Source organism: Ruegeria profundi, assembly GCF_020171505.1.
GTDB classification, from domain to species: Bacteria; Pseudomonadota; Alphaproteobacteria; order Rhodobacterales; family Rhodobacteraceae; genus Ruegeria; species Ruegeria profundi.
Genome location: NZ_JAIUZS010000003.1, coordinates 516915 through 574585 on the forward strand (window position 1 = coordinate 516915; position 57671 = coordinate 574585).

Genomic DNA, 57671 nt, shown 5'->3' on the forward strand with positions numbered 1-57671 from the left:
TCCCTTAGCATATAGGAGTATACTCCACATTGTGCCGTGCTGGGAAGCAGCCGCACTCCGCCAAAGACTTCGCCGAATTCATGAAGAATGATCCATTGACAGGCTGGGGTATCGTACTGGTCGAACTCCATTCCATCAGCTTCGCAAATCTGCCAATTCAATCTGTCGATAAAAATGGATTTTCGTGTCTCAAGGTATTTTGTAAGCAATGTGCCATGTTCGTGGATATTGCGAAAGCTCATCGCTGTCGCGCGTATGTTGCCAAGTTTGCTGCGAGGCGTTGAAAGGGCACGTTGGGGCGCACGATGTTTGCGCTGCGCCAAAGCCTTCGGCGCAGTCACAGAGTCGTTGGCAGGACTCAGGTCCGGAAAGGTTTCCGGCGATTGGTATGCCTGCTGGTACCTGAGTGGTCGGTCCATACTTTTCTCATAATTTCGGCACACTTATGACAAGATTTGAACTGGCTGGTCTACAACCTACTCAAGTACTTTGTGGATTTATCGAACAAGTGTGTCTAATTGACATCCCTTTGACAAAGACGTCGCTTATTCCTGTAGATCGTTTCAAATTTTCCCCTCTTTTAAGAACGCCAAAACGGGGTCTCGACCTTGCGGTTCGCCTGGCAAGATGTTGTTTGGATTAAGTTATATTTTGGGGCTACCATCCCTTTACCTGCAAGGGCGTGGCCTTGGGAAACAATTCAAAACGTTCTGTGCCACGGCCTGAGACTGAGCGCGATTCTTGTCCTTCGGCCTATGAACCTCAAATCCGATCCACACGATTTCTGTCAAAACATTGTGCAAATAAAAAAATGATGCACAGACATAACGAGGCCCATCTTGGGTCAACCTTTTGCCGCCTTTCCTCGCCATTCTGACATAGTCCTGAGATTTTCATGCACCCGGGCCAGTCGCTGCTCACAGTCTGCGACGCCCAGCGGTTGGTTCGGTGCAAAAGGTTGGTGAAAAGATATGCGTATACTTGCCGTAGACGACGACCCTAGCATTCTGGAGTTGTTGACCAGCGTACTTGCTGCATTCGGTTACAAAGATGTCGTTACCGCCCGCAGTGGTCGGGACGCGCTTGATATCCTGTCTGACCCGTCAGAGGTGTTCGATTGTCTGCTTCTGGACGTACAGATGCCCAAAATGAACGGGATCACACTGTGTGAGGAAGCGCGCAAGCTTCCCGGCTATACTTACACGCCCATCATCATGGTCACCGCCATGGTTCAGAAGCAGTATATTGATGAAGCTTTCGAAGCAGGTGCTACGGATTACGTCACAAAGCCATTCGAATTCTCCGATCTTAAACAGCGCCTTTCAGATGCCTACCGGATGGCGGCAGAGCGGAGAGCTGCAATCGAGGTTTTGCAGGCCGATGAAGACGCGTGGCAGGACTCGGAGGTATACCCGGACGTCCGCATCAGCGACCCGCAATATTTTGGTGGCTTGCCGGGATGCATAGGGCTGGCCGAGTTCGAAAACTACGTGGTTCAGGTTGCTACCATGCATTCCGCAGCCGCAAAGATTCTGGCTGTCAGGGTCACCAATGTCGAGGAAATCTACAAGCCCAGTTCCACAAGCGAGTTCCGGGAGTCCATGGCGTCAGCTGGTGCCGCACTTCTCCGGGCCACCAAGGAAGGGCGCAAGGTGGCGACATATTGGGGAAATGGTGTCTTTCTGTTTGTATTCGACCAGCAAGACAGTGCGCACGCGGAACGTCTGCTGAAGCAGGGGCCAGAGATTGCGGATGGTGTCATGCTGGGCAGCCCATTGGTGTTCCAGGTGGGCGAAGAAATTCCCCTGGAAGCCAAGACAAAAATGGAAGCGTTGTTTTTAATCGACAAAGCTGTGGAGCTTGCCGAACTGCGGGGCAACCAAGCCGCTCAGTTCGGCTGACTGGCCGTCAATACGCAATCATGATGAGGTTGGGGCTCTCCCAATCGGCATGGGAGAGTAGCAGCCTTCAGAATCCTGTTGATGCGAGAACAATTCGGTCAGTTATTCGCCCCAAGACTGGCTTGTGAAAGATCAGACACAGCTTTTTGGTAGGAATCCAAATACGTCCCGGCAGACGGCTTGTGGGCGAGCGTCGGGAAAATGACGCTTTCCATCCCAAGGCCGCGCAAGGCTTCGATGGCGGTTGCCGGAGGCTCTGCTTCCCAAATCAGAACCTGCGCACCTGTCCGCTCTGCAATTGAACTCAGTTCGGTCAATTGTTCGGGGGTCGGGGCTGCACCTGCATCCCATTCCACCGATGTAATCGAAAGGCCATAGCGACGCGCAAGGTACTGATACCGGGGGTGCGTTGCGATCAGTGCAACGTCCCGAGTGTCTGAGAATGCGCTTTGGGCCGTTTGGTCCATTGCTTCCAGATCGGCGCGCAATTCCTCAAGACGAATTGCGACGTCATCTGCTGAGGCAAGCTCGCGCGCTGTGATCGCCTCGGCGATAGCCTCAGCTTGGGCAATTGCCAGCGTCGGATCGAGCCAGAGGTAAGATGCAACTCCCTCATGCGAATGCTCGCCCCCGTCGCCGTGGCTGTGGGTTATGCTTTCGGTGACGATGAACTGATCCTTAAGCGCCGCAGACGTGTTCACCAACCGCGAACGCGGAAGCGTTACGCGGTCGACCCAAGTGGCAAAGCTGGCACCATTCAAAAGGATCAGGTCCGCCGATTGGATCATGCTGATATCGGCAATGGAAGGGCGCCAGAAAGACGGATCGACATCTTCCGGGACCGGAAACTCAACATCTGCAGTGTCGCCCAAAAGACGCTCCGCAAAGTATTGAAGCGGATAGTTTACCGTCACCACCTTGGGTCGATCCTGTGCCACGGCAACCGTCGCCAGAAGAAGCCCCAAGGTGGCAATAACAGTGCGCTTGAACAATCGCTGCATCGTCAGCTCCCGCATTTTCGCGCGATGTCTTCGGGTGTCACGATCCAATAATTGTCGTGACCACCTGTATCGACCTCAATCACCAAGCCCTGCGAATGGTCCACGCTGGACAAAGGAACACGGGCCGTTCCATCGCTTTCAAGTTGCAGCGTCGTAAGCAGGGAGTTTTCCCCGTCCAGCACGCGCACCTCACCTTTCTGCGCGACTTTTCCATTCGAGAACTTGGCCTCGACGGTCACTGCCTCGCAATCGACCGAGGCGAACACAACAAGGCTATGAGCCGCTGCTGCCAAAGGAGCAGCGGCCAATAGCGTCGCCAGACCAACGGCCCGGATCACTGTCCCGTCCACTCTTCAAAGTGAACCCAGATGACAGCACCCAGTTCAACGGCTTTATCTTCGCCGTCCTGAGGCAAGGTATAGTCTGCCGTATTCAGCGCCGCGAAACCCCACCACCCGTCAGACGGTGCAGCATAGGTGAACACGCCATCTGCGTCTGCCTTGACCGTTTGGGTGATCATCAACTCATCGGGTGCGGTCGCGCTGGCACCATCGTTGAAGAACTCTACTTCAACCTCGGCATAGGGTACGGGTTCCCCGTCCATTTTGACGATCCCCTGAAACACGTTGTGTTCCCACAGGCCAAACGGTTTCGAAAGGGGGACGATCTCGGTCTTCAGGCCAAGCTCGGTATCCCAGCCTTCGTCATCGCCATAGGCCGTCACATAGGTCTTGGTGTAGTGGATGATGAACGCGTCCTCGGCCGGTTCCCAATAGGGCTTGGGCTCCATCGCAAAGATATAGGTACCGGGGCGTTCCAGCGGGAAATCGAGCGTATAGCCCTGATCATCCATGACAGTAGCGTCCTGCAGATCCCCCAGCAGGTCCGTGGTTGCGCCTTCATGGGTCACGGTAAACGCCTCGGGCTTTTCAAGCATCATCCCATCCATTTCGAACGGATGCGAGAAGGACATGGTCAGGGACAGGCTGCGACCGTCTTCCTGACTGATCATCGGGTCATTCGGAATAATCATACCATAATGCGCCAGCGCCGGAGTGACCGCGACACTGCCCGCCAATGCTGCAAAAACAATATGTCGTTTCATAGTTCTCCCTTTCTCATGCGCCGAGCGAGAGCAGCCAGCCCACCCAAGTCTCGGCATTTTGTGAAATCAATGCGGCACCAATTGCCGCGATACACCCGGAAAGAAACAGCAGGGTGACTGTCTCTGCCGCCAGCAGGCGCAAGACCATGCCGCGCCTGGCGCCCAGTTTTACTGCAGTCGCGATTTCGCGTGCACGCAGCCGGTAACTCAGAAAGACCGCGAGCCCAACGGCGGCAATCGCTGCAACCGCAATAATGGCTGTAACGCCATCCAAAAGCGATTTGATTCGAAAGATACGGTCAACCAATCCCTGGATGACACCCGCCGGTTCGATCAACTGGCTTGGGTTGTCGCTGTCCAGATAGCGACCCCTCAGGATTGTACCTGACCTTTGGTCGTTCGGCACTACGATCACCGCTGTGGCAGGAAAGCTGTTCTGTGACCCGTGAAAGTGAAAGCTTTCGATATTCTCGGGGGTGATGCGCTGGAATTGCACAACGGCAGCATTGGCAAGCGCGTCAGTTCCCGCTGCAATGTCCGCTGCGGTCACGACATCCTCATGCCCGTGCCCAATCCCTTGGATCACCCAAGCCGTTTTGATATCAACGAAAATCGCCTGATCGTCCGGTGTGTTCGTGGGGGCAAGAACACCGACAATGGGCATTTCCAACGGATAGACGCCGTCAAGGTCGAACAGGTTTTCCGGCGACGAAACAAGGCTATCACCGACGCGCTTACCAAGCTGTTGCGCCACATCTGCGCCAATCACCGCATCGCCTAACAGCGACAGGCCGCGCCCCTCTGAGAAATCCAGGTCTCGGAAATCAAAATAATCAAGGGTCGTGCCGACGATCCTGAAGCCCCCCGATGAAAATGCGGTGTGCACGGGAATCGGCATCGCCAAACCGCTGTCCCAAAGCGTTTCCACTTCTTTCATTGCAATTGGGGCAGGGCGTTCGTCGGAAAAGTAGAGCGCGGCCATCGTCAAATCCAACTGTGATCCGCGGCTACCCAGAAGCAGGGGCGTTGTTTCACCGCGCGCGACCAGAGCGGTCTGGCTCGTCGACAACAAGATCTGTGTTGCGACGGGCACGAACAGGATAAGCGCTGCGACGACGACCAGCACAAGGCTGCGCGCCCAGTGAAAGCGTAGATAGGCATAGGCAAGGTATAGCGCATTCATGCTGCCGCCACCTCGCGATACTGCGCGAAGTCTATTACACGCTCGAACCGCGGTAAAAGCTCGTGGTCATGTGTCACGGCCAGCACAGTCGCGCCGACATCTGCGGCTTGCTGGAACAGCAAGTCCAGGATGCGCCCCTTGCTTTCGGGGTCGAGGTTTCCGGTCGCCTCATCGGACAAGATAAGCTTGGGCTGCGTTACCAGGGCACGACAAATCGCGACCCGCTGCTGTTCACCCTGGCTCAACGCAGCGGGGTGCCTGTCAAGCTTGTCGCCGATTCCGCAGGCATCGGCCAAGGCTTCGGCACGGCTGCGGGCGTCGGCATCCAGCTTTAGCGCTGGCGTAATCCGGTAGGGATACAGGATGTTCTGCCGCGCCGACAGGTAATCCAGCAACGCAAAGTCCTGGAAAACAAATCCTATGTGACTTGCCCGGAACTGCCGGCGTTCGGCGTCTGACAACCCGGTTACATCCGTTCCGTCGATCTCGATGCGCCCGCTCTTTGGCAAGAGGATACCGGCAATCAGATTCAGAAGGGTAGTTTTTCCGCTTCCACTTGGCCCGACAATGGCAAGACGTTCCCGTTCCCGAAGTGACAAGTGCGGGATATGCAACCGAAACCCGCCTTCTCCATATTCGAACGAGACGTTTTCGACGCTAATCATCGTGGGACTCTTCGGAAACTTCGAACATTTCGCCTGCCATGTCCCGGATGACCTCGCGCAGCGCAAAGTCGGTTATCCGCCAGGCACCATCGATCGGAGAAATCGAAAGATCGGCACTGTACGTATTCCCCCGCACGTGAAGATGTTCTTCATGGCCCACAGTTCCAATCACTTGCCATGTCGCATCAATCGTCAGCGTTGAATCTTCGTTTGTGACGACGCTGTCCAACATCTTTATTTCGTGAAGCGTCTGGTCGGCTTCGTGCAAGCCGCCACCGGCCATTGCGCCAACCCTATCCAGATACAGATACTCAAGCGCGGCGCCTTCAGACACCTGCGCGAGCGTGTCGTATATTTCATCTTCCTGTGTCTTTCCGAACGCTTCGTACACGACAGCCAACAAGGCGGGTGTCAGCTCGTCAGACAGTTCGATCGCTACTGGAACAGTCATTCGCGGTTTTCCGGGGACCGAGTACGCCTCAACCCCGTCCGTGCGGCTTAACCCATCTGATGACGAAAAGTGCAGGCCAGCAACGATGCTGACGCCCAGAAAAAATACAATGGCTAACACTATTTCTTGGCGCACTAGCTTCGGTCCCAACTTAACAGATGTACGGAGCAAAACGCGTTTTGGATCAACCCTTGGTTCAATTCTGTGCAGAACCCAACGCAGAAGCAATAAGAACCGCGCTGTTTGCAGGGAAGCGCGATATGCCTCTGGTCCTGCATCACGTTTTAGGATGGCTGCCAAGGCCTGTGCATTCTGACAATACCGACGCAATCTTGGAAAAGACATCCGATCGCGTCATCAATTCATCATGTTTCATGTCCAGATTGTAGAAGTGCTTGTCAGTTAGGTGCGTGTCCAAAGCATCGCCAGCGGCCAGCGATGGGTTGCCCTGTGACAAGAAAATATGCGCAGGTTTATCCAGCCGAGGGACACGAAACGCTCTTACAGCAAGCTCATGCGCGATTTCTACGCCTCTGATGCGTAAGTCTTCGGCGTCGGGGCGTTCCGCAATGGCACGTTTAATTTCCGGTACGGTTCGTTTTGATCTGAACCGCTGTTTCCAACCTTTTGTGATGTATCTCCATCGCTTGTACGTACGAAAATACAAAGGCTGCAACGCTGGTTCCGCGCCTATCATCTTGAAGGGTGGGTCCAGCAGGATCAGGCCGAGCACATTCTGCTGACCCAATTGTCTTGCCATTTCTAAGACCATAGGGCACCCGGCTGAATACCCGCACAGGACGAAAGGGCCGGAATTTCCAGCCTGTTCCATATGCAAGATTGCCTCGGCTGCAAGGTCGTTAAAGGACCTGCCAAATGGAACGGGGGTGCCCTTTGTGCGATGGCTGGGAATATGCACAACAGAATGGTCAGCGCCAAGGCTGCGCGCCATATATCGGCTGAACTGAACAGAGCAATGGGCAATCACCACCGTGGTTTTTCCCGGACCCGGGTTGGAAATCTGTACGGTGCTATCGCTGCCCAGGAATACGTCGCCCGCGCGGCGTGCCACTACGCGCTTGGCCAGTTCTGCGACGGTGGGGTAGCTGAAAAGATCGATGGGCTCGAACTGTATTCCTTGATCTTGACCCAATGTATAGGCCGCAATGGTGGACAGGCTGTCGCCCCCAAGGTCAAAGAAATTGGCATCTCGGGTTTTGCACGTGGTCTTGAGCGTTTCCGAGAAAAGGGCCGCTATCTGTTCTTCAAGGGTATCTCTTGGCGCGTCTCCGATCTGAGTCTGAGTTTGCTGTAAGATCATGGACTTCAGGGTGTTTTGGTCTAGCTTTCCATTTGGAAGCACGGGGAACTTCTCGATTCCGACCACTAATCTTGGGTGAAATGGTTCAGGCAGACTGGCTTCGATATGGCGCGCCACAGCGTTGCACACAGGGTCATTGGCGGGGCATTCCACGGCCAACGCAATTGTTCTGTGGCCCGCAAGGTCCAATGCAAGGGCCGCAACCCGCCGATCATCAGATACAACCTGCGCTGTGGTCTCTATTTCCGACAACTCAACGCGATGCCCGCGTATTTTGATTTGTTTGTCCTTGCGACCCAGAAACGTGATGCAGCCTGATACGTCAGCTGTTCCAACGTCGCCCGTTCTGTAGGCGCGTATGCGCTCTGGTCCAATTTCAACGAACCGCTCTTTCGTTTGCTCGGGATCGTGCAGATACCCATCCGCGATCGTCGTGCCCGCAACGACTATTTCACCCACCACGCCCGGATCCGCGGGCACACCATCACTGTCGAAGATACCGACCCAGGTTCCCGGAATGGCTTTGCCGATTGGCACGACCTGATCACCGTCGAACGATGTTGCATCAAATGACGTGCACCAGACCGTGCCTTCTGTGGGACCATATTCATTTACCAGAGTGCAGTTGGGCAGTACCCGTTGCAAGTCGCGTGACACGGCGGGGTAGAGGGCTTCTCCGGCTGCAATTAGAACCTTGAGACTGCGTAAATCCTGCGGTGGCACAGAGGATAACAGTGCCTGCGCAAGGCCCGGCAGGCACAGTGTGTGCGTTACACCATGATGGGAAATCAACTCCCCCAATGCGGCGGGTCGCTGTTCGGCGTTCTTTGACGCAATCACCAAATGCCCGCCAGTGCAGAGCGTCCAGTAAATTCCGGCAACCGAGCTATCGAAAGCGAGCGAGGACAACAGAAGATATACCTCTGGCGCCGTACCATAGACCTTATCCCGCGCTGATGTGGATACTGCCAACGCTGCCTGAGAGATTGCGACGCCTTTGGGTTTGTTTTCCGACCCTGACGTAAACATAACGTAGGCGCGCGGACCGGGTGCAACTTCGGTCAGGGGAATTGCCTTGTCGAGCGCCTCAAGCAGAACAAGCTTTGCAGACGTTTCTGGCAGGCTTGAGCGTGATGCCTGCGTCGAAATCACAAAGCGAGGTTTGACGGTATCCATGATCTGCGAAAGGCGGGCTTGCGGGTAATCCAGATCCAACGGAACGTAGGCAGCGCCTGACATCATCACACCCAGAAAGGCTGCAATTGCATCGGCCCCACGTGGCAGTGCAACTGGAACGATGTCACTTGGTTGGATACCGGACTCTCGCAGCAGAAAGGCGATTTGCCGCGCGCGCGCGGCAAGATCTGAGTAGGACAAAGTTTGTTCGGCGTCGGTAACCGCCGCTGCCCCCGGCGCAGCTTTGGCGCAATTCAAGAACCGTTGGACAACTGTTTCAGCCTTGGGTGCGGGTGACACCTGAACTGATCTAGCCTGGTTTTTCATGACGTCGTGGATCGGCTGCGACGGGTCATCAGTGATGGCGGACAAAACCTGCTTGTAGACCGCAATACAGGACCGAGCTGTTTCGGCATTCACTCGCGCCGGGTCGTAAATGACTTCGACCCCAAGTGTCCTGTCAGGCGTCACCAACAGCGACAACGGATAGTTGCTGAATTGCGCGGACTTGAAATCTTTGACCTGAATCTCATCAAAGCTGCCGTCTTTTTGTTGTACGCCTTCGTTTACAAAAAGGGTGTCAAAAAGGGGCGTACCCTTTGGAAACGGGGAGCAGTTCTGAACGTCTGCCAGCGCGGCGTATTCGTGTTTAAGCCGATCCATTTCAGCGCGAGCATGATTTTTTAGAAACACGTCAACGGGTTGAGAAGGATCGATTTTTAGCCGAACGGGTAACGTGCTGACAAACGCGCCGATTGTGTCTGAGATATTCGGAATCTCCGCTGGTCGTCCTGCCGTTGTCGTCCCGAATACCAAATCATTTTGCTGTCGCTGCCTGCGCAAGACCAAGGCCCAAGCTGCTGACAGAACAGTATTAGGCGTGATTTTTAAACTGGCTGAAACGGCTTCAACCTGTTCCATCAGGTCCTGGCCCAAAGACTCTGAGTGTGAAACCTGCGTCGTAGTCTGACCGAGTGCGTTCGGCTCGGGCAGCAAACAGGGCTCGTCGAGACCTGCAAGATAATCTGTCCAGAACGCAATATCCGTAAGCGGACGCTTTTTCTTTAGCCAGACAAGATAGGTTTTGAAGCTTGGAATACTCGCATCGTCTGGGTTTTCACCGTTGTAACGCGCGAAAATTTCGTGAAACGCAACGCGCGTTGACCATCCATCACTTATCAGATGGTGAATCGTCCAAACAAACCGCCACGTATGCTGTGATGTTTTGATCAGAGTGACCGCCATCAATGGGGGCTTTTTCAGATCAAACTGGCGCAGTTGTTCGCGCTGAAGAAGGTCTTCGGCCTTGTGCTCAATATCTGAATGCCCGGTCCAGTCCAGTTCGGTCCACGGTACGTGTACCTTTTCCTGAACAACTTGAACGGGTTGCTTAACACCCTTCCACACGAAACCAGCGCGCAGCGCGTCATGTGAGGCGACCAGTGCCTCAATCGCGGTTCTTAGACGCTGTGGGTTTAGGGGGCCATGCAGTGTGCAACTGACAACAGCCACGTATTGCCCACGAAACTGCGTCTCGCCCTCAACGTGGAAGAGCATTCCTTTCTGAGCCGAGGAAAGTGGAAGAATATCAGCTATACCCTGAGGATACCCCATGCTAGCTCAGCGCCTCCGTGATGCTCGCAAGATCATCATCGTCCAGGTCCAGAAGCACATCGTCCTGACCTTTGTCGGAAACTGCCGAGGGTAAGTTGCTTGCATGTTCAGCCAGCGACCGGATGGTTCGATATTCAAACAGCGACGTTGCCGGCAACGCAAAGCCGTTTTCGTTGGCGTTAATCGCGATTTCAATCGCCGCCAGACTATCCACGCCAAGGTCAAAGAAATCCTCGGTCACCCCAATCTGATGCACGCCCAACACGGCTGCCAGAATTGCAGACAGCTTTTGTTCCGCGTCGGTTGCTGGCGCTACGATGCCCGTGCTTTTTCTGCTCCGTCTGCGGGTTTTGGGCAGTTTGTCAGTATCAACCTTCCCATTGGCGCTTAGCGGCATATCGGTCAGGATAATCACGTCGTCAGGAAGCAAGTTTCGGGGAAAATGCGCCTCCAAGGCCTGCCAAACGTCCTGCTCTACGATGTCGTGGCCGGCCACATACACGGATAAGCGTTGTGGGTGCAGAGGTTCGTCAAACCCGATTTCTTCAAGAATCTGCTCAACGCGTTGGGTGTCGATATCGTCATTCAACTCGTCCAAGGCCTGCTCGCGGGTTTTGTGACCCATGCGGACATCCCACGAATAGGGCAGGGCGTAGTTGTGGAAGCCTTCGCGTGACTTGTGCAGATGGATGCCCGCGTCGTTGATCAGGCAGTTGGTCGATCTGCCGGTGTCCGACGGTCGTTGCCATGCGGTGTGCTTGTCGAGAAACTCGTAAATCTCGGAAACCGGCACATCAATATACCGGTAAATGTCAAGTACCTCGACCTTGTCCAGGAACCGGCCGTCCTTTAAATCATCGGTTTCCAAAAGCCGCGAAAGCTCATCATCTTCAGCGTGATAGGCTTTGCGGGCCTTTGTAACCAAATCGTCTAGCTGGGCGCACGTCGGGGCTGTGTTGCGGAACAGGTCGGGGGTCAAGCGGGTTTCAAAGAACTGTCCCCTGGACAATCCTGTCACCAGCATTGGGGCGCCCTCGGACAAGGCAGTACGAAAGGCCAACGTGTAGAGTGCCTTGAAACAACCCTGGCAGACGTTTGAGTGCGCTTTCAAGCTGTCGACGAAAATCCGGTTCATCTTGTCTGTGCTGAGATACCGGTGGTCCCAGCCAAGATCGTCTACAACCCGTTGAATATTCGCTTTTGCCTGATCAGAGATATACCCATTGTCCAATGTCACCGCGAGGACACGCGAGGTGTAATCAGCCAAACGGTAGGCCGCGTATGAACTGTCTTTGCCACCGCTCAGCATCATAACCGCGTCGTAGTCGCCTGTGCTTGCCTGCTCTGCACGTGCGATTTGGTGCTTAAGATCGGGTTCGTCACGAAAATAGGCTTGAGCCCGATCTTTGTAGTTGTCGAACTCAGCACAAATCCCGCAAAGATCGGGTTCGTTGAATTCTACGCCTGGAACGGCGTCTGTAATCCCGCATTTTCGACAGGCTTGCTTGCTCTCGGCCGTAGGTGAGGCAGAGCCGAAGGCAACGTGTACGGCGTTCACGTTGGGGATTTGGCGCAGAACGCGATCAATTTCTGCAACTTCGAAACGGACCCCGCCGATTTTAACCTGCTGGTCTGCACGACCAAGGTATTCAACGCGGCCATCGTGATTGATGCGTCCGATATCACCAGTCCGGTACACTCTGCCCTGAACCTTGGCTGGATCTTCCAGAAACTTCTCTGCGGTCTTCACCGGGTCGTTTAGATACCCCTCTGCCAACCGACCGCCCAGAACGATTTCTCCGGTTACACCTAGCGGGCAAATATTCATACCCTTGTCGCGGATGCTGAGTGATACTCCGGTCGCCGGGCGACCAATCTGAACAGAGGCGTCGGTATCTTTGTCAGGGCTATAGACGTGATGCATGGCCCCCACGACGGCCTCTGTGGGGCCGTACTCGTTGACCAACTTTAAGGAAGGCGACAGCACCTCGATCGCCTTGCGGCATAGTTGCGACGTCAGGTTCTCACCCCCGAGGATAAGCGTCTGAATACGCTCAACGGCGTGACCTTGTTTGCACGCCAACGCAAGGTGAGAGGGGGTCAGCTTCACAACATCCACAACGTCTTCGGCAAATACGTCCAGCACGGCAAGGTCCGGGTCAGAGCGTTCGGGGTACACACGGATTGATCCGCCTGAAACAAGCGGCGCGAACAAAGATGTCAGTGTCAGGTCGAACGAAACCGACGAAAAGAACGCGTAATGCGCTGGGCGATTGGCACTGAACGTTTCCGCGGCCCAGTGGATGTAGCGTGACAGGTTGTCATGGCTGACCTGCACCCCTTTTGGCGTACCGGTTGAGCCAGAGGTAAACAGGACATACGCCAGATCCGTCCCCACGGGCTCAGGTTCGGACAAAGGTGCATCCGATGTGGCAGGGGGCAGGGTCAAACGTTTGCATGAAAAGGCGCGGTCATCGTCAGGCGTCACAAATACCGCTGCCGCGCCGGAGGTCCTGACGATCTGTGCGGTGCGTGCATCGGGCGTATTTGATGCGATCGGAACAAAGCTGCACCCGGCCTTTAGGATTCCCAGCATGATCAGCACAAATTCCACCGAGCGCGGCAGCACCATCGCAATGGACGATCCGCGAGCAATGCCAAGACCTTTCAGGTAAGCAGCGATCCGGTCGCTTTGTTCATCAACCTCTTTGTAGGTCATCCGGTTTTCAGCACATGAGAGGGCCAAAGCGTCCGGGGACTTGGCTGCTTGAGCGGCAAACGCCTCCAGCACCGTTACAGGGGTGTCGTCGCTTTCGGTGCGCCCGAACAGAATTGACCGATCTTGTTCGCCCGCGGATATATCCAGCGCCGTTATCGGTGTATCCGGGGCCTCGACCATCGCCTGCAGAACGCGTAAAAAGTGATGCCGCAAACATTCCTCTGACACGGCTTGGAGAATCTCGTCATGCACATCCAGAAAAAGCTGCGTTTTCCCGCTGCCAGAGAAATCCATGATGTGAAGGCGCATGGCATGCGTGACATCATGCGCACCGCTGTGAAGCCAAGTCGCGGTTGCAGGACGACCGGCGAAATCTTGAAACTCCGCTTGAATGAAGTTGCAAACAGCGCTGATACCGGATGTATCCATGGCCGCCACAGCACCCGATTTGGCTTGTCTCAAAAAAGCACTCAGCCCTGATTTGACCTTTGTGTGAAGGTCCAGAAGCATATCGTCAGCGTCAATTCGAACGCTAAACGGCAGCACTTCGACGAACAGCCCAAGCGTCTTTTTATCGGTGCCGGACAATCTGTTGTGGGATGGCAACCCGATCGTGATCTGTTCATCCCCTGTAACGCGATGAAGATAAGCCAGATAGGCCGTCAGGTAGATCGCCAGTTTCGACAAATCCGGCGTGAACAAGCGAAAGGCTGGTTGGGTAACAGCGTGCTCCAGTGCATCAGTTAATTCCTGCCCCATCGGCACATCGAGACGCTTTGAAAGGGCCGCGCGCCTCGCTGTGGCTCCATAAGGTGGCGAAGAGGGCCGGGGAGGTGCGACAGGCCCGGGGTTCGGTGAGGGAGCTTGCACGGCGGAGCTTTCAAAAAAGCTCGGTAAAGGCTCGGCTGTGTCGTATTCACCCTGTTCGATTGCAAAATAACGGCGTGCGACCTGGTCAAAAAGCAAAGCACTGGAGTGCGCATCACAAACAATATGGTGCTGGCATACGGCCCAAACCCAATGGCTGTCCGATGCTCTTATTAATTGGCTGCGCATCGTTGCGCGCGTTATATCGAACGAGGTTTGAACCCATTTCTCAAGGTGTTGCTCCAAACTCATGCCCGGATCAAGTGACTGACCAAGGTCAGATATTTCGAGAAGGTTTTTCGGAGCGTCTGAAACAAACTGCTCTGGCGCACCGTTTTCGTCATGGAATACGGTGCGCAGAATTTCATTGTCTTGAACTACCTGGGAAAACGCCTTCCGAAACACTTCTGGATTCACGTCGAAGTGCAAATCGAACCGCCAGGCCGTGTTGTAGATTGGCACATCCGGATGAAGTTGATGGCCCTTCCAGAACCTCAACTGGCTTTCAGACAATGGATGCGAAACCCGGGTCATTTCAGGTATCCCCAAGCGGGTTGTCGAAGTGTTTGGGGGCTGACATCAACAACTGCCCCACTGCGAAGGTATGAGCCTGGCGCACCTGTTCCAGAAGCATGGTTCTGTCCATCATTCAGTCACCAGTGCAAGGGTTTCGCCGATAAAAGGGAAGCCGATTGTCCGTTCATACAACCAGAACATGGCAAGCGCGATCAACGCGATCGAACCCAGCTGTAATCCAACCACCCGATACACAGTCAGACGGCGTAGGACGAAAAAGACAGGGAACAACAGCATTACAACGGCAAGCTGGCCGATCTCGATGCCAACGTTAAAAGTTGCCAGCCCAAGCAACTTGCGCTCTGGGTCCAGGCCCAGCGGTTCAAGGAGAGTGGCAAAACCGAACCCGTGGAACACGCCAAACAAAATGGCCGCCAGCCACAAGATATTGTGAAAGCGTGGAACCAGATTGACAACCGCCACGGCTGCTATCGACGACGCAATGACTGCCTCTACAAGCGGCACAGGCAGGGTGATGATTTCGAACGTCGCAAGGCCAAGCGCGATCATGTTTGCGATGGTAAAGACCGTTACGATTTTAACGGTCGGCCAGAGACCTTCCCCGATGCTTTCAGACGGAACCCAGCGTTGATTTTCCACCCGCATCACGGCCCCCAACAACAGGGTCACCAAAAACAAAAGGTGGTCGAACCCGCGCCATATATGCCAGACGCCGTATTCAAAAAAACCTCGGGCGATACGTCTTGTTGGCTCGTCGTTCAGGTACAGGCTTTTGACGCCGTCGCCGGGTGAGAAGACAAGAGAGATATAGGATTCATTCTCGCCCATCCCGTTGCGTGTGTTCGTTGCGATCAGGGCAAAACCGCGATGGGTCGGATCGATGTCTGACTGCAAACCGTCAAACGACATGTCAATCGTAGTGGGGGTCTTTTCTATACCCAGCACGTTGAAATGAAGCTGAGCGAAGTTTCCGACCGACGTGTTGAAGAACGAAATATCGTCGAACTGCACCCCAAGTGGTTGGCCGCCCGAGTAGAGCTTCATGCGGTCATCGAAGTATTCAAAAAATCGCTCTTGCAGCCCAAGCACGTCTTCCTGCGTCATGGGTTCAAGGACCTCGGCAGAGCCTTGATGGATGCGGGCAAGGTCCCGGACAGTAATTTCGACACGACCACTCAGACTGTCGTCGGTCACGTCGAAATACACGTAGCTTTCATTGAACCGATGGGCCTGAACCGGAGTTGATACCAACAAAAGGATCAACGCGCACATCCAAAAGAAGAATCCTTGAATGCTCGTCGCCGAATGGAGGGCGACTGCGGCGCAGCGGGCCGGTATTTTAGATGCCATCGACCCAGGCCCCCATGTTTTTACGCTCCGAGTTCTGGTCAAACTGAAGGCCAACGCGGTTGAGTTGGTTGTTCGAGGTGAGGGGCGTTGCTCCACCAACGGATACGTGTTTCTTAACCCGGCTCACCCTTACGATCCGGAGGTGACCGATCGCACCATGTTTTGGGACTGCGCCGCCTCCAAGGTAACGCCAGAGAGTTGAAGCCGCACGCCTGATGCCGAAAAAGACCACTTGAGCGCGTGTCAGGCTGTTATCGAGAAAGTATCCTGCAATACGATGCAAGTTATGTCGGCAATAGCGATTGATATCGTTCGTTTTGGTATTCACTGTCGTGTCTTACTTGGTGTCAGTAATTTGCTTACGCACGTGTAAGGCGAATGGATCATAATATCAAAATTATAGAATGAAATAATTTAGTCCACCCCACGATGTCGGTGCCAAACATGCCGAGGTACCGCGTTGTCGGCGCAGCGCGCGGTCAAGAAGCCTTTGAATCAGCTACGCTACCCGTCCTTCGGGTTAGTTACCCGTTGCAGAAAATCGGCCAGACCCCTGGTGGCCTTTTCGCGGTGGCAAGCTGACTGCATTTTCTCGCAGTTTGTCTTGTATTTCGGGTTGGTCAGCAGGCTGCCGATGTCGGCTTCGATCTGGTCCGCGGTATCCGTTCGGCGCCCGGCGCGTCCGATGCCGTGAAACACCGCGCGGGCCGCACTGCCTTCCTGATCGTTGACATGTGGGTAAAGCAACATTGGCGTCGCTGCTTCGATCGCTTCGACAAACCCGCCGGTTCCTCCGTGCATGATGGCAAGATCCGCATGTTCCAGAACCTGTTGCTGCGGAACCCAGGCGACGACACCAACGTTTGGTGGTACGTCGAGTGAGCTTATGTCTTCCCAGTTTTTTCCGGCGGCGAACAAGAACGTCCAGTCCGGGTTTCTTCGGGCCACAATCCACAGGTTGGCAAGCAAATCGCCCTTGGGTTTCATCATAGAGCCAAACCCTACAAAAATTCTGCCACCTTCATTCTTAGCCGAACAAAACCTTGCAACCTTTGCCCGATCATATGGTTTTTCGGGCCGATCCTGCAAAATCATCGAACCAAGATACCAAAAATCCCGATAAGGGCGTGTAGGAAGGTCAACCGCTTGTGGTACAAACAGAACCGTGGGGATTTTGTAGGTCCACGGCATTTGCCAGCAGACCAGTCGCAACTTTTTCGCTATCGGCACATCATAGCGTCGTGCCAATTCCAGAAGCACCGCAGAGTACTCCGCACCGGGGTACTTGAGCTTGTTTCTCAGCGCTTTCTTCAACTTCCAAAGCAGAAAGCTGATCCAAAGCAACGAAACTCCAACCCGGCTACCACGCAGACCGACTTTGGGATAGATGCGCTTGTTCAATGGGGGCGCGCGGGAACTAGGTGGTGACAGGAACATATTGCTGAACTGCAGCACAGGCAGACCCAGTGACAGCCCGACAATGATATGCGCATGCAATTCACAATCGACAAAGACGCCATCGGGTTGAAAACGGGACAGGGCTTCGGCGAATTCATCCGCGCCTAGGGCGTTGATTGCTGCATCAAGACGATCTTTGGGTGAAAGAGCCCGCAGTTGTTCTTGGCTGAGCAACGGTGCAAACGCGTCCAAGCATGGCATTGGAATCTCGCAGTGGTCCAAGCCGAAATGTGCAATCAACTCGGCTGAAAAATTAGGTGCGAACAGCCGAACCTCGTAACCGAGAGACTTAGCCTGCTTTGCGAATTCCAATGCGCTGCTTAGCGGGCTGTTCAGTCCGCTCGATATTATCGCCAGTCGTTTCAACATTACCCGCTTCAGTTGGATTAATCGCTCACCAGGTCAAGGCCATCATCAAGAGTCAGACCTAGATCTTCTTGCACTGCCAGAACATAATGATAGCGGCATGATTGCGGACAAGAAAACCGTGGGTCGTAGATAAAGCTTTGGAGTCGAGCACCAATTAGACTTAAAAATAGGCGCTTCGCCAAGATGTGCTTGGTGGCTGTTGGCGTTTGACTTGAAAACTTGGAATAGTTCGTCAAAATCCTCATATGAGTGAATATTTTGATGAAATGTTGAATGACGATGGATCTCTGCGAGACTCCTACGAAGAAATCGGCCGCTGGTTTAATGCACAGGATGTTTCAAGGTTAAGAGCCAAACAACGCGAAGCCGAAGAGGTTTTTCGGCTTACAGGCATCACATTCAACGTTTACGGGAAAGCTGAGGCAGAAGAGCGGTTGATACCTTTTGATATCGTGCCGCGTGTGATTTCAGGGCGGGAATGGCAGCGCCTGGAACGTGGTATCGAACAACGGGTCCGGGCGATAAATGCTTTCCTGCATGATATCTATCACCGACAAGAAATTGTTCGTGCAGGGCGCGTGCCCATAGAAATGATTTCGGAAAACGAGGCGTTTCTGCCGCAAATGCTTGGCGTATCGCCGCCCGGTCGGATTTACACGCATATTGTTGGCGTTGATCTGGTGCGAACCGGACCTGATGAGTTTTTCGTTCTGGAAGACAACGCGCGCACGCCGTCAGGTGTCAGCTATATGCTTGAGAACCGGGAAACCATGCTGAAAATGTTCCCTGAGTTGTTCAGCGCCACAAATGTGCGGAATGTATCAGACTATCCGCGCAGTCTAAGACGATCTCTGGCCGCCTGCGCGCCCGATTGCGTTGAGAACGAGCCTACGGTCGCGGTACTGACGCCCGGTATCTATAACTCAGCCTATTACGAGCACGCTTTCCTTGCGGATCAGATGGGGGTGGAGCTTGTAGAGGGGCACGACCTGCGCGTCGTCGAGGGGCGTGTGTGTATGCGCACTACGCGAGGATACCGGCCGATCGACGTTCTGTATCGACGGGTAGACGATGACTTTCTTGATCCGCTGAATTTCAATCCCGACAGCGCGCTTGGCGTTCCGGGTATCCTGGATGTCTATCGCGCCGGGGGTATCACGATTGCCAACGCGCCGGGCACCGGTATTGCCGATGATAAGGCGATTTACTCTTATATGCCCGAAATTGTTGAGTTTTATACTGGTGAGAAACCTCTGCTGCAAAACGTGCCGACTTGGCGATGCAGCGACCCCGAGTCTCTTTCCTATGTTCTCGACAACTTGTCCGACCTTGTGGTGAAAGAAGTACACGGGTCGGGGGGCTATGGGATGCTGATCGGACCGACCGCGAGCAAGAAAGAGATCGCGGCCTTTCGAGAAAAGCTAAAATCAAGACCTGCAAACTACATCGCGCAACCAACCTTGTCGCTTTCGACCGTTCCGATTTTCGCGCGGTCAGGATTGGCGCCACGGCATGTTGATCTTCGCCCGTTTGTTTTGGTCTCACCCGAAGGGATCAATATCACGCCCGGCGGGTTGACGCGGGTCGCCTTAAAGAAAGGGTCACTGGTCGTGAACTCAAGCCAGGGCGGCGGGACCAAAGACACCTGGGTTCTGGAGGACTGACCATGCTGGGAAAAACTGCTGGCGGTCTGTTCTGGATGTCCCGTTACCTGGAGAGGGCGGAGAATACGGCGCGATTGTTGGAAACCGGCCAGAGGATGGCTTTGACCCGCACCAAGAACTCGGCAGAGGAATGGGGGTCTGTGTTAAAAACTGCGGGCGTTCTGGATGGATACCTTGCCAAATATGATGAGGTCGACAGGGACAACGCGGTGGATTGGTTGCTGCGAGATGTCGATAACCCATCCTCGGTGAAATCGGTCATCAAGCAGGCCAGACACAACGCCCGTCTGGTGCGTACGGCACTTACCTATGATGTCTGGGGCGCAGTAAACGCCACGTGGATGAAGATCGACGAGGCCACGCAGCGACGGGTAAACCAACGGGATTTGCCCGCCGTACTGGAGTTGGTGCGCCAACAGGCCGCTTTAGTCCGCGGCGCAACCCTTGGCACAATGCTGCGAAATGACATCTTCGATTTCATGCGTATCGGCACCTTTGTCGAGCGCGCCGACAGCACCGGGCGCATACTCGACGTCAAGTACTACGTGCTGTTGCCTACGGCGTTCGCAGTCGGGTCGTCTTTGGACAATATCCAGTGGGAAAGCATCCTGCGTTCGGTCGGCGCGGGCGGGGGGTATCAATTGACTTACGGCCAACGGACAACCCCATCCGATATTGCTCAGTTCCTGATCCTCGACCAGCGTATGCCCCGAAGTCTTCATTTCTGTTGCAGGAAAATTCAGGAAAACCTGTCTTATCTCAAGAAAGACTATGGCTTTGCCGGCCCATCATGTGAGGCGTCGAATACGCTTTACGATAAGTATCTGAACCGGCGCATTGCTGATATCTTTGACTTTGGTTTGCATGAGTACATTCAAGATTTCTTGAATGATCTTGGCGGCTTAAGTCGTCAAATTGAGGTTGATTATCGGTTCTATGAGTAGCCTATGAAACTGCATATAAGACACGAGACGCGATACGATTTTGATGCACCGGTCCCCTTCGGACTGCAGCAACTCAGAAAAACGCCAAAATCCTTCCGTAATCAAAGTGTCGTAACTTGGAACACTGAAATTATTGGCGGATCAAAAGAGCTGAGCTATGAGGATTACCACCGCAACACGGTGGAGCTGATCAGCTTTGAAGCGAATACCCAAAGTGTTTCCCTGATCTCTGACGGCGTTGTTGAAATCGAGGACAACCACGGAATTCTTGGGCGTCACGAAGGTTCAACACCGTTGTGGCTTTTCAATCGCAGCACGCGCCGAACCAAACCGGGTAAGGGGGTTGCAGATCTGGTCCGGTCTTTACCCGAAGGCGAACCGCTTGAACAAATGCACGCCTTGTCCGATGCCATTCGTGAGCGTGTGCAATACGAGGTCGGGAGCTCGCACCCAGACTGGAGCGCAGAGGACGCGCTTGAGGCTGGCAGCGGTGTTTGCCAGGACCATGCCCATATATTCATCACCTGTGTTCGGCAAATCGGGCTGCCCGCACGGTATGTCTCTGGCTATCTGATGATGAACGACACACAGTTGCAGGATGCGACCCACGCCTGGGCCGAGGTGCATGTTGACGGGCTAGGTTGGGTCGGGTTCGATGTTTCGAACGGCATTTCTCCTGACAGCCGATACGTACGCGTCGCAACTGGTCTGGACTATGCACAGGCCGCGCCGGTAATAGGAAACAGGATTGGGGCGGCGGGCGAGCAATTGACAGTACAGTTGCAGGTCGCACAGCAGTAACGGAGCAGACAATGACATACGCTGTGGGGATGCGGCTGAACCGCGGGCTGGTTTTCATGTCCGATACACGCACGAATGCGGGTGTGGACAACATCTCGACCTTCAAGAAGATGTTTAACTGGACGGTCGAGGGCGAGCGGTCGATCACCCTGTTGGCAGCGGGAAATCTGGCGACCACCCAAGCCACCGTCAGCTTGTTGGAAGAGCGCACAAAAGCCCCTGAAGATCGATCACCTTCAATCCTTGAGGCACCGACAATGTTTCAGGTTGCCCAGCGGATCGCTGAAACCCTGAAGGACGTGATCGAAAAGCACTCACGCTCAGGGCAGGAGGCCGACAGTTCATTTCACGCAACGCTTATTCTGGGTGGGCAAATCAAAGGCGGACCATCGCGTTTGTTCCTGATCTACCCAGAGGGAAACTTTATCGAAGCGGGTGATGACACGCCGTTCTTTCAGATCGGAGAGACCAAATACGGGCGCCCGATTCTGGTACGTGCCTATGATGCCAAGATGAGCTTTCCTGAAACCGTGAAACTGTTGCTGGTCAGCTTCGATTCCACAATAAAGGCCAACCTGTCCGTCGGAGCGCCGCTGGACCTGCTGCTTTACGAAGAAGACAGTTTGACCTCGGGAACTCGGTCAAGGTTTGAAGTTGATGATGGCTATTTCCGCACGATTTCTGAAGGGTGGAGCGACGCGTTGAAATCCGCCTTGTCCAAGCTTCCGGATTACAACGTGACACCTGATTCAAGCGATTGAAGAACCGTTCGACGCTCAGGGTAAGGGCAGTGCTTGAGTTACCTATCATCGTTTTACACGCGGGGGGCTGCGGGGCAGAATGGTCATGCCCTTGCGTTCGCAAGAGCCTCACGCTGGCTGCTGACCGGATTGGCCCAGAGTAAGGGTTCCACCTGTCACGACCTCGACATAAACGCCCATATCCATGTGGCCCAGGTGTTTTCTAAGAAGATAAGGAAGGTTCAAGTCCCGTTCGGCCGTTTCCGGGTTTACCTCGGTTGCGGCGCATCTTTTTGTGCGGGATAGTATTTGGAGCTGAACATCGCCAAACACTAAGGTTGAGCCGATGGCGTCCAGTTCTGAAAAGGGCGGCAATCCGTCAATCTCGATATTCGCGCGAAACCGGGCAGGGTGGATATCTGTATTCAGCTTTTTCCCCAAAGCCCTAACAGACGCACGATTCAACAAAGATATCGCATTCATCATTTTGGGAGAGACGACCGATACGTCGGTGAAACGATGAGGTGCAGAGGATACAAATATCGGTGGTTCAGGGTCCTTCAGGCCAAGGGTGGTGTAAAGGAACCGCGCCGCATCGACTTGCCCCTTTGGATCGCTCATATCGAAATGATGGGTTCTTTGGCCGACCTCGATTTCCAGCCCATGAGTGTCAGTGTCGAAACCTGTCTTGAGACCGGCCAGCCCCGCTTGGTTCAAAAGAACAACAAAGCGGTCTTTGGGAAGCGGGCTGGGGTTTAGCGGGTCGAAACCGGAGTTATAGCGCGCAAAACCGAAGAGGCGGTCACCTTGAATACCTTTGCCCGCGCGCAATTCTACAGAGCTAAGCACCTCGGGGCTTAAACCCTTGATCGGGTATCGGTTCATTTGCGCAATAGTGAGATCGGTCATGCCTTGGTCCGTTATTTGACAAATGCACCCCTGACCTGACGAACGTCGCACAAGCTTTTTAGCTGCCGGTCAGATGACTGCGGGCATTGCAGGCTTAGATCAGCAAACTTGGCGACCCAAAGCTACCGCTTTGTGGGCCTGCCAGGCCGAATTTCGCGTGTCGGTTTCTTTGTGTGCTCCCCTTTCTGAGAGAGTCCTCAGAAACGAATTTGATAAAAATATTTTAAAAACAGAGTGTATGAGTACTTCGTTGAAGTTATCCGCAGAATAGTGAGGTACGAACCTCAGAAAATCCTAGACCTGAGGTGCGTACCTCAAATACCCTTGGACATATGCCGCGATTCGCACATCCTCGATTGACGGCGCAAAAAAGGGAGGAATGGATGACTTACTTTAAACTGGCTTCGGCCAGCGCAATGGTCCTTGCCGCTACTACTCTTTCTACCAGGGCAAATGCTGAAGACCTGACGCTGTGTTGGGCAGCATGGGACCCGGCCAACGCGCTTGTCGAGCTTTCGAAGGAATTCGAGGCAGAGTCCGGCCATACGATGAATTTCGAGTTTGTGCCCTGGCCAAACTTTGCGGACCGGATGCTGAACGAACTAAACTCTGGCGGGAAGCTGTGCGACCTGTTGATCGGCGACAGCCAATGGATTGGCGGCGGTGCTGAAAACGGCCACTACGTGAAATTGAATGATTTCTTTGATGCTGAAGGCATCAGCATGGATGATTTCGCGCCTGCCACGGTTTATGCCTATTCGACTTGGCCGAAAGGTACGCCGAACTACTACGCTCTGCCCGCGATGGGCGACGCAAACGGGTGGTTTTACCGCAAAGACTGGTTTGAAGACCCTGAAATTCAGGCCGCTTACAAAGATGCCACCGGGCAGGACTTACGCGAACCTCAATCCCAGAAAGAGCTGCTGCAAATCGCGCAATTCTTCCAAGGTCGCGAAATTGATGGAAAAACCGTGTACGGCGCGGCGATCTTTACCGAGCGCGGCTCGGAAGGGATCACAATGGGTGTGACTGGCGCGCTTTATCCATGGGGCTTCAAATACGAAAACACGCCGGGTTCCTACGATATGGAAGGTGCCGTGAATTCACCCGAGGCGGTGGAGGCGTTGGAGTTCTATAAAGAGTTCTACGAAACCGCGACGCCACCGGGCTATACCAACTCCTACATGGGTGAGAGCCTGGACGCCTTTAAATCTGGTCAGGTCGCCATGGCGATGAACTGGTTCGCGTTTTTCCCGGGTCTGTACGCTGATCCAAATACGGGCGGCGACAAGATCGACTTTTTCGTCAACCCGCCGCAAAACCAGCCGGGGTCTACACTTGGTGGGCAGGGCATCTCTGTAGTCAGCTATTCCGACAAACAGGATGCCGCGCTTGAGTATATCAAGTGGTTCGCACAGCCAGAGGTTCAGGCAAAATGGTGGGAACTGGGCGGGTATTCCGCACATAACTCGGTGTTGGAAGATCCTGGATTTGTGGATAGCCAGCCCTTTGCCGGTGACTTCCTGGAAGCGATGGCAGGCGTGCAGGACTTCTGGCAGGAGCCGGCCTATGCGGAACTGCTGCTGGCAATGCAAAAGCGCATCCATGACTATGTTGTGGCCGATCAGGGCACAGCACAAGAAGCGCTTGATCTTCTGATCGAGGACTGGACGGAAGTCTTTGAAGACGAAGGCAAGCTGTAATCAGGTAGCCGGGTAGGAGCGGGCATCGTCCCGCTCCGCAATCACCCGTGCGCCCGAAACCGACAAGAACTGGTAAAGATATGTCTGACAGGACGATAGATCGCGTTGCGCAGGCAACGCCCGTGCGAGTTGCGCGAAAAATTCGGGGGTTATCCGACCGCGCAATCGCCTGGATATTCATCTCTCCAACGATTTTCCTGCTGCTTGCGATCAATATCTTTCCGTTGATCTGGACCATCCAGCTTAGCTTTACCAACTACAAAGCCAATCGCATCGGGCGTGAGGTCAAGGATGTCGGGCTTCGCAACTACGAGCGTATTCTGACAGATACCGACACCTGGCTTAATATGCAGGCCACAGCGCATTTTCTTTTCTGGACAATTTTCTTTCAGGTCCTGATCGGGTTCACCTTAGCCTGGCTTATCAACAAAAAGTTCAAGGGCAACGACCTGTGGACCACAATTATCGTGCTGCCAATGATGCTGTCTCCGGCCGTTGTGGGGAACTTCTGGAAGTTCCTCTATCAGCCGCAAATCGGTCTGTTTAACTACATCGTATCGTGGTTCACCGGCAAGGAACCGTCGAGTTTCGAGATGCTGGGATCGGTGACATTGGCACCATGGGCGATTGTGATCGTCGACACGTGGATGTGGACGCCGTTTGTGATGCTGATCTGTCTGGCCGGGCTGCGAAGCATACCGGACTATATCTATGAGGCCGCGGAAATTGATCGGGCCAGCAAGCTGCGGCAGTTCTTCACGATCACCATCCCGATGGTACTGCCGTTCCTGATGCTTGCCGTCCTGTTCCGTGGGATCGAGAACTTTAAGATGTTCGACCTGGTGGTTCAGTTGACGGGCGGCGGGCCGGGATCGACCACCGAACTGACCTCGATCAATCTGAAACGGGAAGCCTTTGAGAAATGGCGCACGGGCTATGCATCGGCCTACGCAATCATCTTGTTTGTGACGGTGTTTGGGCTGGCGTCCATCTATGTGAAGGCTTTGAACAGGGTGAAGCAAAGATGAGCAGTTTCTCAGTTACCGAACCCTCAAACCGGTCCAAATGGATCGCGGGCGCCCTGGTTATCACATACGCGCTGATCACGATGATCCCTTTGGTCTGGATCCTGCTGACCGGGTTTAAATCTCCGTCAGACGCGATCAGTTACCCGCCCAAGGTCGTCTTTGAGCCAACTCTGGAAGGCTACGTTAATCTGTTCACGACCAGAACACGCCAAACGCAGGAGTTTTTGGAGGCGAACCCACCGCAGAACTGGGCCGATGAAATCGTCCGCCAATACGACATGGTGATCGTTGGACCATCCAAGTTTGGTGAGCGATTCATGAACTCGGTCATCATCGGGTTCGGTTCGACATTCCTGAGTATCTTCCTTGGCACTTTGGCGGCCTACGCGTTCAGCCGCTTCAAGGTGCCGCTCAAAGACGATCTTCTGTTCTTTATTCTCAGTACTAGGATGATGCCCCCCGTCGCCGTTGCGATCCCGATCTTTCTGATGTTCAGAAACCTTGGGCTAAGCGACACGCATCTGGGGATGATCCTGCTGTATACGGGCGTGAATATCTCACTCGCAGTCTGGCTTCTAAAAGGGTTCATCGACGAGATCCCGCGGGAATATGAAGAAGCAGCGCTGATCGATGGCTACACCCGGTTTCAGGCCTTCTACAAAGTGGTTCTGCCACAAGCCGCCACAGGCATAGCCTCAACCGCGATCTTCTGCCTGATTTTCGCTTGGAACGAGTACGCGTTTGCTGTGCTGCTAACCTCTGCGAATGCGCAGACGGCCCCGCCGTTTATTCCAACCATCATCGGTATCGGTGGCCTTGATTGGCCTGCGGTCGCGGCTGGCGCAACGATCTTCCTGATCCCGGTCATGATTTTCACCATCCTGATGCGCAAACACCTGCTGCGTGGGATTACGTTCGGAGCTGTACGCAAATGACCAAGTTTTTTTCAGGACTGATGCGGCTTCGCCGGGGACCATGGGAAATGGTGGCGACAATACTGATCGCGGTCGGCGTTTTCATGTTGATGCAGCCGTTTGTCCTTTGGGCGTTCACCTATTCCTTCATCGTCACGCTGATCGGAACCGTCATGTTCATCATCGTCAGCCACTTTCCGGAGTAGAAATGGCCCAGATCGTAGTCAAAAACGTTAAGAAAATGTTTGGCGATTTCACGGCTGTTCGTGAAAGCTCGTTCACGATTGAAGATGGTGAATTCTTCATGCTGCTTGGGCCGTCGGGGTGTGGTAAGACGACGACCTTGCGGATGATCGCGGGTCTGGAGCTTCCGACCTCCGGCGAAATCTACCTTGATGGTGAGGAAATCAGCCAAAGGCCGCCATCGGAACGAGACATTGCCTTCGTTTTCCAGATGTTTGCCCTGTATCCGCATATGAATGTGCGTAAAAATATCAGCTACCCATTGATATCGCAGGGAATGCCGCGTGCCGCCGTTGAGGCCAAGGTAGAAGAAGTCGCGGGCATTCTTGGAATAAAGGACATTCTGGACAGCCCCGTAGGCGGGCTTTCCGGTGGCGACAGGCAGCGGGTGGCCCTTGGGCGTGCGATTGTCCGCGAACCAAAAGCCTTCATGATGGATGAACCCCTTGGTGCCTTGGACGCTGAGTTTCGCGAGCATATGGCCGAAGAACTGCGCGCGCTGCATGATCGCATGGGCGCGACCACGGTTTACGTCACGCATGATCAGCTGGAAGCGATGCAGATGGGTGACAAGATCGTCGTGATGAACAACGCGGTGATCGAACAATTCGGCACGCCTCAGGAAATCTACGACAAACCGGCGACCATGTTCGTGGCCGATTTCATTGGCTCGCCCTCGATGAACTTCCTTCCGTTTCAGGGCGCTGTAACGCCGGGGTCCGAGATGGTCCGACTGAATGGACATGACGAGGCCGTGCCCAAAATGATCGAGGGGGCAGAAGGTGATCTGGTCTTTGGTGTTCGCCCCGAGCATGTCTTTTTGTCAGATGACAGTGGTTACCGGGCCAAGGTTCTGGCTGCTGAATACCTCGGGACGACGCAGATCGTGACCTTGCAAAGCCCGAATGGTGAGTTGAAAGCCCGGATCGATGCGCGCGAAACGGTCAGCCCCGGCGAGACGGTTGGTTTGGAGTTCCGCTCTCCGACCATCACCCTGTTCGAAAAGTCTACGGGTCGGGCGCTAAGGTCTGTTCTGAACGATGAGGTGCTGGGCAATGGCTGAGGTCGTTCTGGAAAATATCTCAAAGTCCTTCGGTAGCGTTAAGGCGGTCGACGAAATCTCGATGACGATCCCGGACGGTGCGTTTGTGGTGCTGCTCGGCCCAACGGGCGCGGGCAAAACTACAACGTTGCGATTGATTTCCGGGCTCGAAAAACTGGACAAAGGATCAATCCGGATTGCCGGTCGGGATGTTGGGGTGGAAACACCAGCTCAACGCGACGTGGCGATGGTGTTTCAGCAGTATTCACTTTATCCGCACATGACCGTGCGCGAGAACCTGTCTTTTCCGTTGCGCTCGCCGATCCTGAAAACACCCGAGGATGAGATCACCAGAAAGGTGAACGAAACCGCCGAAATCCTTCAAATCCCCCACAAATTGGACAACAAAGCCACCGAGCTGTCCGGCGGTGAGATGCAGCGCGTCTCAATCGGGCGGGCATTGGTCCGCGATCCACAGATATTCCTTATGGACGAACCGCTCAGCTCACTGGATGCCAAGCTTCGGGCAGATTTGCGTGTTGAGTTGAAAAGGATACAGGCCGACCTTGGGTCCACGCTTTTGTACGTGACCCATGATCAGGTCGAGGCCATGACCATGGCGACACATATCGGCGTATTGGAAGAGGGCAGACTGGTTCAATACGGCACACCGCGGGATATCTATGAAAATCCGGGCAGTGTTTATGTCGCCAGCCGCTTGGGCTTGCCGCGGATCAATATCCTGCCGTCCGAATTGTTCGGTGGCGATCACAAAGGTCCGCAGATTGGTCTGCGGCCAGAAAACATCATCGAAGGCGAGGGCAGTGAAGCGCGCGTGATACGTGCTGAGCATTTGGGCGATCAAACGCGGTTGCATCTGGAGTTACAGGGTCACCCGGTCGTGACCTTGATTGATGTCCATCAGGACTATCCATCTGGAAAGATAATAAAGATTCGCCCTCACAACCCGTTGTACTTTGACGCGTCCGGCGCACGTGTGAATTAAGGAGCATAAGCATGGCCCAGTTCCTCAATACCAAAGAAACCCTTGTGACAGAGGCGATAGATGGTCTTCTGACCTCAACCGGCGGGGCGCTGACCCGCCTTGATGGATATCCGCATATCAAGGTTGTTTACAGGTCGGATTGGGACAAATCCAAAGTTGCGCTGGTCTCGGGCGGAGGGTCCGGTCACGAACCCGCACATGCCGGGTTCGTTGGGGCCGGTATGCTCACGGCCGCTGTGTGCGGAGAGGTCTTTGCGTCGCCGTCGGTTGAGGCTGTGCTGGCGGGCATTCTGGCCGTGACAGGTGAGGCGGGGTGCTTGCTGATCGTAAAAAACTACACGGGCGACCGGCTGAATTTCGGGTTGGCTGCCGAACGGGCCCGCGCCTTGGGGCGCAAGGTGGAAATGGTGGTGGTCGATGACGACATCGCCCTGCCAGACCTTCCACAACCCCGCGGTGTGGCGGGTACGCTGTTCGTGCATAAGATTGCCGGTGCGCTTGCCGAGAGTGGTGCCGATCTGGATACCGTGACGACAGCCGCAAAAAATGTCATCGAAAAAGTTGTCAGCATCGGCATGAGCTTGGATACCTGCACCGTTCCGGGGTCTCCGAAAGAGGAAAGGATTGCGCCGGGCAAGGCTGAGCTGGGTTTGGGTATCCACGGCGAACCGGGTGTCGAGCAAGTGGATTTTGCAAATGCCATGACCGCCATGTCCACCGTTGTTGAGAAACTGAAACAACGTGTAGGTTCAGGTAACTGCGTGGCGTTGGTTAACAACCTTGGATCGACCACCCCCTTGGAAATGGCTGTCCTGACACATGCGTTGGCTGAAACCGGAATCGCGCAACATATCATTGGAGCCGCACCGATGATGACCTCATTGGATATGCATGGGTTTTCGGTTTCTATCCTGCCAGTCACCCAAGGCGATTTGTCGGCACTTGAGACCCCAGTTGAAATGGCCGCATGGCCCGGTGTCAATTCTATCGAGCCGGTAAAGATTGCACCCCTACCTGATGGGCTGACCCCGATTGATCCCATTCCGTCGAACAACCCTAAAACCAAAGAAACGATCACTCGGTTGTCCGAATTGCTTATCAGTGCGGAAAAGCATCTGAACGAGCTGGATGCCAAATCCGGCGACGGTGATACAGGCAGCACTTTGGCGACCGCGGCCAAATCATTGCAGGGCAGTCTTGACCGAATGCCTCTGGCCGATTTGACACAGCTGTTCCCCGCGCTGGGCAATGAACTGAGCCAGACAATGGGCGGCTCGTCCGGGGTCATCCTCGCGATATTCTTCAACGCGGCAGGGGACGCCTGTGCCAGCGGGGCTTCGGTATCCAAATCTCTGGTGGAAGGACTGAACCGCGTCAGTCAGGTTGGCGGAGCCAAGGTGGGTGATAGAACAATGATCGATGCGCTTGCACCCGCGCTTGCGGCGCTGCCTTCGGGGCTGACGCATGCTGCGAAGGCAGCCCGTGAAGGGGCTGATAATACGGCGAATATTCACCGTGCGAAGGCGGGTCGCGCAGCTTATGTCCCTGAGGAAAACCTGATTGGGCATAACGACCCGGGCGCTGAAGCCGTCGCCTTGTTGTTCGAGGGCTTGGCGCACGAGATTGAAGGCTGAAAGACGCGTGGAAGACCATAAGCAAAAACTAGAAGTGGTGGAAAAGCCAACTGTCAACGACATCGCACGCGTTGCAGGTGTCAGCCTCGCGACTGTAGATCGCGTTTTGAACGGACGCCCGGGCGTTCGCGCCGTGACCGTGCAAAAGGTACAAAAAGCGATTGATGACTTGGGGTATGTGCGCGACACTGCCGCCGCCAATCTTGCGCGTAAACGCGTTTACAATTTTCTTTTCGTACTGCCCGACGCCGACAACGAGTTTCTTGAGGCGTTGAGTAAGCAGATCGTGGAACAGTCACGCGATCAGTTTATCGAACGCACGCGTCTGAAGATTCAGCGCGTTGCGCCGTTTGAGCCTCAGGACATCGTCGAAATACTGGATGGCGTCGAAGGCAAAGAGGTCGACGGCGTCGCTGTCTTTGGTCCCGAAACTCCATCGGTACGCGATGCAGTCAAAAGGGTCAGGGACAAGGGTATCCCGGTCGTTGCCCTTGTGTCCGACCTGCCCAGTTCGGACCGCGATCATTTCGTAGGAATTGACAACGTGTCCGCCGGGCGGACAGCGGCGCAACTGATGGGGCGGTTCGTGCATAAAAAGGGCAAGGTTCTTGTCCTGACCGGCTCGCGCTTGGCGCGTGATCATCTCGAGCGTCGCCAAGGCTTTGATCTGGTTGTCGCCGAGGATTTTCCGCATCTTGAAGTCGTGGCGTCTGTCGAGGGTCGCGATGACCCCGACCTGATTTACAAGATGATGCCCGAGATTTTTGAAACCTATCCCGATCTGGTCGGGATATATTCTTCCGCTGCGGGCAATGCGGGCCTGATCCAGTTTCTGTCCGAAAGCAAGATCAGCAAGGATTTGGTGATCATAGCCCACGAGCTTACGCCGCTCAGCCGTGAGGCTCTGACCCGCGGCACGTTTGACGCTTTGATCTCGCAGGACTCCGGGCATTTGGTTCGGTCGGCCGTCCGTCTGCTGCGCGCCACGTCAGACAAGGTTCCGTTCAACAAAGCTCAGGAACGCATTCGTATCGATATCTATCTAAAGGAAAATTTGCCGCCGTAAGGGCATGGAATTTGGGGAGGACATATTATGAAGACGATCAAAGGCCCGGCTTTGTTTCTGGCGCAGTTTGCCGGGGATGAAGCACCTTTCAATTCATGGGATGCAATCACGAAATGGGCGGCTGAGTGCGGGTATAAGGGTGTTCAGGTTCCCAGTTGGGATGGCCGACTGTTTGACCTTGAGACCGCCGCATCCAGCCCGGGCTATTGCGATGACTTCAAGGGTAAGGCCAAGGAGAACGGTGTTGAAGTTACCGAATTGTCTACACACCTTCAGGGGCAGCTTGTGGCCGTTCACCCGGCTTATGACACAGCGTTTGATGGATTTGCGTCCGAAACTGTCAGGGGAAACCCGAAAGCCCGGCAAGAATGGGCGGTGGATCAGGTCAAAAAAGCGCTTTCAGCGTCCAGAAATATGGGGATCTCAGCGCATGCGACGTTTTCGGGCGCGCTGGCCTGGCCATATGTTTATCCGTGGCCCCAGCGGCCCGCCGGGCTGATAGAAACCGCTTTTGATGAGCTCGCGCGCCGATGGGTGCCGATCCTGAACCATGCAGAAGACTGCGGCGTGGACGTCTGCTATGAAATTCATCCGGGCGAAGACCTGCATGATGGGGTCACCTACGAGATGTTCTTGGAGCGGACAGGCAATCACGCTCGGGCCTGTATGTTGTACGACCCATCGCACTATGTTCTGCAATGCCTCGACTATCTAGACAACATTGACATCTACAAGGATCGCATCCGGATGTTCCACGTCAAGGATGCGGAATTCAACCCAACGGGTCGGCAGGGTGTCTATTCCGGGTATCAAAGCTGGGTCGATCGGGCAGGACGCTTCCGGTCTCTTGGCGACGGGCAGGTGGATTTTGGGGCTGTCTTTTCAAAAATGGCGGCAAACGACTTTGACGGTTGGGCGGTGGTCGAATGGGAATGCTGCCTGAAGCACCCTGAGGATGGCGCGCGCGAAGGTGCCCGGTTCGTGTCGGATCATATCATTCGTGTGACCGAGAAAGCCTTTGACGATTTCGCAGACAGCGGCACCGATGAGGCGGCCAATCGAAAAATGCTGGGGATAGACTGATGGTAACGGGACGTAGCGAAGAAACCTCGGGGCGCATTCGCCTTGGCATGGTCGGTGGCGGAAATGATGCTTTCATAGGGGGTGTACATCGCATTGCGGCGCGATTGGACGACAGGTTCCAATTGGTTGCCGGCGCGTTGTCCTCAACGCCAGAGAAATCCCGCGAAAGCGGGCAGGCGCTGGGTCTTGAACGTGTTTATGACGACTTCAAACAGATGGCGATCAGAGAGGCACGGCTGAAATCAGGGATCGAAGCGGTTTCGATTGTCACGCCAAATCACGTGCATTACGCCGCCGCGCGTGAGTTCCTGAAGCGCGGCATACACGTGATTTGCGATAAGCCTCTCACCGCGACCTTGGGTGACGCGAAAAAGCTGGTCAAAGCAGCGGAAAATTCAAATGCACTTTTTATTCTGACGCATAACTACACCGGCTACCCCATGGTCCGGCAGGCGCGTGACATGGTTGCTAGCGGGCAGATCGGCAAAATCCGGGTAGTTCAGGTTGAGTATGCCCAAGATTGGCTGACCGAGCAGCAGGATTTCAAACAGGCAGAGTGGAGGACCGATCCCGAACGATCAGGCGCTGGCGGATCGACCGGCGACATTGGAACCCACGCCTATAATCTGGCTTGCTTTGTTACCGGCTTGAAAGCCGAAAGCCTTGCTGCGGATTTACAAGCCTTTGTTCCGGGGCGCCAAGTCGATGACAATGCGCATGTTCTGGTGCGTTTCGATGGTGGAGCGCGCGGAATGCTGTGGTGTTCACAGGTCGCACCCGGCAACGAAAACGCCTTAAGACTCCGTGTTTACGGTGAAAAGGGTGGGTTGGAGTGGGCTCAGGAAGACCCGAATTATCTTTGGTTCACCCCCTATGGTGAACCAAAGCGTATTATCACCAGAAATGGACCAGGGGCAGGGGAAGCCGCCAATCGGATAAGCCGCGTACCACCGGGGCACCCAGAGGGGTATCTGGAAGGTTTCGCGAACATCTACGGTGAAGCCGCCGAAGCCATTCTGGCTTTCCGAAATGAAAAGCCACCAGAGGCATCGGTCGTGTATCCAACGGTTCACGATGGGCTGGAGGGTGTCAGGTTCGTGGCCGCATGCGTGCAAAGTTCTGCAAGGAATGCGGCGTGGGTCAAATTGGACTAAATCCTTGAAGTTCTGGGGTTGCATGGCACGAACAGCGCCGTGAAAAGGTCACTGTGCTAAACAAATACTGAAGAGGCGCGCATGTATCTTGGATTGGATTTGGGGACGTCTGGTCTCAGAGGGATTTTGATAGATGATGCCGGTCGCGTGCTGTGCGATGCCGAAACCAGCATTCCAACCTCAACACCAAAACCCGGCTGGTCCGAGCAGAACCCGTTGGATTGGATCAACGCGTGTAAGGAGGTTGTTTCGAGCCTCCGCGCTCTTGACGAAACCGCCTTTTCAAAACTGCGTGGCATTGGGCTGAGCGGGCACATGCATGGTGCGACTTTGCTGGGCTCTGACGGTGCGGTTCTCAGGCCGTGTATTTTGTGGAACGACACTCGGTCAGCGGATCAGGCAAGGATACTGGATCAAATGCCGGAAATGCGCGCGATATCCGGGAATATCGTGTTTCCGGGGTTCACCGCGCCGAAACTGGAATGGGTGCGCGCGCAGGAACCTGATGTATTCTCGAAAATAGCCAAAGTGCTTCTACCGAAGGATTATCTACGGTTTTGGCTGACTGGCGAATACATCTCGGACATGTCGGATAGTGCGGGCACTTCATGGTTTGACGTCGGACGGCGACAGTGGTCGGATGCTGCGCTTGCCATGGGGCACATGCGCGTGGAACAGATGCCAAGTTTGATCGAAGGGACCGATCCGGGTGGTGACCTAAAGGCAGATTTGCGGCGCGAATGGGGGCTGTCCGGACCTGTCGTCGTCGCCGGCGGTGCTGGTGACAATGCGGCGGCCGCCTGCGGAATCGGAAGCATACAAGACGGTGCGGGGTTTGTTTCGCTGGGAACTTCGGGCGTTCTGCTTGTTGCAAGAGACGCTTGCGCTCCGGCTCCGGAAACTGCGGTGCACTGTTTTTGCCATGCAATTCCAGACACGTGGATACAAATGGGGGTTATTCTTTCGGCCACCAACAGCATGAACTGGCTATCGCGAAACCTCGGACAGCCGGTGGACAAGTTGGCCTCAGCTTTGTCTGACTCGGTCACTGGCCCGTCTGAAATCACATTCCTGCCCTACCTCTCCGGGGAACGAACGCCCCATAACGACAGCCGTGTCCGAGGGGCGTTTATGGGTCTGGATGTTTCTTCCGCCCCCGCAGACCTGACCCAGTCCGTTATGGAAGGCGTGGCCTTCGCCATGCGAGATTGCCTGGAAGCCTTGAAAAGCACTGGAACATCTCCGCAGAACCTGATGGCTGTCGGAGGGGGCGCGCGATCGAGGTTTTGGTTGGAAACCTTGGCAACAGTTCTGCAGGTCCCTCTGAACCTGCCCAAAGGCAGCGAATTCGGGGCGGCCATGGGGGCCGCGCGTTTGGCCATTTGTGCCGTGAACAATGCAGAGCCAGCCGAAGTGATGTTGCCGCCGGAAATTGAGGATAGGATTGAACCCCGCAGCGATCTGATTGACGCCTACGAAATTGAATACGGCAGATACAGGCAATTCTACGCGGCGCTGGCGCCACTGGCCGCAACGTGACAACTGAGGCTGCGAGTGTCTCTCGGATCGAAACCTCGATCGTTACGAGGGCATGCGTACCCCCGGCCTCAAAGGCCCGGTTTGCCATCTTAACGTCAACGGGCCACCCGCTTTGGCCATAGCAAAGGATGTTTAACATTTAGGGTGTGTTCGCTATGTGCTCCCTCACTTTAAGGATCGAAACTTGTTCGATCCCATAGGCCGCAGCGCCCTTAGCCCACATCAGGTCGCCCCAATGGTGAACCTTGATTTCGGGCAAGGCTGCGTCGACGTTTACAACGCCACTGCGTATGCGGGCCAAAACCTTGTCCGTGCAGAGATGTTCAAAGCTTTTTTGCGTGCCTGACACGATAATACACTCTGGGTCGAACAGGTTAATGAGGTTGGATACCCCAAGACCGAATATCTGACCGGCGCGGGAAAGAACCGAAGCGGCCCTTTGATCGCCCGATTGCGCGCGATTATGTATTTCTGCAACGGTCATTGCTTCGTTTATCTGGCCTGTGACCGCCATTTCACGGATTAAGGCATAGTCGCCGACATAGGCTTCAAGACATCCGCGTTGGCCGCACTGGCACAAGGCACCGTCAAGTTGAACCTTGGTGTGCCCAAACTCGGCACCGCATCCTCTTTTGCCACGGTAAAGCTGACCATCCAGAACGATCCCAAGGCCGACGCCATGTTCGACCGTAACGACGAGAAAGGTCTTTAGACCTTTGCCAAGGCCAAACAACTGCTCGGCTTTCGCAACCAGGTTGGCGTCATTGTCCATAAAAGCAGGGCAAGGCAGATCGCGTGACAGCAAGCTACTGAAATCAATGTTTCTTTCAGTGATCGAAGACGACCAGTACACAAAATTCCTGTTTGCGTCCACAAGGCCGGCCACACCGATTGAAACGCCGGCAAGATCTTTGGCAGAGCGGCCAAATTGCGCGCAGGTTTCGTCAAGAGCGCTGCGGATGGACGCTACGAACTCGGATGGTGACATTCTGGGTTTTTCCAGCGGGTGCTTGTACGACGCGATTTCGCACCCTTCAAAATCGACCAGAATGACCGAGATACCTTGCCGCGCGACTTTTAGACCTGCAACGATGTAGGACTTGGCATCCAGCTGCAGCAAAACCCTTGGTCTGCCTCTTTTGCCGGGCGCGGATATCGCTTCGCTTTCAATCTCTTTGATTAGCCCGGCCGCGATCAGATCTGCAGTGGCCGTCGTTACAGTTGCCGGGCTGGTTTGCAATGCCGACGCAATATCAATCCGCGAAACGGCACCCTTTGTCCTGATATGCTCAAGGACCCGCAGACGGGTTGCGTTCCGTTGTTCCAAGGAAATCAAAGAGGCCCTGTTTTTCAGTCTCTTACCCTCGTGAGTCTTGCTGTGAATTCAATTTAAAGCAGTTTTGGAGCCGCATATAGGATAATATTTTACCAGATAAAATAAATATGATATTCAAACTTAAAGGTCGGGAATCGAGATAAGGCGGCTTAAAAAATAAGAGGTTATCCTGCGACATCCTAGGCGACGTTGCTGTTGTCTATCAAAGCCCGCTGTCCCGCGGTTGCGAGGGCGTGATGCATGGGAATAGCGCGCAATCGCATATCGAGCATGACTAATCCGATGATGATGCAGTGTTCATGGATAACCCCACTGAAGCGCCTGGATTGCCTGAATTTCTAGGCAATCTTTGGTTGATGATTATTCTCGGCGAGCAGCCAGTGCGGAACCGAGGGGGAGGGAAGTCATGACAAGTGGATTTTTCGACGGGATTGAGAAAGTTCAATTCGAAGGTGCAGACAGCAAGAACCCTCTGGCCTTCCGGCACTATGACCCAGACGAGATTGTGATGGGGAAGCGGATGGAGGACCACCTTAGGTTCGCAGTGGCCTGGTGGCACTCTTTCGCGTGGGAGGGTGGAGACCCCTTTGGCGGGCCGACATTCGAACGTCCGTGGCATCCGCAAGACGATATGGGGCGGGCTCGGATGAAGGCGGATATTGCGTTCGAAATGTTTGAAATACTGGGTCAGCCTTTCTTTTGCTGGCACGACGCTGACATTCGGCCCGAGCAAGGCAATTTCGCCGAGAACCTTAAGACCTTGGAGGAGATCACCGACTACATCGCTGAGCGGATGCAGCTATCTGGTACTAAGTTGCTTTGGGGAACGGCCAATATGTTCAGCCATCGCCGGTGGATGGCCGGTGCCAGCACAAACCCAGACCCGGACGTTTTTGCGTTCGCGGCGGCTACGGTAAAATCGTGTTTGGATGCAACGCAGAAGCTGGGCGGTGAAAACTATGTTCTCTGGGGTGGGCGCGAGGGGTACGAAACCCTGTTAAACACCGACCTGAAGGCCGAGATGGACCATATGGGTCGGTTTCTGAACATGGTTGTGGAGTATAAGCACAAGATCGGGTTCAAAGGCACAATTCTGGTAGAGCCGAAACCTCAGGAACCGTCAAAGCATCAGTATGATTATGATGCGGCGACTTGCATCGGCTTTCTCAGGAAATATGGGTTGGAGAATGAGGTGAAGCTGAACCTTGAACAGGGGCACGCTATCCTTGCCGGGCATAGTTTTGAACATGAAATCGCCGTCGCCGCCGCTGAGGGTATGCTGGGTTCGATTGATATGAACCGCAATGACTACCAATCGGGGTGGGACACGGATCAGTTCCCAAACAATACGCCAGAGGTCGCGTTGGCCTATTACCACATTCTGAAGGCGGGGGGATTCACGACCGGGGGCACAAATTTCGACGCCAAAATACGCCGCCAATCCCTTGACGCGAAGGATCTGGTCGCGGCCCATGTGGGCGGGATGGATATCTGCGCACGGGGTCTGAAAGCCGCTGCGGCAATGATCGAAGATGGCGGCTTGGAGCGTGCTCTGCAAGAGAGGTACTCGGGTTGGGACACTCCGCAAGCGGCGTCCATGTTGGACAGCAGTCTGGACGAGATTGCCGCACGTGTTCTGCAAGAAGATATCAACCCGAAGCCACGCTCGGGACGACAGGAAATGCTCGAAAACTATGTGAACAGGTTTGTCTGAAGCGGGCTGAGGTCAACAAACGATTCACAAAGTGTTTGCAGAATGCTTATTCCGATCCTTCAGGCCCATTTAAGACGCGTGCAGAATTGTCAGGCAGCACAGGTAATTGGATAGTCTACGGAACAAAGCTGTCGGGTACACCGAATATCGGTGTGTCCACGCTCGTCCCAGTTAAAGCGTGCAAGAAAGAAACAAGGTTTTGGACTTCACGTTCGCTCAACGTGACCGGCTCAATATCGATCTTGTTTCGTTGACGGTCCATTTCAAAACGGTCGTCCCAAACCACGAAATCTGCTTTCTGAAGCCACGGAACATTTGGCAATGCGGCCATTTCGGGCGTCCACTTTGCCAGACTTTCCTGCGGGTCCATGTGATGGCGGATCATACTTTCCAGATCGGGAAATGCCCCGTTATGTCCATATGGTGCGGTCAGGGCGACATTGCGCAGCGTCGGGGTGCGGAACCGGTACGCGTCTTCCAGACGGTTGCTTTCGCCCATGCGCCCAACGTCTCGGACGAACGGGTCCCACTGTCGGGTTCGTCCCGGGCCGAAGGGTGGCAAACCCAAGGCGTGGAAACTCTGGTCCGACAGTAATGGGCCTGAATGGCAGTTGGCGCAGCGCGCTTTTCCGTAGAACAGGTCCATCCCGTCTTTTTGGGTGGGTGACAGGGCGTCGGCGTTTCCGGCCAGATACTGATCAAACGGACTGTCCGTGCTGCGCCATTCGATGGCCATAAAGGCCGCCAAACTGTTGGCAATATGTGTGATTGTAATGTCTTCAGGCGTCTCAATATCGTCGAAAGCCGCTGCGATCTCTGGGCCATAAAACGGATCGGTACGTACACGTTTGGCCAGGATCGGCCAGCCTTTGTCGATCCGGTCATGGACCGCGCCAGTCACTTGGTTTTCGGCCACATTGCCCGCCATTTCGAATTGCGAGGTCAACGGAAACAGCGCTTGCGCCGCCAGAAGTGAGTTCAACCCATCCGGCAACCATTCCTGTGCGGGTGAGTTGAAGCCGTTATTATATGCGTCAGAAATACTCAGGCGGCCATCGTGGAAAACGGTATGAATCTCTTTGGCGCCAAGGTTCCATAGCCCTGGTGAATTGCGGGGTATGCGTTTGCGAATCTTGTCGGCTCCAGAACCCGGCGTACGGTCAGGCCCCACACCTTGCCCGCCTTCGCCGATGCCCAGCGACAGACCATCCGAGGTCCCAAAATCCGGGTGATGGCAATGCGCACAGGCGATGTTCCGATTGCCCGACAGAATTGGATCGTAAAACAGTTGATGACCGATCGCGGCCTGTTCCATATCAAAGGACAAAAAGTCATCATCCGTCAGCGGTTGCGGCAAATCCTGTGCCGCAGCGGCTCCGGCCCACAGGAGAACAATCGCCCCATGCGCCAGTTTGTTTTTGCCCTTTGTTTCCTTGCCACCCCTGCGCTGGCCGAATTGGAGCAGGCTCGTGATCTGATGGAGGAGGGGAAATTTGATGCAGCCCGCGAAGAGCTTTTGCCCGCCGCCCGGTCCGGAAATGCCGAGGCCGAGGAACTGATCGGCGTGTTGTACGGTCTTGGCCTTGGTGTCGAGCAGGACCATGAGCGCGCGTTCGAATGGTATCTGCGCGCATCGATGAAAGGGCATCCGGGGGCGCAATCTGGAGTGGGCTGGTATTATGAGCTGGGTCTGGGCATGCCAGCGCCCGATCTGGTTCGGGCCTATATGTGGTATACGCTCAGCGCAATTGGCGGCGACCCCGACGCGGCGATCAGCCTTGAGGAAGTGGTCAAGAAAATGTCGCCGGAGCAGATCGAAAGGGCGCATGTTCTGGTAAATGACTACAAGGTTTGGATGTATCCGTTTCGTTGAACGGGCCGGGCCATTGGCCCGACCCTTTGGTAGTTAGTTCAAGTCCGCATCACGTGCTGCGTTGATCTGAGCTTCGGCTTCGGCCACGGCCTCGGTCAAAGCCACAAAGATCTCATCTCCGCGGGCGACGTTGGATTGAAACCAGTCATAGACCGGGGAAGCAGCCTCTTTGAAGGCCTCCTTTTGCTCGGGCGTCGGGACATAGAGGTCTCCTCCACCGGCAACAAATTCTTCGTATGCCTGGATCGACTTGCGCTTGGGTGAGGCAAACGTCGCTTGTTGCAAGGCATAGAAACCGTCCACAACCACGCGGCGCAGATCCTCGGGCATGTCCTGGAACTTGGCGTTATTCATCCACCACAGCGCACCCATATAGGCGTGACCGTCCAGAGTGACATATTGCAGACCTGCATCGGGAAATTTCATCCCCATGATATCTGTGATGCCATTCTTGGATCCCTCGACAACGCCGGTCTGAAAGCTTGTGAACAGCTCGGGCCACGGGATTGGTGTCGGGGATGCACCCAGCGCCTTGACCAGTTCCTGCGGCAGGTCGGCCACCACGGTGCGGATTTTCAGACCTTCCATATCGGCAGGTTCGGCGATCCGGCGCTGCGTGTTGGCGAAGTTGCGCCAGCCTCCTGTGTTTCCGATTGTCATTAGGCGGATTGCACCTCCGGAATCTTCCAGCGCCATATCGCGCATTTTGCGGGTGAAATCGCCCGACAGAACGTGTTCCGCGACACGGTCATCAGCCATCAGATATGGCAGGTCCAGAACCTGCACGTATGGGAAAATACCCGATGCGCCACCAGAGGTTGAGATATAGATATCAATGGTACCATCGGCCACGCCCTGAAGGCATTCCGCACCGTTCGAACATAGTTGCGTGCCAATGAACAACTCGACTTCGATCGCACCGTTCGAGGCCGCCTCGACATAGTTCTTGAAAACAACAAGACCGTCGTAATCCTCGTCATTTTCGTTCGAGTTTGCCGTAGCGCGCAACGTGAAATCGGCCGCCGTGGCCGCAATGGCGGACGCAGCCACCAGCGATGTGGCCACCGCCGCGGTTTTTAGGAAATTTCTGAGCATGCGTTTCCTCCCTGTGATACTCAGTTAATTTGCAAATCCCGTTATTCTTGGGATCGTCATGGATAAGGCCGGGACATAGGTGATCAAAAAGATCACTATGATTTCTACTGCCAGGAACGGCAGGATTGCCTTGGCAATGGTTTCAACTTTCTCGCGCGAAACGGCGGCGGCCACGAACAGAACAAGGCCCATTGGTGGTGTCGCCAGGCCGACGGTCAGGTTGACGCTCATGATAATGGCAAAGTGGATCGGATCCACGCCGAGGCTGGTGAAGATCGGCGCGAGGATGGGGCCAAGAATGATAATCGCCGGACCCGCGTCCAGAAACATGCCGACGATGAACAGCAGCAGGTTTATCAGGAACAAAAGGATCAGTGGGTTTTCAGACAGGCTCAGGATTAAAGACGCCAGCTGTTCCGGCGCGTGGCTCAGGCTGACGACGGTCTTGAACGCCATAGCCGCCCCCACCAGCAGCAGGACAACGGCCGATGTCAGACCCGCATTGCTGAGAATCTCGGGCACCTCTTTGAAGGTCAGCGTGCGCAGGACGAAAAATCCGATGATAAAGGCATAACCTACGGCCACGGCAGCGGCTTCGGTGGGTGTGAAGATGCCGCCTAGGATGCCACCAAGAATGATAACCGGCGTCAGCAGCGGAAAGAACGCCTTGAGGCTCGCCTGACGGCGCTCAGGCCAGGTATATTTACGACTGGCGACAGGGAAGTCGTATTTGTCGGCCATGACCTTGATCATCAGCATCAGGCCCACGCCGACCATCACGCCGGGCACGATGCCCGCTAGGAACAGGGCGGCGACGCTTTCGCCCATGACGTAGGCGTAGATGATCATGATACCCGAAGGCGGGATAATTGGTCCGATCACTGAACTGGCGGCTGTGATGGCAGCTGCAAAACGACGAGTATATCCCTGCTTCTCCATTGCGGGGATCAACATTGACCCCAAGGCCGACGTATCGGCCACAGCAGAGCCGGACAACCCCGCGAACAGGATTGAGCTCAGCACGTTTACATGCGCCAGACCGCCCCGGAAATGACCCATCAGGGCCTGGCTGAATTCAACAAGGCGGATGGTGATACCGCCGCGGTTCATCAATTCGCCGGCCAGCATAAAAAACGGGATGGCCATCAAGGGAAAGCTGTCCATGCCGTTATAGACATTGCGATACAGCAGCGTGATGTCGTTGGTTTGTCCGTTCAGCCAAAGCAGGATACCCGGCGCGGCCAAAAGCGCGAAAAAGACCGGAAGGCCGATCATCAGGAAAACCAGGAACGTGGGCAGGAACCAGATCAGCATCTATTCAGCCCCCACAGGTGCATCAGCGATTTTTGGTAAAAGATCTCCGCCGCCAAGCAGCGTGATGATGGCCCGCAGGATCAGCTCGATATTGACGGCGATCAGAAGGATCACGCCGACCAGCAGAGACGCCATCATCCAACTGCGCGGTATGCGGTACCATTCGTCAAAGCCGAAAGATGTTGGCAGATACAGCGCGGCAGTGGCGAATCTGCCGCCAAAGCCTGTGACCTCGGACCAGCCGATGTTGACGGCGACCAGCAACACGGCCAACGACACGACCAGAAGGCAAAGGGTCAGGATTTGCCCCATCAGGCGTGGCAGCATCAACGGCACCATGTCGATGGCAACGAAGCCGCCCCTTCGAAAGGCTGTCGGTGCCATAAGGCCGGTCATCCACAGCATGCAGAAACGCGCGGCTTCGTCCGGCCAGGGCAACGCGTTGCCCAGCACGTATCGAAAGAAAACCTGGACCAGGATCGCGATCACCATAAGCGCCATAGCAACGACGCCAACCGCGCGGCCCAGACGCAGCGCGGTTTCATTCACGATCGCAATCGGTGCTAGCACCGATGTCAATCCGCCCATGCGGATCCTCCCTTGTTCAGTTGCGGATTGCGTCCGCAATCGTCAGAACGCGCTTATTTTTGCGCGAATTGGCCGAACTTTCCGGCGAAAAAGGTCAGCGCATCCCCCTCGGCTATGCTGGCCCTCAGAACTCTTCCAACCACGATAACGTGGTCGCCTGCATCGTGGTAAGCGTGTTGCTCACATTCAAACCGTGCCAGGCAGTCCGGAAGCAGCGGCGTGCCGTTTTCACACAACTCATGGTCAATGTCCCGCAAGGCATGCGCGTCCTTGGAGCAGCCAAAGCACAGCTCGGCCTGATCAGATGAAAGAACGTGCACGCTGAAATGGCGAGCTCGGTGAAAATACGGGAAGCGGCGGGAATTGCGGTCTCCGGCCCACATGATCAGCGGGGGATCAAGCGACAAGGACGAGAAACTGTTGGCCGTGATGCAGATCGGGCCATCCTCGCTGTTGCAGGTTACGATCGTGACGCCCGTGGCAAAGCGACCGAAAGCATCACGCAAGGTGCGAGTGTCGTCCTTGTGGGGGACGAAGGTGTGAGTCATGTCCCTTGAGATTGCATTCATCATGGTACCTCATGCCCCAGCGCCGCCTCGTAAAGCCGGAACCAGGTCTCGCGATCCAGTTTGACTTTCAGGGCATCGGATATGCCCTTTATGCGATCCAGATTGTTGGTGCCCAGAACGGGTAGAATACCGGCAGGGTGAGCCAGAAGGAATGCAACCGCGACAGCCGCGCGATCGACCCCAAACTCGGCCGCGATTTCATCCGCGACCACACCGACCGGAGGATTGCCCGCCATCAGCATGCCGCCGCCCAATGGGGACCAGGCCATCACGGGCTGGCCATGCTGTTGATGAAACGCCAGATCGCCATTGGTGAACGGACTGATCTCTCCCAAAGAAATCTCGATCTGGTTGGTGACCAGTTGCGTCTTCATCGCCGATTGAAGCAAGCTCCAGTCCCACGGGCGAAAATTCGATACGCCAACCGCGCGCACTTTGCCGCTGGCGACAACCTCGTCCAGCGCAGCGCCTGTTTCGTTGTGGTCCATAAACGGATCGGGGCGGTGGATCAGCAACAGGTCGATATGGTCGATCGCCATTTCGGTCAGCGAGGTTTCAACCGATTTCAGGATATGAGCCCGCGACGTGTCATAGTGTTTCACCTTCGCATGCGCATACCGACCGCATGGCGCGATGATATCGCATTTCGTGACGATCTCCATTTGTTGACGCAGCGCGGGGTTCGCGCGCAATGCAGCGCCCAGAACCGCCTCGGCATTGTAGTCGCCGTATATATCCGCCTGATCGAAGGTCGTGATGCCCTGATCCAGACAGGCTTGTATTTTCGCTTCAACATGACCCGACGAAGTGTCGCTGTCATCACCCAAACGCCACATGCCGTAGACAAGACGGCTCATTTTCAGCGAGTCAGATAGTTTTACACGTTGCATCAGCGGCGAACTCCTTGGCCCAGCGGTGTGGCTGGGGTCGACTGTGGTACTCGCCCATATGCTTCCGGAAGCGAGCAGGTTTTGAGGTTGGGCAACACCCTGGCACCAAAGTGCTTGGCTTCATCGATATGAGGATAGCCCGAGAAGATAAACGCGCGGATGCCCATTTTCTGATAGTCTTCGATCTTTGACATGACCTGATCTGTCGAGCCGACCAACGCAGCGCCACAGCCCGAACGCGCCCGGCCAACACCGGTCCAAAGCCCCGGTTCTACATAGCCGTACTCATCGGCAAGATCGCGGTTTTTGGCCTGATGCGCCACCCCCAGAGAGGTCGCGTCCAGCGCCCTTTCGCGGATCGCACGGCCATAGTCATCATCCAGTTTTGAAACGATGTAGTCCGCGTATTCCTGCGCTTCGGCTTCGGTGTCACGCACAATCATGTGAACGCGCAGGCCGTAGTCCAAGGTGCGGTTGTAGTTTTCTGCAACCGCGTGAACCGCCTTCATGCGCTGGGCAAGCTGGTCCTTCGTCTCGGGCCACATCAGGTAGACATCGCAATGCTCGCCGCAAAGCTCCAGTGCCGAGGGTGAATAACCCCCGAAATACAGCAGCGGGCCACCGGTCTGATAGGGCTTGGCCGGATCAGTCGTCAGCCCAGAGAAATTATATACCTCACCCGAATGGTTGATCTCATCCTGCGTCCAGGCCTGTTTGAGTATCTCCACCACTTCGCGCGACCGCTGGTAGCGATAGGCGCTGTCAGCTTTCTCGCCGGGGAAGTCGGAGGAGATGATGTTTACCGTCAACCGCCCCTTCAGCATGTGGTCCAGGGTTGCGATGGTGCGGGCCAGCATGATTGGCTGCATTTCACCGCAACGCACGGCCGCCAGCATGTTGATCTTTTCGGTGATCGGCGCGCACCCGGCAACAAAGCTCAGCGTATCCTGACCGACCTGATAAGATGACGGGCAAAGAATGTTGCGAAACCCCTGTGCTTCGGCCTCTTTCACGATGCCCGAGCAGTGTTCCCAACTCGACCGCAGATCGCCATCAGGAACGCCCAGAAACTGGTAATCGTCCGAACACAGTGCCGCGAACCATGAAACTTCAGCCGCGTCCAGATCGGGGGAAGTAATGGGGACGATTGTCATCTGATTCGGGCTCCGCGTCGGTTTTGCTTTTCCTCTTGCGTAGCAATCACTTTGATGTAGATCAATGGTGTATCAATTTTTCCTGCGACCTAGCGAAGCGCCCATAATGACCGCGGCCAACAGAAATCCAAACGCCCTTCCGGTGTACATCCAGATCGCGGAACTTCTGATCCGCGATATTGCGGCTGGCCGCCTGATCGACGGCGAACGCTTGCCGCCCGAACGCGAGATGGCGGCACAGTTGAATGTCTCGGTCGGAACGCTGCGAAAATCGCTGGCCGAGCTTGAGAAAAAAGGGATGCTGGAGCGTATTCAGGGGTCTGGGAACTACGTCCGGGAAAGCGGCACGCAGAACAGTGTTTATGCGATGTTTCGGCTGGAGCTGCCCGAAGGCGGCGGTTTGCCCAAGGCCGATATTCTGGCCGTAGACTACCTGGCTAAACCGTCTGAGCTGCCGGACTTTGGCACCTCAGGCTTTGGGTCGCGGGTTCGCCGGATGCGCTACCTGAATGACACAATCATCGCCGTAGAAGAAATCTGGTTGGACGAATCAGCTGGCCGGATCGAGCGGGAGATGCTGTCGGACTCACTCTACCGATATTACCAGCACCAACTTGGCTTTTGGATCACACGCGCCGAGGACCGCGTGTCGGTTCGACCGTTGCCGCAATGGACGCCGCCGGAGTTCACAAAAGCGGCGGGTGAGTTGGTGGGCTATATCGAGCGGTTCAGTTGGTCGGAAAAGGCGGAACCCGTTGAATTTTCGAAAACTTGGTTCGATCCGGATCGGGCCACTTATGTCCAACGTTTGAAGTAGAAGGAAACGCGCATGACGCGAAGCATCAATTACGGGCTGATCGGATGCGGTATGATGGGGCAAGAACATCTGCACAATATCGCTTTGCTTGAAGGCACGCGGGTGTCCGCGATTTTTGAGCCTGATCCGGAAATGGCGCGGGCAGCCAAAGCTCTTGCGCCGGATGCTGCAATGGTGGGATCGGTGCAAGAGCTTCTGGCGGTTGAGGATCTGGATTGCCTTGTGATTGCCAGCCCGAACCATTTGCATGTAGATCAGATTTGCGAGGTCGCAGATACCCGGCCGCTACCGCTGTTGGTGGAAAAGCCATTGTTCACCGATCCCGCAGATGCGGCCCGGCTGGAAAAGGTGCAGCGCGATTATCCGTGCCCGATCTGGGTGGCGATGGAATACCGCTACATGCCGCCGATCACCGCTTTGATCGACAAGGTCGAAGCGACGGGTGGCGTAAAGATGCTGTCGATCCGTGAACATCGCTTTCCGTTTCTCGAAAAGGTCGGAAACTGGAACCGGTTCAACCGAAACACGGGCGGCACTTTTGTGGAAAAGTGCTGTCATTTCTTCGATCTGATGCGGTTGATACTTGGGTCTGACCCGGTGCGCATCACGGCAAGCGGCGGGCAGGCGGTAAACCATTTGGATGAGGCATATGATGGCGAAACACCGGATATTCTGGACCACGGCTATGTCATTGTCGATTTTGCCTCGGGCGGGCGCGCGATGTTAGAGCTTTGCATGTTCGCTGAAGGCTCACGCTACCAGGAAGAGATATCGGCGGTCGGACCGGATGCCAAGATTGAGGCCTTAGTTCCCGGGCCCGGACGTTTCTGGCCGGATCACCTGGGCGAACCGCCATTGCCGCAGGTGATTGTCAGCCCTCGCAACCCCAAGGGGCCGGTGACAATGGACGTGCCCGTTGACGCAACGCTTTTGGCGGCGGGGGATCACAACGGATCTACCTTTTATCAGCACAAGGGATTTCTAGCCGTTGTTCGTGGTGAAAAGGCACAACCGGATGTGAGTTTGCAGGACGGTCTGTGGGCTGTCAGGATGGGACATGCCGCGCAGCAAGCCATAGCAACGGGCGAGTCTGTTCACTTGATCGCATAAACGGCGCGTAATAGGGGGGCTCAATGTTGCTTGGAAGGGGTGGCGAACTAGAAACGCGTGATCGGTTCTCTGGATGGAGAATCCCTTACTTACAGATCGGCAGCTCTAACGGGGGTTGCTTCGGCAGAGAATCCCTCCACTGATTGATAATGGGTTGGAGCGTGCTTTTGGGCCAAAACTTAGGAGCGCCGATTGCTTGAAGGCACGCGGCGTTCCAGTAAACGCCAGCACGTGTCAGTGACTTCCCCTTTTTTACGGCCTTTGCGACAGCGTTGATATCTTTTGATTCCGGATAGATATACAAGGTCGTTGGGTTCCCCTCTACCAACGCTAAAATCTCTTGTGAGGCGGTTTGCGACCATGTCGTGCACCCGTTGCTTCGACCGCCGGTATAGTTCACGAGCCGTCCGTAAGGGACAAATCCGTTGTCGTCGGCGTGCTTGCTCTGCGGGTTTTTAAAGCGGCATTGCCATTTTAGGAAAATAGCGGGATGGCCGCCGATGGCGCGTTCGCGGGCATTGCTTGTTTCACCTTCGCCGTCAAACAAAAGAAACGTGCGGTAAAACGGGTTCGTTTGACCGCCGCGGCTGAAATAGCCCTTGAACGACGTCCGCGTTTCAGCGGTTATATAAGCCCCGCCCGCCGTCAGCTTTGATCCTTCTGCGTTGCTGAAATTCTTCGCACACTGCCGCCCGTTCGCGAAATTGGCGCGCTGTAATTTGCGACCATTTCCATAACCGGAAGAGACGGCGCGAAAGGACTTCTGAGCCTCGCAGATGACATAGAACCGCCGCCCGGGATTCCCGTTGGCCGAGGTGCTGGGACGGGTCGCATCCTTGGCAAGATAGCAGGGGTTTCGCACTTTGCCCTGCCGCAGCTTTTCCCGATACAGTTCACGTGCCCTTTGCAGGACGATTGGCGCGATTTGGCCATCTCCTGTACCGACATGCTTTTGCAACCAGTTGGGGATTTCTGACGACAACGCCTCGACGCGATCGGGCAGGGAACCTGCCGAAAGCGCAAGTGTTGTGACGGTGATTACAAGACGGAGTGAATTCGGTAGCAACGGGACGTCTCCTGCCGAAATGCCTTTGACGCAAGTCTACCACAGATTGCCGGGGCACGGATGACCGATCGGCAAATGATCGCGGCAACCTGTTGCCACAATACCCATCTGTAGCACGCACCCATGCTTCCCCGTTAGTGGACGGATTGACCATGTTGTTTTGTTGACGGCTGGACATCGAGGGGAAAGCCACCACATCTGAGCCATGATCACGCGCCGTTCATTCCTGATAGCTTCCACAGCCGCTCTGGCTGCGCCGGTTATTGCGCAAGGACGGAGTGCCTTGCTTGCTGATGCGATGCGGAACCTGACGCAGTTGCATTCGCTTCAGGTTCAGCGGGCGGATGAGATAGTTTTTGAAAAGGCTCAAAAAGGGCCGGGTCTTGATCATCTGGCTAACATAAAGTCCTGCTCCAAAAGCATCGTGGCCCTTCTGCTGGGAACGGCGATCAACAGGCGGGAAATCTCATCGGTCGATGCCAGTTTGCAAGAGGTTGCGCCACGGTTACTGCCCGCAAATGCGACCCCCGGCGCGGAAGACATCACGATGGAGGATCTGGTGACCCTTCGGGCAGGTTTGGAAAGAACATCGGGTGGGAACTACGGGGAATGGATCAGTTCTTCGAACTGGATCGCCGACGCGCTGAGCAGGCCTATGGTCGCAACTCCGGGCGGTCGGATGCTCTACTCCACTGGTTCCACACATGTGCTTGGCGCCGCTTTGACCGAGGCTACGGGGCAAAGCCTTTTGACCTTGTCGCGTGAACGACTGGGCAGGCCGCTCGACATTGAGATCCCAGCCTGGACGCGCGATCCGCAAGGGTATTATCTCGGCGGCAATGAAATGGCGATAACACCAAGATCAATGTTGAAAATCGCGGTTTTGCTTCGGGATCGCGGTGTGTATGCCAACAAACAGGTCATTCCCGAAAACTGGATCGCGGCCTCGACCAAACCGTATGGCAGATCAGCATTTTCTGGTTTGGGTTACGGGTATGGTTGGTTTCTTTTGCCTTCAGGTTATGCTTTGGCCCGAGGGTACGGAGGGCAGATCATAGCTGCCCACCCGGATCGCAAGCTTGCCGTGGCGATCACATCCGATCCGACGCGCCCGGCGCGGTCAGGCGGGTACTTTGGAGATCTGATCCGGTTGCTGGATGGTCCGATCCTTAACATGTCATGATGGACACTGGGCGCGTGCTGTGCCAACGGTTTTAGGCTTGGTGATGCACGATGATCTGAAAACCCTCATCATCGGTCGGGACGACAAAGTGACTGCAAAGCTCATCAAATTGCGCGTCCGTTAGTTGAAAGGGATGCTCACCGGCGTCGTTTCGCTTCCGCAGCCTTGCTTTGCAGGTATCGTCTGGAACGTCGAGATAGTGTAACTCACCGATCGCGTTTGCGCTTTTGGCAAGACCTTGCATCCATGCACGCGCTTTGAGTGTGTTTGCCGGATAGTCCAAAACCACAGATGTTCCTGCCCTGAGAAGCGAGATGATATGCGGCCCCATGATATCGCGCAGTTTTCCAGAGCACCGAACATAGTCCGAGATCGCCGACATCTGATCCGAAAACAAAGCAGCCAACCACGCGTCTTCTGCGATGACAACAGTGCGGTCAGATCCGGCCAGCCGATGGGCAAGCGTTGATTTTCCGGACGCAGGTTTACCGCAAAAGAGAAAGAGCTTGGTCGCGGCTTCGGCCATTTTGCTACTCGGTTGAAAACTAAGTCGGTCCTGAAAATTGCTAAACGCACAGCGGTGGTCAATACTTCAGCGTCTGGATGTCACGATCTGAACGGTCCAAGCGATGCTGGGCGTCAGATCAGTTCAGAAAGCCTGTGCCCGCTTTGGCTGCGACTTCGATGACGCGGCGATCGCCAGATCGAATGCAGTGTATAGGAAGTCCGCCGTCAAGTTCGGGCACCGGCGAGGTCATCCAAAATGCACGTTGCCATTGCGTCATTTCAGGGGGCAGTGCTTTAAGCACCTCTTCCATCAAAGGAAGCGGGGTTCCATCCACGTCAAACTGGAACGATGGATATGCGTCGGCACCATCATAGTGGACAGAGAAAATCTTTCCGGTTCTCTTCCAGATGTCGCCTATGCGCGTGATCTGCCACGACCCTTTTTTCCACCGTGCGTGCACTTCGCCCCTGTCCAGCAATGGAAACTTTTCCGCAAATTCGGTTTTTTGGATGTCTGCTACAGCACAAAACTGGTCGTTGAACTTGGCTAAGTACATCTTCTACCCGCAACACTTTTTACAAACACATAAAATAATACTGCCAGAAATATGCCTTCCGTAAAGTAAAGTATTTCACACGTCAGGTTATTTGATTGGCGGAAGATGAAGAATATGCTCTAAAATACAGATTTAAAAAAATTATTTTAACAGCGCGTGATCTCTCTGACCCCGAGCGTACTGGCTTCATTTGTTGCTTTGTCGACGATCAGGTCGATAATCATTGCAAGAACAGCGTATTGATCACACATCTACAAGCGAGCCGGCGGAGGTTTGCGTTACATGGGTTACACGAAGACTGCGATATTGATGGCCGCGATGACGGCGTTGTTCATGGGGCTGGGATACCTGCTTGCCGGGTTTGGCGGCATGCTGTTTGCCTTGGTGATCGCGGCTGGCATGAATGCGTTCACATGGTGGAACTCGGATAAAATGGTCCTTCGCATGCACAATGCGCGCCTAATTCCTGCCGGTGATCCGATGGGATTATCGCAGATGGTCGAAGGTCTGGCAAAAAGCGCAGGTATGCCCACGCCTGCCGTCTACTTGATCGATACCCCTCAGCCCAATGCATTTGCCACGGGGCGCAACCCCCATAACGCAGCCGTAGCGGTGACCGCGGGTTTGTTGCAGACCCTTTCGAGGGATGAGTTGGCGGGCGTCGTCGCGCATGAGTTGGCGCATATCAAAAACCATGACACCGCGATCATGACCGTGACTGCGACATTTGCGGGTGCGATCACAATGCTGGCAAACTTCGCCCTGTTCTTTGGGGGCCGCAGGGATAGCGCGCTTGGGTTGGTAGGGACACTTGCGCTGATGATCCTGGCTCCGTTTGCTGCTGGATTGGTGCAGATGGCGATCAGCCGAACCAGAGAATATGCCGCCGATCGCGTTGGAGCCGAGATTTGCGGCCAGCCCTTGGCGCTCGCGTCTGCGCTTGAGCGGATTCAGAGGGGTGCGGCGCGTATCGACAATGACACGGCCGAACGTAACCCCGCGACTGCGCATATGTTTATTATCAATCCCCTACACGTGCACACCCGCGACAAGCTGTTCTCAACGCACCCGTCGACGGCAAACCGCATTGCGGCGTTGAGAAAACTCGCGCAACAGTCCAGCCCATCCCATTCCGGGCGCGCAAATGCTGAGAGAGAGCCGCCGCAAGATCGCGGGCCTTGGGGATAGGCGGCAATGGCCAATAGAACGTGATCCGGTCAAACCCTGCATGCGCAACCGTGCTTTGCGCGCAGGGTATGTAAAGAAACTCTACGTTTGGGCCGTACGGACCAATCAAGCAGCGCGCTTGTCGGGAAGTGCGAGGGCCATCCGCGTCAAGTCCGGGCGGTAAGTGCCTCAGTCAGAGTGTTCCCTGAGAAAAGGCCCGATTTCCTGGAAGAACTCATCAAATCCCGGATGGCCGCGGATCATGCAGTGATTGGCGCCCGGTAGCTCAACAAATGCTGCGGCCGGGATTTCACGGGCCGTTGCCCGCCCTTCACTGATAGGGGCGGCCAGATCGCCTTTTACATGGAGAACCAGTGTCGGGGCTTGCAGGCTTTGCGCGTCCAGACGCGCATCCACATAGGCGTTCATTTCCATAATCCGCAAGGCTGTTTCCGGGCTTGCCGAGATACGTTGCATTTCATCAAAGCTTGCGCCTTCTTCCGGGGTGGCGTCAGGCATGTAGCAGGATGTAAAGAAGTGACGGTACAATGGGCTCGGTGATCCCCAGCCCGCCGACACCATGGCGCGCGATGCTTCATAAAACTGTTCGGCCTCTGCGTCCCCTCGCAGCATGCGCCCCCGGACGTAACCACCCAGCAAGACAAGAAATTTCACACGATCCGGGTATCTTGCTGCAAAGCGAATCGAGAAAGCAGCGCCTTGGCTGATGCCAAGCAGGCCAAAACGACCAAGCCCCGCAGCATCGGCCACGGCCAACATGTCGTCGATCATTCTATCTTCTGAAATATCATCGACATCCCAGTCTGAAAGCCCGTTGCCGCGTTGATCAAACCGAACCAATTGGCATTTTTGCGACGTTTCTGAAAGAAAGTCCCCCCAGACCGGGCTGGTCCACTCATACTCGATATGGTTAAGCCAGTTAGGGGCTTTCAGCACGGGTATGCCTTCTCCGGTGGATGCCCATGCAAGGTTAGTACCATCTGCTGATCTGCAGAACCTCACGCGCTGTTGCAGCGAAATGTCAGGAGCTGTACGCACCGGGCCTGACTGAGGTGACCAATGCCAGGCCCTAATTGGGCGGCTGATGTTTTTGACACGCTGCCCACCCATGTCACGGAATGGGGCGTCGACCCGATCCTGTACCGCCTGATGAACGATGTCCGAGACGCATACCCCACCGGGTTCTGCCAAACCTTCCAGCCGCGCGGCGACGTTCACTCCGTCACCGAAAATGTCGCCTTCGTCGAAGATGACGTCGCCAAGATTAATACCGACCCGAAAACGAATTCTCTGATCGGCTTCCAGTTCGGTTTCCCTCAGGCTCATCGCCTGCTGTATTTTTACAGCGCATTGTACCGCATCCTGAACCGACTCGAACGTGGCCAGCATGCCGTCTCCGGTCGTTTTGATGATGCTTCCCCGACGGCGGTTTATTTCCGGGTCGATTAGCTCGCGCCGATATTTCTTTTGGCGCGATAGCACACCTATCTCGTCCAGTTCCATCAGGCGGGCATATCCGACCATATCGGCGGCCAGAACAGCCGAGAGGCGTTGTTCCATGGCAATCCCCCTCTGCGTCAGTAATCGGTTGGCCGTCGGTTCGTATCCGTCCGCGGCACGTGCGAAGTCTTGCGATCAGTATAGCTGGAAATTGCTAAGCAGTCAGAAGGATATCAACAGATGAGTATTCCGAACGCCCTTTGAGGCTCGGGCATCGGATTGGTTGCCTTTAAAATCACTCGAATTGGATGATGACGGCCTCGAAATCTTCGTCGCTCGTGACCTTGGTATGATGGCCTTTCCCGAATTTGTCTTCCATTTGCCACACGTCGCCAGGGCCAATGTCTCGATAACTTCCGTCGCTCGCGGTTACGCGGATTGTGCCCGCCAGGCACACTAAACGTTGCGCCACTGGTGTTGGGTGGATGGGTTCGTTCCATCCTGACCGAAGTCTCAGAAACATGGTTTGTCTAACGTGTTCCGGCTTGGAAATCTCAATCGCCTGGGCAGGTGGCGCAAAACTGCGTTCCTCAACTTCGACGTTGATATCGTCCCAGTGGCTTTCGCCGTCAGGGTCAGCGTAGAGTTTGAGGTACTGCACGGTCAAATTCCTTTCTGCCTGTCAGCTTGTTCGAAACTTGGCTTGATACCGGAATGGCCGCGATCTTACAGCTGAGAACCGATTGGAAGAATGCTTAGAAAGCCGGCGACTATGTGATCCCAAGCGGACCCCGTTGGCTCAGAGTCATATTCGAGGATTGAGCCGTCTTCGCCCTGTGTCCGCCACTTAAGCTGACCTGCGTTTTCAAGTGTCACTTCATAAGTGTAAGCGGGTAGTGCTTCGTCCAAAGCGCCGAGTGTCTGAACCGTCAATGTGGGTGAGTCGATCAGTATGCCCATTTCAGTGTTTATGTTGACTGAACGCGGGTCCCAATTGAACGACCCGACAAACAGATAGCGGTCATCGACGGCAAAGGCCTTGGAATGAAGACCAGAGCGGGACTGACCCCAATTGATGCCCCGGCGTTGAACCTGGTACGCATCAGGCCGCAATTCATACAGCTCAACCCCGCCCCGCAACAGCGCCCGGCGTTTCTTGGCGTAGTGTGCATAGACCGGAGCGACGTCGTTCGATGCCAACGAGTTTGTGACGACCTTGACGTCGACGCCGCGATTTTCCAGTTCGGTCATCCATTTCACACCCTTGTTGCGCGGCACGAAATAGGCTGAAACGATGTGCACTTCGTTTTCGGCGTTTTCGAAATACGGAAGGAGCTGTGAGGCCAGAATAGGGTCTGACCCCTCAACTCCGGCGGCTTTGGACGGCGGATCCGCGTACAGTTTTGCTGGCACCCAGTCCAATGACAAAGCGCCGCGTGCAAAATTTTCCTCGGCCGACCGTCTGAGGGCCGCGCCGTATTCGGTTTTTTTCGCATCTTCCACAAGCTCGTTCAGCCGATCGCGCGCATCGCTCAGGGTGAACTCTTTGGGGTCTTCAATCACGGCACGGGCAGGAACGGCAAATTCACTATTCCAGTAGGCGTCAAAGCTTGTCGAGACATCTGTCACCACCGGCCCTGCGGCGAGTACGTCAAGATCGGCATAGTTCATTTCTTCCCTGGCCAGGAAATACTCGGCCCCGATGTTCCGCCCACCAACAATCGTAAATGTATTGTCGGCAGTCATCGATTTATTGTGCATTCTGCGATTGATGCGTTTGAAATCTGTAAGACCTGCGATGACAAGGCTTTGATCACGCCAGAATGGGTTGAATAGTCGGATTTCGATGTTTTCGTGATTATCCAGGGCGGCCGTCATCGCGTCATAGCTGGACGTGTCCATGTCATCCACAAGCAACCGCACGCGCACGCCCCGATCCGCAGCCTGTAAAAGACTGGCTGCAAAAAGATGGCCCGTCGGGTCGTTGTGCAAAAGGTAGTATTGCGCGTCAATCGTCTGCTCTGCCGCAGCGGCCAGTAAAAGCCGCGAGACAAGCGCCTGCTCTCCGTCATTTATCAGTCGGACGCCCGAGCGCCCGTCTTTCGGATCGCCCAACCGTCTGGCTGCCCGCGCAAGAGTAGTGTCCGAACCTGCAGGAACCGAGGCCGTCACTGTCTTTTCATATGTGCGCGTTTTCGGGGCACAAGCGACAAGAACTAACGTACAACACAAACAAACCACGTTCGTCCATGGTTTCATCGATATCCTCCAACTGCCATTTCCAGATGACAACGTCCGGGGGCAATATTGCAAGTTTGTTCTCTCCCCTTGGCGGTTCTTTCCTAAGATGGTGTGATGTCGGTTGGGTTTTCCGGATAGCGCCTTGGCCTGTTCGTCGCGACTGGACCCGAAGAAAGCAAACCGGTGCCGCTCTTTTGAGTATTCGACAGACCAAGATTTTTATGTTTCGCACTATTCAGGCAAGTTCCGTATTGACGCTTGGGAAACCTGGACCACCTTTTAGGGTTGATCGCTGGGAGCGTCTGGAATGTTCACAAGGGTCCTTTTTGTTTCGATCTTCGCGCTGTACGGTCCGGTCACGGCATTGGAACTTCGCGAAACTGGTCGGTATCAGCTCAACCACCCGGCCAGCTTAGATTATGATCCAACCTTTTGCGGATTGTGGATTGCGAATGAGGGTCCCGAGGCCGTTCTTGTCACGCTTCAAGGCGAAGAACTGCGGCGTATCACAAGTGATCTGTTCAGGATCAAGGCAATAGCGATTGAAGGGGATCACCTGTTGCTTGGGGACGGTTTCGGTGGTCTGCAGCGCGTGACGAAAGATGGAGCCCCGCTCGGAGCGCCCTTTGAGCTTGAGGGTGGTTATGCTGACACCGAAGGCATCGCGATTAATGCCAAAGGCCAGATTGTCACCGTCGAGGATGACCCTGAGCGGCTGTCTTGGTTCGATGCCGATGGAAAGCTGGCGGCGCGGCTGAATACCATGGAGCTTTCTCCGCCACTGACTGAGGCGCAGGGCATCGCGATTGATCCCCGCACCGGACATATGCTGATTGTCGATGACTGGGAAGGATCGAACAGCCTTTATGAATTCACGGCAGAGGGTCAGCTTCTTGCGCAGGCAAGCCTGCTGGAATTCGGCACTGACCCCGAAGGTATCGCAATTCGCCCCGGCTCGAACCAGTTGTTTGTCGCGTTTGATGGCGGTGCGAAGATTGTGACGTTTGACTATACGCCCACATTGCCAGACGGCGCGCCGGCGCTTTCACCGGGTGCAGACTGCATGATGTTTTAGAATGAACGCCCGGCGGTCGATGTCGCGTTGTTGAGCGGTTTTCACTGGAAAATCAGCGCGAGTTGCAGACTTCGCTCGCGGCACGAGCAACAATTTGGGTTCCGTGTCCGCTACGATCGTCTTAAGTCAAGGCAAGGCGAAGGGTGCCGAAAACCTGGCGTCTGACGACCAGCCACCCGAGTACCGTTACAATCCCACCGCCTTGGCAGCTAGGGCCTTCGTTTCGACAGGCTTGATGTCACCCCATTGACCGAACACGTGACACAAAAAGGTCGGGTGCTTCTTCGTGGGCCAGGTGCCCTAGGTCGGCAAGTTTGGTCAGGTTCGAATTCGGCATGGTCTTTTGCAAGCTGGCCGTTGTCTCCGGCGGAACCGCCCGATCGTTCAAGCCTACAATAATTTCAATGGGTGTCTGCGATTTCGACATGCAGCGTTTGAAGTCTCTCAACGACCATTGCGCCATCATGAACAATGCTCCCTGAACATGGCGGCGGTTCTTCAACAAACGCGCATAGAGCGCCAGTTGCTCGGCGGGGATTGTTGATCCGGTCGAAGCAATAAGGCGCTGGGCGCGCGCAAGCGCGTCAGGTCCACGGGTAAACAGCCAGGGCGTCAGCGGGTTCACCGCCAATGACTTTGCGATAATTGGAAAGAGAATACCCGCCAGCCCATCAAAATCGCTGAAGGCCGGGTTTATCGCCAGAATTGACGGCTTGCCATGCGTGGTCAGGTGTTTTTCACAAAGCTGTAAAGCGATGGCAGCCCCG

Annotated in this window: 51 protein-coding genes (2 of these 51 cut by a window edge); 24 read left to right on the plus strand and 27 right to left on the minus strand. The window is 55.1% G+C overall.

Annotated elements, in window-relative coordinates; translation table 11 throughout:
* Positions 1-419 carry the 5' portion of an acyl-homoserine-lactone synthase gene (locus tag LCM21_RS08510; protein ID WP_224890220.1) on the minus strand. Its footprint begins 322 nt before the window's first position, so the window shows 419 of its 741 coding nt (coding positions 1-419); it begins with the start codon at positions 417-419; its stop codon lies off the left edge, out of view.
* 552 nt (positions 420-971) lie between these two features.
* Here LCM21_RS08510 and LCM21_RS08515 point away from each other — a divergent pair.
* Positions 972-1901 carry a response regulator gene (locus LCM21_RS08515; protein ID WP_068334103.1) on the plus strand — a complete coding sequence of 310 codons (930 nt, stop codon included), beginning with the start codon at positions 972-974 and terminating at the stop codon, positions 1899-1901.
* 98 nt (positions 1902-1999) lie between these two features.
* Here the strand turns inward: LCM21_RS08515 and LCM21_RS08520 are convergent, their stop codons facing one another.
* The 9 genes from LCM21_RS08520 to LCM21_RS08560 form a co-directional block, all read right to left on the minus strand.
* A complete protein-coding gene (locus tag LCM21_RS08520; RefSeq protein ID WP_224890221.1) occupies positions 2000-2902 on the minus strand; it encodes a metal ABC transporter substrate-binding protein in 903 nt (300 codons plus the stop codon).
* Between the two features lie 2 nt (positions 2903-2904).
* On the minus strand, positions 2905-3240 hold the full coding sequence (locus tag LCM21_RS08525; RefSeq protein WP_224890222.1) for a hypothetical protein: 336 nt from the start codon (positions 3238-3240) through the stop codon (positions 2905-2907).
* Positions 3237-4007, minus strand: a complete 771-nt coding sequence (locus LCM21_RS08530; protein ID WP_224890223.1) for a DUF4198 domain-containing protein — start codon at positions 4005-4007, stop codon at positions 3237-3239. The genes LCM21_RS08525 and LCM21_RS08530 overlap by 4 nt, the downstream gene beginning before the upstream one ends.
* Before the next feature lie 13 nt (positions 4008-4020).
* Positions 4021-5190 (minus strand): ABC transporter permease, encoded by a 1170-nt coding sequence (locus LCM21_RS08535; protein ID WP_224890224.1) that lies wholly within the window; start codon positions 5188-5190, stop codon positions 4021-4023.
* Positions 5187-5855: an ABC transporter ATP-binding protein gene (locus LCM21_RS08540; protein WP_224890225.1), complete on the minus strand. Its 669-nt coding sequence runs from the start codon at positions 5853-5855 to the stop codon at positions 5187-5189. Before LCM21_RS08540 ends, LCM21_RS08535 begins: the two co-directional genes overlap by 4 nt.
* Entirely contained in the window at positions 5848-6306 is a 459-nt protein-coding gene (locus LCM21_RS08545; RefSeq protein WP_224890226.1) for a hypothetical protein, read from the minus strand. Before LCM21_RS08545 ends, LCM21_RS08540 begins: the two co-directional genes overlap by 8 nt.
* A 277-nt stretch (positions 6307-6583) precedes the next feature.
* The gene (locus LCM21_RS08550; RefSeq protein WP_224890227.1) at positions 6584-10417 is read right to left on the minus strand and encodes a non-ribosomal peptide synthetase; all 3834 of its coding nucleotides are present in this window, start codon (positions 10415-10417) and stop codon (positions 6584-6586) included.
* A gap of 1 nt (position 10418) precedes the next feature.
* A complete protein-coding gene (locus tag LCM21_RS08555) occupies positions 10419-14537 on the minus strand; it encodes a non-ribosomal peptide synthetase (RefSeq protein ID WP_224890228.1) in 4119 nt (1372 codons plus the stop codon).
* Positions 14538-14648: 111 nt separating this feature from the next.
* Positions 14649-15803: a HupE/UreJ family protein gene (locus LCM21_RS08560; protein WP_224890229.1), complete on the minus strand. Its 1155-nt coding sequence runs from the start codon at positions 15801-15803 to the stop codon at positions 14649-14651.
* A gap of 28 nt (positions 15804-15831) precedes the next feature.
* Here LCM21_RS08560 and LCM21_RS08565 point away from each other — a divergent pair, with 28 nt between their 5' ends.
* Positions 15832-16092, plus strand: coding sequence for a hypothetical protein (locus LCM21_RS08565; protein ID WP_224890230.1), 261 nt, complete (start codon positions 15832-15834; stop codon positions 16090-16092).
* Between the two features lie 302 nt (positions 16093-16394).
* Here the strand turns inward: LCM21_RS08565 and LCM21_RS08570 are convergent, their stop codons facing one another.
* Positions 16395-17717: a glycosyltransferase gene (locus tag LCM21_RS08570; RefSeq protein WP_224890231.1), complete on the minus strand. Its 1323-nt coding sequence runs from the start codon at positions 17715-17717 to the stop codon at positions 16395-16397.
* A 245-nt stretch (positions 17718-17962) separates the two neighbouring features.
* On the opposite strand from LCM21_RS08570, the gene LCM21_RS08575 reads away from it, so the two are divergent.
* The 4 genes from LCM21_RS08575 to LCM21_RS08590 are packed head-to-tail and all read left to right on the plus strand — an operon-like array spanning position 17963 to position 21887.
* Entirely contained in the window at positions 17963-19381 is a 1419-nt protein-coding gene (locus LCM21_RS08575) for a circularly permuted type 2 ATP-grasp protein (RefSeq protein ID WP_224890232.1), read from the plus strand.
* A 2-nt stretch (positions 19382-19383) separates the two neighbouring features.
* Complete coding sequence (locus tag LCM21_RS08580) at positions 19384-20325, plus strand: alpha-E domain-containing protein (RefSeq protein WP_224890233.1); 942 nt, start codon at positions 19384-19386, stop codon at positions 20323-20325.
* 3 nt (positions 20326-20328) lie between these two features.
* Positions 20329-21126, plus strand: coding sequence for a transglutaminase family protein (locus LCM21_RS08585; RefSeq protein WP_224890234.1), 798 nt, complete (start codon positions 20329-20331; stop codon positions 21124-21126).
* Positions 21127-21137: 11 nt separating this feature from the next.
* Positions 21138-21887: a proteasome-type protease gene (locus LCM21_RS08590; protein ID WP_224890235.1), complete on the plus strand. Its 750-nt coding sequence runs from the start codon at positions 21138-21140 to the stop codon at positions 21885-21887.
* A gap of 108 nt (positions 21888-21995) precedes the next feature.
* Here the strand turns inward: LCM21_RS08590 and LCM21_RS08595 are convergent, their stop codons facing one another.
* Positions 21996-22775: an MOSC domain-containing protein gene (locus tag LCM21_RS08595; RefSeq protein ID WP_224890236.1), complete on the minus strand. Its 780-nt coding sequence runs from the start codon at positions 22773-22775 to the stop codon at positions 21996-21998.
* 383 nt (positions 22776-23158) lie between these two features.
* Between LCM21_RS08595 and LCM21_RS08600 the strand changes: the two genes are divergently transcribed.
* From LCM21_RS08600 to xylB, 11 genes are all read left to right on the plus strand, one after another.
* The gene (locus LCM21_RS08600; RefSeq protein WP_068334142.1) at positions 23159-24478 is read left to right on the plus strand and encodes an ABC transporter substrate-binding protein; all 1320 of its coding nucleotides are present in this window, start codon (positions 23159-23161) and stop codon (positions 24476-24478) included.
* A gap of 80 nt (positions 24479-24558) precedes the next feature.
* The gene (locus LCM21_RS08605; RefSeq protein ID WP_224890237.1) at positions 24559-25506 is read left to right on the plus strand and encodes a carbohydrate ABC transporter permease; all 948 of its coding nucleotides are present in this window, start codon (positions 24559-24561) and stop codon (positions 25504-25506) included.
* Positions 25503-26441 carry a carbohydrate ABC transporter permease gene (locus LCM21_RS08610; protein ID WP_224890238.1) on the plus strand — a complete coding sequence of 313 codons (939 nt, stop codon included), beginning with the start codon at positions 25503-25505 and terminating at the stop codon, positions 26439-26441. Before LCM21_RS08605 ends, LCM21_RS08610 begins: the two co-directional genes overlap by 4 nt.
* The gene (locus LCM21_RS08615; RefSeq protein ID WP_068334147.1) at positions 26438-26626 is read left to right on the plus strand and encodes a hypothetical protein; all 189 of its coding nucleotides are present in this window, start codon (positions 26438-26440) and stop codon (positions 26624-26626) included. Before LCM21_RS08610 ends, LCM21_RS08615 begins: the two co-directional genes overlap by 4 nt.
* A gap of 2 nt (positions 26627-26628) precedes the next feature.
* Entirely contained in the window at positions 26629-27726 is a 1098-nt protein-coding gene (locus LCM21_RS08620) for an ABC transporter ATP-binding protein (RefSeq protein ID WP_224890239.1), read from the plus strand.
* Positions 27719-28711, plus strand: coding sequence for an ABC transporter ATP-binding protein (locus LCM21_RS08625; protein WP_224890240.1), 993 nt, complete (start codon positions 27719-27721; stop codon positions 28709-28711). Before LCM21_RS08620 ends, LCM21_RS08625 begins: the two co-directional genes overlap by 8 nt.
* Before the next feature lie 11 nt (positions 28712-28722).
* A complete protein-coding gene (locus tag LCM21_RS08630; RefSeq protein WP_224890241.1) occupies positions 28723-30345 on the plus strand; it encodes a dihydroxyacetone kinase subunit DhaK in 1623 nt (540 codons plus the stop codon).
* Between the two features lie 7 nt (positions 30346-30352).
* On the plus strand, positions 30353-31411 hold the full coding sequence (locus LCM21_RS08635; RefSeq protein ID WP_224890242.1) for a LacI family DNA-binding transcriptional regulator: 1059 nt from the start codon (positions 30353-30355) through the stop codon (positions 31409-31411).
* Positions 31412-31438: 27 nt separating this feature from the next.
* Entirely contained in the window at positions 31439-32494 is a 1056-nt protein-coding gene (locus LCM21_RS08640) for a sugar phosphate isomerase/epimerase family protein (protein WP_224890243.1), read from the plus strand.
* Entirely contained in the window at positions 32494-33648 is a 1155-nt protein-coding gene (locus LCM21_RS08645; protein ID WP_224890244.1) for a Gfo/Idh/MocA family protein, read from the plus strand. The genes LCM21_RS08640 and LCM21_RS08645 overlap by 1 nt, the downstream gene beginning before the upstream one ends.
* 81 nt (positions 33649-33729) lie before the next feature.
* On the plus strand, positions 33730-35187 hold the full coding sequence (gene xylB, locus LCM21_RS08650) for a xylulokinase (RefSeq protein ID WP_224890245.1): 1458 nt from the start codon (positions 33730-33732) through the stop codon (positions 35185-35187).
* Between the two features lie 139 nt (positions 35188-35326).
* Here the strand turns inward: xylB and LCM21_RS08655 are convergent, their stop codons facing one another.
* Positions 35327-36514: an ROK family transcriptional regulator gene (locus tag LCM21_RS08655; protein ID WP_224890246.1), complete on the minus strand. Its 1188-nt coding sequence runs from the start codon at positions 36512-36514 to the stop codon at positions 35327-35329.
* Between the two features lie 415 nt (positions 36515-36929).
* On the opposite strand from LCM21_RS08655, the gene xylA reads away from it, so the two are divergent.
* Positions 36930-38237, plus strand: coding sequence for a xylose isomerase (xylA, locus tag LCM21_RS08660; RefSeq protein ID WP_224890247.1), 1308 nt, complete (start codon positions 36930-36932; stop codon positions 38235-38237).
* 115 nt (positions 38238-38352) lie between these two features.
* Here xylA and LCM21_RS08665 read toward each other — a convergent pair whose 3' ends face one another.
* Positions 38353-39594 (minus strand): cytochrome-c peroxidase, encoded by a 1242-nt coding sequence (locus LCM21_RS08665; protein WP_224890248.1) that lies wholly within the window; start codon positions 39592-39594, stop codon positions 38353-38355.
* Positions 39595-39639: 45 nt separating this feature from the next.
* Here LCM21_RS08665 and LCM21_RS08670 point away from each other — a divergent pair, with 45 nt between their 5' ends.
* Positions 39640-40110 carry a tetratricopeptide repeat protein gene (locus LCM21_RS08670; protein ID WP_224890249.1) on the plus strand — a complete coding sequence of 157 codons (471 nt, stop codon included), beginning with the start codon at positions 39640-39642 and terminating at the stop codon, positions 40108-40110.
* A 33-nt stretch (positions 40111-40143) separates the two neighbouring features.
* Here LCM21_RS08670 and LCM21_RS08675 read toward each other — a convergent pair whose 3' ends face one another.
* The 6 genes from LCM21_RS08675 to LCM21_RS08700 are packed head-to-tail and all read right to left on the minus strand — an operon-like array spanning position 40144 to position 45720.
* Positions 40144-41205 (minus strand): TRAP transporter substrate-binding protein, encoded by a 1062-nt coding sequence (locus LCM21_RS08675; protein WP_224890250.1) that lies wholly within the window; start codon positions 41203-41205, stop codon positions 40144-40146.
* Between the two features lie 24 nt (positions 41206-41229).
* Positions 41230-42519 carry a TRAP transporter large permease gene (locus LCM21_RS08680; RefSeq protein WP_068334174.1) on the minus strand — a complete coding sequence of 430 codons (1290 nt, stop codon included), beginning with the start codon at positions 42517-42519 and terminating at the stop codon, positions 41230-41232.
* A complete protein-coding gene (locus tag LCM21_RS08685; RefSeq protein ID WP_224890251.1) occupies positions 42520-43107 on the minus strand; it encodes a TRAP transporter small permease in 588 nt (195 codons plus the stop codon).
* 53 nt (positions 43108-43160) lie between these two features.
* A complete protein-coding gene (locus LCM21_RS08690; protein ID WP_224890532.1) occupies positions 43161-43676 on the minus strand; it encodes a flavin reductase family protein in 516 nt (171 codons plus the stop codon).
* Positions 43676-44566, minus strand: a complete 891-nt coding sequence (locus LCM21_RS08695; RefSeq protein ID WP_224890252.1) for an aldo/keto reductase — start codon at positions 44564-44566, stop codon at positions 43676-43678. The genes LCM21_RS08690 and LCM21_RS08695 overlap by 1 nt, the downstream gene beginning before the upstream one ends.
* Positions 44566-45720: an LLM class flavin-dependent oxidoreductase gene (locus tag LCM21_RS08700; RefSeq protein ID WP_224890253.1), complete on the minus strand. Its 1155-nt coding sequence runs from the start codon at positions 45718-45720 to the stop codon at positions 44566-44568. The genes LCM21_RS08695 and LCM21_RS08700 overlap by 1 nt, the downstream gene beginning before the upstream one ends.
* A gap of 106 nt (positions 45721-45826) precedes the next feature.
* Here LCM21_RS08700 and LCM21_RS08705 point away from each other — a divergent pair, with 106 nt between their 5' ends.
* Positions 45827-46537, plus strand: coding sequence for a GntR family transcriptional regulator (locus LCM21_RS08705; protein ID WP_224890254.1), 711 nt, complete (start codon positions 45827-45829; stop codon positions 46535-46537).
* A gap of 12 nt (positions 46538-46549) precedes the next feature.
* Positions 46550-47647, plus strand: coding sequence for a Gfo/Idh/MocA family protein (locus LCM21_RS08710; protein ID WP_224890255.1), 1098 nt, complete (start codon positions 46550-46552; stop codon positions 47645-47647).
* Positions 47648-47732: 85 nt separating this feature from the next.
* Here the strand turns inward: LCM21_RS08710 and LCM21_RS08715 are convergent, their stop codons facing one another.
* A complete protein-coding gene (locus tag LCM21_RS08715; protein ID WP_224890256.1) occupies positions 47733-48713 on the minus strand; it encodes a murein L,D-transpeptidase catalytic domain family protein in 981 nt (326 codons plus the stop codon).
* Between the two features lie 205 nt (positions 48714-48918).
* On the opposite strand from LCM21_RS08715, the gene LCM21_RS08720 reads away from it, so the two are divergent.
* Positions 48919-49896, plus strand: coding sequence for a serine hydrolase domain-containing protein (locus tag LCM21_RS08720; protein ID WP_224890257.1), 978 nt, complete (start codon positions 48919-48921; stop codon positions 49894-49896).
* Between the two features lie 31 nt (positions 49897-49927).
* On the opposite strand, the gene LCM21_RS08725 is transcribed toward LCM21_RS08720, so the two are convergent.
* On the minus strand, positions 49928-50422 hold the full coding sequence (locus tag LCM21_RS08725) for a P-loop nucleotide/nucleoside kinase family protein (protein WP_224890258.1): 495 nt from the start codon (positions 50420-50422) through the stop codon (positions 49928-49930).
* A 118-nt stretch (positions 50423-50540) separates the two neighbouring features.
* Positions 50541-50960 (minus strand): hypothetical protein, encoded by a 420-nt coding sequence (locus LCM21_RS08730; protein ID WP_224890259.1) that lies wholly within the window; start codon positions 50958-50960, stop codon positions 50541-50543.
* Between the two features lie 282 nt (positions 50961-51242).
* On the opposite strand from LCM21_RS08730, the gene htpX reads away from it, so the two are divergent.
* Complete coding sequence (htpX, locus tag LCM21_RS08735) at positions 51243-52148, plus strand: zinc metalloprotease HtpX (RefSeq protein WP_224890260.1); 906 nt, start codon at positions 51243-51245, stop codon at positions 52146-52148.
* Positions 52149-52316: 168 nt separating this feature from the next.
* Here the strand turns inward: htpX and LCM21_RS08740 are convergent, their stop codons facing one another.
* The 3 genes from LCM21_RS08740 to LCM21_RS08750 all read right to left on the minus strand — a co-directional run bounded on the left by LCM21_RS08740 (position 52317) and on the right by LCM21_RS08750 (position 55847).
* Positions 52317-53708, minus strand: coding sequence for an alpha/beta fold hydrolase (locus LCM21_RS08740; protein ID WP_224890261.1), 1392 nt, complete (start codon positions 53706-53708; stop codon positions 52317-52319).
* A gap of 175 nt (positions 53709-53883) precedes the next feature.
* Positions 53884-54249 (minus strand): cupin domain-containing protein, encoded by a 366-nt coding sequence (locus LCM21_RS08745; protein WP_224890262.1) that lies wholly within the window; start codon positions 54247-54249, stop codon positions 53884-53886.
* A 65-nt stretch (positions 54250-54314) separates the two neighbouring features.
* The gene (locus tag LCM21_RS08750) at positions 54315-55847 is read right to left on the minus strand and encodes a phospholipase D family protein (RefSeq protein WP_224890263.1); all 1533 of its coding nucleotides are present in this window, start codon (positions 55845-55847) and stop codon (positions 54315-54317) included.
* 289 nt (positions 55848-56136) lie between these two features.
* On the opposite strand from LCM21_RS08750, the gene LCM21_RS08755 reads away from it, so the two are divergent.
* A complete protein-coding gene (locus LCM21_RS08755; protein ID WP_224890264.1) occupies positions 56137-56904 on the plus strand; it encodes an SdiA-regulated/phytase-like domain-containing protein in 768 nt (255 codons plus the stop codon).
* Positions 56905-57142: 238 nt separating this feature from the next.
* Here LCM21_RS08755 and bchO read toward each other — a convergent pair whose 3' ends face one another.
* On the minus strand, positions 57143-57671 hold the 3' portion of the coding sequence (bchO, locus tag LCM21_RS08760; RefSeq protein ID WP_224890265.1) for an alpha/beta fold hydrolase BchO. Its footprint extends 329 nt past the window's final position; 529 of the gene's 858 nt are visible here — the last part of the coding sequence; its start codon lies beyond the right edge, outside the window — the gene reads right to left on this strand; the stop codon is at positions 57143-57145.

What these genes read in the sequence shown, in the direction of transcription:
- LCM21_RS08550 (WP_224890227.1), bottom strand. Translation starts at nt 10,417, where the DNA reads ATGGGGTATCCTCAGGGTATAGCTGATATTCTTCCACTTTCCTCGGCT.
- LCM21_RS08750 (WP_224890263.1), bottom strand. Translation starts at nt 55,847, where the DNA reads ATGAAACCATGGACGAACGTGGTTTGTTTGTGTTGTACGTTAGTTCTT.
- LCM21_RS08740 (WP_224890261.1), bottom strand. Translation starts at nt 53,708, where the DNA reads ATGGAACAACGCCTCTCGGCTGTTCTGGCCGCCGATATGGTCGGATAT.
- LCM21_RS08565 (WP_224890230.1), top strand. Translation starts at nt 15,832, where the DNA reads ATGCTCGTCGCCGAATGGAGGGCGACTGCGGCGCAGCGGGCCGGTATT.
- LCM21_RS08685 (WP_224890251.1), bottom strand. Translation starts at nt 43,107, where the DNA reads ATGGGCGGATTGACATCGGTGCTAGCACCGATTGCGATCGTGAATGAA.
- LCM21_RS08605 (WP_224890237.1), top strand. Translation starts at nt 24,559, where the DNA reads ATGTCTGACAGGACGATAGATCGCGTTGCGCAGGCAACGCCCGTGCGA.
- LCM21_RS08590 (WP_224890235.1), top strand. Translation starts at nt 21,138, where the DNA reads ATGACATACGCTGTGGGGATGCGGCTGAACCGCGGGCTGGTTTTCATG.
- LCM21_RS08695 (WP_224890252.1), bottom strand. Translation starts at nt 44,566, where the DNA reads ATGCAACGTGTAAAACTATCTGACTCGCTGAAAATGAGCCGTCTTGTC.
- LCM21_RS08675 (WP_224890250.1), bottom strand. Translation starts at nt 41,205, where the DNA reads ATGCTCAGAAATTTCCTAAAAACCGCGGCGGTGGCCACATCGCTGGTG.
- LCM21_RS08645 (WP_224890244.1), top strand. Translation starts at nt 32,494, where the DNA reads ATGGTAACGGGACGTAGCGAAGAAACCTCGGGGCGCATTCGCCTTGGC.
- LCM21_RS08595 (WP_224890236.1), bottom strand. Translation starts at nt 22,775, where the DNA reads ATGACCGATCTCACTATTGCGCAAATGAACCGATACCCGATCAAGGGT.
- LCM21_RS08755 (WP_224890264.1), top strand. Translation starts at nt 56,137, where the DNA reads ATGTTCACAAGGGTCCTTTTTGTTTCGATCTTCGCGCTGTACGGTCCG.
- LCM21_RS08555 (WP_224890228.1), bottom strand. Translation starts at nt 14,537, where the DNA reads ATGACCCGGGTTTCGCATCCATTGTCTGAAAGCCAGTTGAGGTTCTGG.
- LCM21_RS08535 (WP_224890224.1), bottom strand. Translation starts at nt 5,190, where the DNA reads ATGAATGCGCTATACCTTGCCTATGCCTATCTACGCTTTCACTGGGCG.
- LCM21_RS08520 (WP_224890221.1), bottom strand. Translation starts at nt 2,902, where the DNA reads ATGCAGCGATTGTTCAAGCGCACTGTTATTGCCACCTTGGGGCTTCTT.
- LCM21_RS08720 (WP_224890257.1), top strand. Translation starts at nt 48,919, where the DNA reads ATGATCACGCGCCGTTCATTCCTGATAGCTTCCACAGCCGCTCTGGCT.
- htpX (WP_224890260.1), top strand. Translation starts at nt 51,243, where the DNA reads ATGGGTTACACGAAGACTGCGATATTGATGGCCGCGATGACGGCGTTG.
- LCM21_RS08690 (WP_224890532.1), bottom strand. Translation starts at nt 43,676, where the DNA reads ATGAATGCAATCTCAAGGGACATGACTCACACCTTCGTCCCCCACAAG.
- LCM21_RS08540 (WP_224890225.1), bottom strand. Translation starts at nt 5,855, where the DNA reads ATGATTAGCGTCGAAAACGTCTCGTTCGAATATGGAGAAGGCGGGTTT.
- LCM21_RS08570 (WP_224890231.1), bottom strand. Translation starts at nt 17,717, where the DNA reads ATGTTGAAACGACTGGCGATAATATCGAGCGGACTGAACAGCCCGCTA.
- LCM21_RS08575 (WP_224890232.1), top strand. Translation starts at nt 17,963, where the DNA reads ATGAGTGAATATTTTGATGAAATGTTGAATGACGATGGATCTCTGCGA.
- LCM21_RS08580 (WP_224890233.1), top strand. Translation starts at nt 19,384, where the DNA reads ATGCTGGGAAAAACTGCTGGCGGTCTGTTCTGGATGTCCCGTTACCTG.
- LCM21_RS08625 (WP_224890240.1), top strand. Translation starts at nt 27,719, where the DNA reads ATGGCTGAGGTCGTTCTGGAAAATATCTCAAAGTCCTTCGGTAGCGTT.
- LCM21_RS08585 (WP_224890234.1), top strand. Translation starts at nt 20,329, where the DNA reads ATGAAACTGCATATAAGACACGAGACGCGATACGATTTTGATGCACCG.
- LCM21_RS08615 (WP_068334147.1), top strand. Translation starts at nt 26,438, where the DNA reads ATGACCAAGTTTTTTTCAGGACTGATGCGGCTTCGCCGGGGACCATGG.
- LCM21_RS08725 (WP_224890258.1), bottom strand. Translation starts at nt 50,422, where the DNA reads ATGGCCGAAGCCGCGACCAAGCTCTTTCTCTTTTGCGGTAAACCTGCG.
- LCM21_RS08530 (WP_224890223.1), bottom strand. Translation starts at nt 4,007, where the DNA reads ATGAAACGACATATTGTTTTTGCAGCATTGGCGGGCAGTGTCGCGGTC.
- LCM21_RS08620 (WP_224890239.1), top strand. Translation starts at nt 26,629, where the DNA reads ATGGCCCAGATCGTAGTCAAAAACGTTAAGAAAATGTTTGGCGATTTC.
- xylA (WP_224890247.1), top strand. Translation starts at nt 36,930, where the DNA reads ATGACAAGTGGATTTTTCGACGGGATTGAGAAAGTTCAATTCGAAGGT.
- LCM21_RS08515 (WP_068334103.1), top strand. Translation starts at nt 972, where the DNA reads ATGCGTATACTTGCCGTAGACGACGACCCTAGCATTCTGGAGTTGTTG.
- LCM21_RS08545 (WP_224890226.1), bottom strand. Translation starts at nt 6,306, where the DNA reads ATGACTGTTCCAGTAGCGATCGAACTGTCTGACGAGCTGACACCCGCC.
- LCM21_RS08640 (WP_224890243.1), top strand. Translation starts at nt 31,439, where the DNA reads ATGAAGACGATCAAAGGCCCGGCTTTGTTTCTGGCGCAGTTTGCCGGG.
- xylB (WP_224890245.1), top strand. Translation starts at nt 33,730, where the DNA reads ATGTATCTTGGATTGGATTTGGGGACGTCTGGTCTCAGAGGGATTTTG.
- LCM21_RS08710 (WP_224890255.1), top strand. Translation starts at nt 46,550, where the DNA reads ATGACGCGAAGCATCAATTACGGGCTGATCGGATGCGGTATGATGGGG.
- LCM21_RS08610 (WP_224890238.1), top strand. Translation starts at nt 25,503, where the DNA reads ATGAGCAGTTTCTCAGTTACCGAACCCTCAAACCGGTCCAAATGGATC.
- LCM21_RS08670 (WP_224890249.1), top strand. Translation starts at nt 39,640, where the DNA reads ATGCGCCAGTTTGTTTTTGCCCTTTGTTTCCTTGCCACCCCTGCGCTG.
- LCM21_RS08705 (WP_224890254.1), top strand. Translation starts at nt 45,827, where the DNA reads ATGACCGCGGCCAACAGAAATCCAAACGCCCTTCCGGTGTACATCCAG.
- LCM21_RS08680 (WP_068334174.1), bottom strand. Translation starts at nt 42,519, where the DNA reads ATGCTGATCTGGTTCCTGCCCACGTTCCTGGTTTTCCTGATGATCGGC.
- LCM21_RS08600 (WP_068334142.1), top strand. Translation starts at nt 23,159, where the DNA reads ATGACTTACTTTAAACTGGCTTCGGCCAGCGCAATGGTCCTTGCCGCT.
- LCM21_RS08730 (WP_224890259.1), bottom strand. Translation starts at nt 50,960, where the DNA reads ATGTACTTAGCCAAGTTCAACGACCAGTTTTGTGCTGTAGCAGACATC.
- LCM21_RS08700 (WP_224890253.1), bottom strand. Translation starts at nt 45,720, where the DNA reads ATGACAATCGTCCCCATTACTTCCCCCGATCTGGACGCGGCTGAAGTT.
- LCM21_RS08630 (WP_224890241.1), top strand. Translation starts at nt 28,723, where the DNA reads ATGGCCCAGTTCCTCAATACCAAAGAAACCCTTGTGACAGAGGCGATA.